The organism is uncultured Desulfovibrio sp., from assembly GCF_910584445.1.
Taxonomy (GTDB): domain Bacteria; phylum Desulfobacterota; class Desulfovibrionia; order Desulfovibrionales; family Desulfovibrionaceae; genus Desulfovibrio.
Genome location: NZ_CAJUBO010000010.1, coordinates 1 through 56,539, shown reverse-complemented (window position 1 = coordinate 56,539; position 56,539 = coordinate 1). Strand labels below are relative to the sequence as shown.

53 protein-coding genes (1 of these 53 cut by a window edge) are annotated in these 56,539 nt (G+C 62.2%); 28 read left to right on the top strand and 25 right to left on the bottom strand.

What is annotated here, in order from left to right:
- Both QZ294_RS06245 and QZ294_RS06240 read left to right on the top strand, forming a co-directional pair.
- Positions 1-712, top strand: partial view of an ABC transporter ATP-binding protein gene (locus QZ294_RS06245; RefSeq protein WP_297048053.1) — the 3' portion only. The gene continues 74 nt to the left of window position 1, outside the view; only the last 712 of its 786 coding nucleotides appear in the window; its start codon lies beyond the left edge, outside the window; the stop codon is at positions 710-712.
- Positions 705-1,409, top strand: a complete 705-nt coding sequence (locus QZ294_RS06240) for an ABC transporter ATP-binding protein (protein WP_297048051.1) — start codon at positions 705-707, stop codon at positions 1,407-1,409. The genes QZ294_RS06245 and QZ294_RS06240 overlap by 8 nt, the downstream gene beginning before the upstream one ends.
- Before the next feature lie 186 nt (positions 1,410-1,595).
- Here QZ294_RS06240 and QZ294_RS06235 read toward each other — a convergent pair whose 3' ends face one another.
- Positions 1,596-2,177 (bottom strand): DJ-1/PfpI family protein, encoded by a 582-nt coding sequence (locus QZ294_RS06235; protein ID WP_297048049.1) that lies wholly within the window; start codon positions 2,175-2,177, stop codon positions 1,596-1,598.
- 144 nt (positions 2,178-2,321) lie between these two features.
- On the opposite strand from QZ294_RS06235, the gene QZ294_RS06230 reads away from it, so the two are divergent.
- The 7 genes from QZ294_RS06230 (at position 2,322) to recJ (ending at position 7,902) form a co-directional block, all read left to right on the top strand.
- On the top strand, positions 2,322-2,570 hold the full coding sequence (locus QZ294_RS06230) for a zinc ribbon domain-containing protein (protein ID WP_297048047.1): 249 nt from the start codon (positions 2,322-2,324) through the stop codon (positions 2,568-2,570).
- A gap of 90 nt (positions 2,571-2,660) precedes the next feature.
- Complete coding sequence (locus QZ294_RS06225) at positions 2,661-3,542, top strand: YicC/YloC family endoribonuclease (protein ID WP_297048044.1); 882 nt, start codon at positions 2,661-2,663, stop codon at positions 3,540-3,542.
- Positions 3,543-3,546: 4 nt separating this feature from the next.
- Complete coding sequence (locus tag QZ294_RS06220; protein ID WP_297048043.1) at positions 3,547-3,798, top strand: DUF370 domain-containing protein; 252 nt, start codon at positions 3,547-3,549, stop codon at positions 3,796-3,798.
- The gene (gmk, locus tag QZ294_RS06215; protein ID WP_297048041.1) at positions 3,798-4,406 is read left to right on the top strand and encodes a guanylate kinase; all 609 of its coding nucleotides are present in this window, start codon (positions 3,798-3,800) and stop codon (positions 4,404-4,406) included. The genes QZ294_RS06220 and gmk overlap by 1 nt, the downstream gene beginning before the upstream one ends.
- Before the next feature lie 14 nt (positions 4,407-4,420).
- Positions 4,421-5,143, top strand: coding sequence for an orotidine-5'-phosphate decarboxylase (gene pyrF / locus QZ294_RS06210; RefSeq protein WP_297048040.1), 723 nt, complete (start codon positions 4,421-4,423; stop codon positions 5,141-5,143).
- Between the two features lie 54 nt (positions 5,144-5,197).
- A complete protein-coding gene (locus QZ294_RS06205) occupies positions 5,198-6,094 on the top strand; it encodes a tetratricopeptide repeat protein (protein ID WP_297048038.1) in 897 nt (298 codons plus the stop codon).
- Positions 6,091-7,902, top strand: a complete 1,812-nt coding sequence (gene recJ / locus QZ294_RS06200; RefSeq protein WP_297048036.1) for a single-stranded-DNA-specific exonuclease RecJ — start codon at positions 6,091-6,093, stop codon at positions 7,900-7,902. The genes QZ294_RS06205 and recJ overlap by 4 nt, the downstream gene beginning before the upstream one ends.
- Before the next feature lie 190 nt (positions 7,903-8,092).
- Here recJ and QZ294_RS06195 read toward each other — a convergent pair whose 3' ends face one another.
- On the bottom strand, positions 8,093-8,809 hold the full coding sequence (locus QZ294_RS06195) for a tetratricopeptide repeat protein (RefSeq protein WP_297048034.1): 717 nt from the start codon (positions 8,807-8,809) through the stop codon (positions 8,093-8,095).
- A 151-nt stretch (positions 8,810-8,960) separates the two neighbouring features.
- Between QZ294_RS06195 and QZ294_RS06190 the strand changes: the two genes are divergently transcribed.
- Both QZ294_RS06190 and QZ294_RS06185 read left to right on the top strand, forming a co-directional pair.
- Positions 8,961-9,413, top strand: coding sequence for a Fur family transcriptional regulator (locus QZ294_RS06190; protein WP_297048032.1), 453 nt, complete (start codon positions 8,961-8,963; stop codon positions 9,411-9,413).
- Entirely contained in the window at positions 9,406-9,594 is a 189-nt protein-coding gene (locus QZ294_RS06185) for a rubredoxin (protein WP_297048030.1), read from the top strand. The genes QZ294_RS06190 and QZ294_RS06185 overlap by 8 nt, the downstream gene beginning before the upstream one ends.
- A gap of 719 nt (positions 9,595-10,313) precedes the next feature.
- Here the strand turns inward: QZ294_RS06185 and argJ are convergent.
- From argJ to QZ294_RS06100, 17 genes are all read right to left on the bottom strand, one after another.
- The gene (gene argJ / locus QZ294_RS06180; RefSeq protein WP_297048136.1) at positions 10,314-11,498 is read right to left on the bottom strand and encodes a bifunctional glutamate N-acetyltransferase/amino-acid acetyltransferase ArgJ; all 1,185 of its coding nucleotides are present in this window, start codon (positions 11,496-11,498) and stop codon (positions 10,314-10,316) included.
- Between the two features lie 47 nt (positions 11,499-11,545).
- Entirely contained in the window at positions 11,546-12,904 is a 1,359-nt protein-coding gene (gene asnS / locus QZ294_RS06175; RefSeq protein WP_297048027.1) for an asparagine--tRNA ligase, read from the bottom strand.
- A gap of 146 nt (positions 12,905-13,050) precedes the next feature.
- Positions 13,051-14,643 carry a (Fe-S)-binding protein gene (locus QZ294_RS06170; protein WP_297048025.1) on the bottom strand — a complete coding sequence of 531 codons (1,593 nt, stop codon included), beginning with the start codon at positions 14,641-14,643 and terminating at the stop codon, positions 13,051-13,053.
- Between the two features lie 11 nt (positions 14,644-14,654).
- Positions 14,655-15,596, bottom strand: coding sequence for a respiratory nitrate reductase subunit gamma (locus QZ294_RS06165; protein ID WP_297048023.1), 942 nt, complete (start codon positions 15,594-15,596; stop codon positions 14,655-14,657).
- Between the two features lie 358 nt (positions 15,597-15,954).
- On the bottom strand, positions 15,955-17,385 hold the full coding sequence (locus tag QZ294_RS06160) for a phosphatidylserine/phosphatidylglycerophosphate/cardiolipin synthase family protein (protein WP_297048021.1): 1,431 nt from the start codon (positions 17,383-17,385) through the stop codon (positions 15,955-15,957).
- A gap of 123 nt (positions 17,386-17,508) precedes the next feature.
- Positions 17,509-17,931 (bottom strand): universal stress protein, encoded by a 423-nt coding sequence (locus QZ294_RS06155; RefSeq protein WP_297048020.1) that lies wholly within the window; start codon positions 17,929-17,931, stop codon positions 17,509-17,511.
- Between the two features lie 139 nt (positions 17,932-18,070).
- Positions 18,071-22,441 (bottom strand): response regulator, encoded by a 4,371-nt coding sequence (locus tag QZ294_RS06150; RefSeq protein WP_297048018.1) that lies wholly within the window; start codon positions 22,439-22,441, stop codon positions 18,071-18,073.
- Positions 22,442-22,445: 4 nt separating this feature from the next.
- On the bottom strand, positions 22,446-23,069 hold the full coding sequence (locus QZ294_RS06145) for a tetratricopeptide repeat protein (protein ID WP_297048016.1): 624 nt from the start codon (positions 23,067-23,069) through the stop codon (positions 22,446-22,448).
- 344 nt (positions 23,070-23,413) lie between these two features.
- Positions 23,414-24,112, bottom strand: a complete 699-nt coding sequence (locus tag QZ294_RS06140) for a tetratricopeptide repeat protein (protein WP_297048014.1) — start codon at positions 24,110-24,112, stop codon at positions 23,414-23,416.
- Complete coding sequence (locus QZ294_RS06135; protein WP_297048013.1) at positions 24,105-24,242, bottom strand: CcmD family protein; 138 nt, start codon at positions 24,240-24,242, stop codon at positions 24,105-24,107. The genes QZ294_RS06140 and QZ294_RS06135 overlap by 8 nt, the downstream gene beginning before the upstream one ends.
- A gap of 50 nt (positions 24,243-24,292) precedes the next feature.
- Complete coding sequence (locus QZ294_RS06130) at positions 24,293-24,958, bottom strand: cytochrome c biogenesis protein (RefSeq protein WP_297048011.1); 666 nt, start codon at positions 24,956-24,958, stop codon at positions 24,293-24,295.
- Complete coding sequence (locus QZ294_RS06125) at positions 24,958-25,635, bottom strand: heme exporter protein CcmB (RefSeq protein WP_297048009.1); 678 nt, start codon at positions 25,633-25,635, stop codon at positions 24,958-24,960. The genes QZ294_RS06130 and QZ294_RS06125 overlap by 1 nt, the downstream gene beginning before the upstream one ends.
- The gene (locus tag QZ294_RS06120) at positions 25,623-26,306 is read right to left on the bottom strand and encodes an ABC transporter ATP-binding protein (RefSeq protein WP_297048008.1); all 684 of its coding nucleotides are present in this window, start codon (positions 26,304-26,306) and stop codon (positions 25,623-25,625) included. Before QZ294_RS06120 ends, QZ294_RS06125 begins: the two co-directional genes overlap by 13 nt.
- The gene (locus tag QZ294_RS06115; protein ID WP_297048007.1) at positions 26,299-28,257 is read right to left on the bottom strand and encodes a cytochrome c-type biogenesis CcmF C-terminal domain-containing protein; all 1,959 of its coding nucleotides are present in this window, start codon (positions 28,255-28,257) and stop codon (positions 26,299-26,301) included. The genes QZ294_RS06120 and QZ294_RS06115 overlap by 8 nt, the downstream gene beginning before the upstream one ends.
- Positions 28,258-28,403: 146 nt before the next feature.
- Complete coding sequence (locus tag QZ294_RS06110) at positions 28,404-28,817, bottom strand: cytochrome c maturation protein CcmE (protein WP_297048005.1); 414 nt, start codon at positions 28,815-28,817, stop codon at positions 28,404-28,406.
- Between the two features lie 143 nt (positions 28,818-28,960).
- Entirely contained in the window at positions 28,961-30,010 is a 1,050-nt protein-coding gene (locus QZ294_RS06105) for a hemolysin family protein (RefSeq protein ID WP_297048003.1), read from the bottom strand.
- A 661-nt stretch (positions 30,011-30,671) separates the two neighbouring features.
- Positions 30,672-31,538 (bottom strand): purine-nucleoside phosphorylase, encoded by an 867-nt coding sequence (locus QZ294_RS06100; RefSeq protein WP_297048001.1) that lies wholly within the window; start codon positions 31,536-31,538, stop codon positions 30,672-30,674.
- A 198-nt stretch (positions 31,539-31,736) separates the two neighbouring features.
- On the opposite strand from QZ294_RS06100, the gene QZ294_RS06095 reads away from it, so the two are divergent.
- The 9 genes from QZ294_RS06095 (at position 31,737) to QZ294_RS06055 (ending at position 44,395) form a co-directional block, all read left to right on the top strand.
- Positions 31,737-33,194 (top strand): biotin carboxylase N-terminal domain-containing protein, encoded by a 1,458-nt coding sequence (locus QZ294_RS06095; protein ID WP_297047999.1) that lies wholly within the window; start codon positions 31,737-31,739, stop codon positions 33,192-33,194.
- Between the two features lie 25 nt (positions 33,195-33,219).
- Positions 33,220-35,463: an acetyl-CoA carboxylase carboxyl transferase subunit alpha/beta gene (locus QZ294_RS06090; protein ID WP_297047997.1), complete on the top strand. Its 2,244-nt coding sequence runs from the start codon at positions 33,220-33,222 to the stop codon at positions 35,461-35,463.
- Between the two features lie 39 nt (positions 35,464-35,502).
- Positions 35,503-36,153: a biotin attachment protein gene (locus QZ294_RS06085; protein WP_297047995.1), complete on the top strand. Its 651-nt coding sequence runs from the start codon at positions 35,503-35,505 to the stop codon at positions 36,151-36,153.
- 12 nt (positions 36,154-36,165) lie between these two features.
- Positions 36,166-36,504 (top strand): hypothetical protein, encoded by a 339-nt coding sequence (locus QZ294_RS06080; protein WP_297047993.1) that lies wholly within the window; start codon positions 36,166-36,168, stop codon positions 36,502-36,504.
- A gap of 97 nt (positions 36,505-36,601) precedes the next feature.
- Positions 36,602-37,156 (top strand): single-stranded DNA-binding protein, encoded by a 555-nt coding sequence (locus QZ294_RS06075; RefSeq protein ID WP_297047990.1) that lies wholly within the window; start codon positions 36,602-36,604, stop codon positions 37,154-37,156.
- Positions 37,157-37,753: 597 nt separating this feature from the next.
- Positions 37,754-38,026, top strand: coding sequence for a type II toxin-antitoxin system HicA family toxin (locus tag QZ294_RS06070; RefSeq protein ID WP_297047988.1), 273 nt, complete (start codon positions 37,754-37,756; stop codon positions 38,024-38,026).
- 2 nt (positions 38,027-38,028) lie between these two features.
- Complete coding sequence (locus tag QZ294_RS06065) at positions 38,029-38,364, top strand: type II toxin-antitoxin system HicB family antitoxin (protein WP_297047987.1); 336 nt, start codon at positions 38,029-38,031, stop codon at positions 38,362-38,364.
- A 134-nt stretch (positions 38,365-38,498) separates the two neighbouring features.
- The gene (locus QZ294_RS06060) at positions 38,499-41,663 is read left to right on the top strand and encodes a helicase-related protein (RefSeq protein ID WP_297047985.1); all 3,165 of its coding nucleotides are present in this window, start codon (positions 38,499-38,501) and stop codon (positions 41,661-41,663) included.
- Positions 41,660-44,395 (top strand): Eco57I restriction-modification methylase domain-containing protein, encoded by a 2,736-nt coding sequence (locus QZ294_RS06055; protein WP_297047983.1) that lies wholly within the window; start codon positions 41,660-41,662, stop codon positions 44,393-44,395. The genes QZ294_RS06060 and QZ294_RS06055 overlap by 4 nt, the downstream gene beginning before the upstream one ends.
- Here the strand turns inward: QZ294_RS06055 and QZ294_RS06050 are convergent.
- On the bottom strand, positions 44,325-44,693 hold the full coding sequence (locus tag QZ294_RS06050; RefSeq protein WP_297047981.1) for a hypothetical protein: 369 nt from the start codon (positions 44,691-44,693) through the stop codon (positions 44,325-44,327). The genes QZ294_RS06055 and QZ294_RS06050 overlap by 71 nt on opposite strands.
- 219 nt (positions 44,694-44,912) lie before the next feature.
- On the opposite strand from QZ294_RS06050, the gene QZ294_RS06045 reads away from it, so the two are divergent.
- Positions 44,913-45,524, top strand: coding sequence for a master DNA invertase Mpi family serine-type recombinase (locus QZ294_RS06045; RefSeq protein WP_297047979.1), 612 nt, complete (start codon positions 44,913-44,915; stop codon positions 45,522-45,524).
- 535 nt (positions 45,525-46,059) lie between these two features.
- Complete coding sequence (locus QZ294_RS06040) at positions 46,060-46,467, top strand: hypothetical protein (protein ID WP_297047976.1); 408 nt, start codon at positions 46,060-46,062, stop codon at positions 46,465-46,467.
- Between the two features lie 328 nt (positions 46,468-46,795).
- Here QZ294_RS06040 and QZ294_RS06035 read toward each other — a convergent pair whose 3' ends face one another.
- From QZ294_RS06035 to QZ294_RS06025, 3 genes are read right to left on the bottom strand one after another with little or no spacing between them, the layout of a single operon-like run.
- Positions 46,796-48,433, bottom strand: a complete 1,638-nt coding sequence (locus QZ294_RS06035) for a relaxase/mobilization nuclease domain-containing protein (RefSeq protein WP_297047974.1) — start codon at positions 48,431-48,433, stop codon at positions 46,796-46,798.
- Entirely contained in the window at positions 48,430-48,633 is a 204-nt protein-coding gene (locus QZ294_RS06030; protein ID WP_297047972.1) for a hypothetical protein, read from the bottom strand. Before QZ294_RS06030 ends, QZ294_RS06035 begins: the two co-directional genes overlap by 4 nt.
- A gap of 41 nt (positions 48,634-48,674) precedes the next feature.
- Positions 48,675-49,124 (bottom strand): hypothetical protein, encoded by a 450-nt coding sequence (locus QZ294_RS06025; protein WP_297047970.1) that lies wholly within the window; start codon positions 49,122-49,124, stop codon positions 48,675-48,677.
- A gap of 108 nt (positions 49,125-49,232) precedes the next feature.
- Here QZ294_RS06025 and QZ294_RS06020 point away from each other — a divergent pair, with 108 nt between their 5' ends.
- The gene (locus tag QZ294_RS06020) at positions 49,233-49,547 is read left to right on the top strand and encodes a hypothetical protein (RefSeq protein WP_297047968.1); all 315 of its coding nucleotides are present in this window, start codon (positions 49,233-49,235) and stop codon (positions 49,545-49,547) included.
- 84 nt (positions 49,548-49,631) lie between these two features.
- Here QZ294_RS06020 and QZ294_RS06015 read toward each other — a convergent pair whose 3' ends face one another.
- Both QZ294_RS06015 and QZ294_RS06010 read right to left on the bottom strand, forming a co-directional pair.
- A complete protein-coding gene (locus QZ294_RS06015) occupies positions 49,632-49,850 on the bottom strand; it encodes an AlpA family transcriptional regulator (RefSeq protein WP_297047966.1) in 219 nt (72 codons plus the stop codon).
- A 259-nt stretch (positions 49,851-50,109) separates the two neighbouring features.
- Complete coding sequence (locus tag QZ294_RS06010) at positions 50,110-51,384, bottom strand: integrase arm-type DNA-binding domain-containing protein (RefSeq protein ID WP_366140575.1); 1,275 nt, start codon at positions 51,382-51,384, stop codon at positions 50,110-50,112.
- 299 nt (positions 51,385-51,683) lie between these two features.
- On the opposite strand from QZ294_RS06010, the gene QZ294_RS06005 reads away from it, so the two are divergent.
- The 5 genes from QZ294_RS06005 to QZ294_RS05985 all read left to right on the top strand — a co-directional run bounded on the left by QZ294_RS06005 (position 51,684) and on the right by QZ294_RS05985 (position 56,268).
- A complete protein-coding gene (locus QZ294_RS06005) occupies positions 51,684-52,754 on the top strand; it encodes a glycosyltransferase family protein (protein ID WP_297047964.1) in 1,071 nt (356 codons plus the stop codon).
- Positions 52,755-52,868: 114 nt separating this feature from the next.
- Positions 52,869-53,840: a DctP family TRAP transporter solute-binding subunit gene (locus QZ294_RS06000; protein WP_297047962.1), complete on the top strand. Its 972-nt coding sequence runs from the start codon at positions 52,869-52,871 to the stop codon at positions 53,838-53,840.
- 139 nt (positions 53,841-53,979) lie between these two features.
- Positions 53,980-54,459 (top strand): TRAP transporter small permease, encoded by a 480-nt coding sequence (locus QZ294_RS05995; protein ID WP_297047960.1) that lies wholly within the window; start codon positions 53,980-53,982, stop codon positions 54,457-54,459.
- A 9-nt stretch (positions 54,460-54,468) separates the two neighbouring features.
- A complete protein-coding gene (locus QZ294_RS05990; protein ID WP_297047958.1) occupies positions 54,469-55,746 on the top strand; it encodes a TRAP transporter large permease in 1,278 nt (425 codons plus the stop codon).
- Positions 55,747-55,986: 240 nt separating this feature from the next.
- Positions 55,987-56,268, top strand: a complete 282-nt coding sequence (locus QZ294_RS05985) for a hypothetical protein (protein WP_297047956.1) — start codon at positions 55,987-55,989, stop codon at positions 56,266-56,268.
- Positions 56,269-56,539 lie beyond the last annotated feature (271 nt).

Below are 56,539 nucleotides of genomic sequence, written 5' to 3'. Positions count from 1 at the left end.
GCATGTGGACACTTCGGAGATCGTGGCCCTCATTGGTCCCAACGGCGCGGGCAAGACCACGTTTTTCAACTGTGTCACCGGCATTTACACGCCCACCGAAGGACGCGTCTATCTGTACGACGCCAACGGCGAGCGCCAGCTCCTCAACGGCCGCAAGCCGCACGCCATCACGGCGCTCGGCATGGCGCGCACCTTCCAGAACATCCGGCTGTTCAACCAGATGACCGTGCTGGAAAACGTCATGGTGGGGCGGCACTGCCGCACGCGCGCGGGCATCCTTGGCGCGCTCGGACGCGGCCCGCGCACGCGGCGCGAGGAGCAGGAGAGCATCGACCTGAGCTATGCCCTGCTGGAGAGCGTCAATCTGCAGGACCTCTGGAACGAGACCGCGCACAACCTCGCGTATGGCGCGCAACGCCGGCTGGAGATCGCCCGCGCCCTCGCCACGGAACCGCGCATGCTCCTGCTGGACGAGCCTGCCGCGGGCATGAACCCGCAGGAAACGCGCGAGCTGGAAACGCTGGTGCGCGGCATCCGGGCCTCGCGCGAGATCTCCATCCTGCTCATCGAGCATGACATGAGCATGGTCATGTCGCTCTCGGACCGCATCTACGTCATGGAATACGGCTCCTGCATCGCGCAGGGCACGCCGGAGGAAGTGCGGGGCGATCCGCGCGTCATCAAGGCGTATCTGGGAGAAAGCGATGCTTGAACTGCGCGGTGTGGATACCTATTACGGCAATATCCAGGCCCTGCGGGACATCTCGCTCCATGTGGACGACGGCGAGATCGTCACGCTCATCGGCGCCAACGGCGCGGGCAAATCCACCACGCTGATGACCATCTGCGGCATCCTGCGCCCCCGGCGCGGGGAGATCTTCTGGAACGGCAGGCCCATCCACGAACTTGCGCCGCATGAAATCGTCATGCTCGGCATTTCCCAGGTGCCCGAGGGGCGTCTCATCTTTCCCGATATGAGCGTCCAGGAAAATCTGGACCTCGGCGCCTTTTTGCGCCGGGACGTCCAGGGCGTGCGCCAGGACATGGACTATGTGTTCGAGCTTTTTCCCATCCTGGCCGAACGCCGCCGCCAGGCGGGGGGCACGCTCTCCGGCGGCGAGCAGCAGATGCTCGCCATCAGCCGCGCCCTCATGGCCCGGCCCTCCCTTCTCCTTCTGGATGAGCCTTCGCTCGGGCTTGCGCCCATCATCATCCAGCAGATCTTCGCCATCATCCACAAGGTGAACGCCAACGGCACCACGGTCTTTCTTGTGGAGCAGAACGCCAACCAGGCCCTGCGTATCGCGCACCGCGGCTATGTCATGGAAAACGGCCGCATCTCCATGGAGGGGCTGGCGGAAGACCTGCTGCAAAGCCCGGAAGTCCGCAGCGCCTACCTTGGCATGTAGGGCGGCCGCTCCGCCCCCTGAAGACGCCGGAACGGCCGCGCTGTCGGCTGGCTAGGATCTGGACCTATTTGTGACCGCTGGCTTGGGATGTGACAGCCCCCGCCCGAAGCGGAGCCAAGGGCGGCCAGCGGAAAAACCTCTTTGCCTCGCTGAAAAAATCATAATGGAGTTTAATGAGGCCAGCCCCTAAATGCTGATGCTGCCCCCGAGCAGCCGGATGAACGCCGCCATCCACGCCGGATGCGCGGGCCACGCGGGCGCCGTCACCAGCATGCCGTCCACCACGGCGTTGCTGCACGCCGCGTCCGGGTCGGCCCAGGTGGCGCCCGCGTCCACCACATCGGGCTTCACCGCCGGATAGGCCGTGCAGGTGCAGCCTTTGAGCACGCCCGCGGCCACGAGGATCTGCGGGCCGTGGCAGATGGCGGCGATGGGCTTTTTGGCGGCGTGGAACTCCCGCACGATGTCGAGCACGCGCGCATTGAGGCGCAGGTATTCCGGCGCGCGGCCGCCGGGAATGACCAGGCCCGCGTAGTCCTTCACATCCACGGCGTCAAAGTCGTGATTGATGGCGAAATTATGGCCCCGTTTCTCGCTGTAGGTCTGGTCGCCCTCGAAGTCATGGACAGCGGTCTTGACCGTTTCGCCCGCCTTCTTGCCCGGGCAGACGGAATGCACTTCATAGCCCGCCATCTGGAGCATCTGGAAGGGGACCATGGCTTCGTAATCTTCCACAAAGTCGCCGGCCAGCAAAAGGATCCTTTTCATGGCGTTTCCCCGTATGGCGCAGGCCGCCGGGTCCTCCCGGCGGGTTGGGATGAAAAACGATTTCCTTTTCCCGTGTATTTCAGTATATCCGCAGTGGACGCCTCTTCGCAAGCGTGCGAAGGGCACGAAAAAGAGAGATGCCCCATGCCCATGTTCGAATTCCGCTGTCGCGCCTGTGGCGAAATCTTTGAGGAACTGCTTTCGCGGGAGGACACGTCCGCGCCGGCCTGTCCGCACTGCGCCTCCGGGGAAACGGAGCGCTGCATCAGCGCGCCAAGCCCCCTCAAGACCGGGGCGTTCCCCTTCAAGCCCGGGCCGGTGCGTCCGCTCGGCACAGGTGGCCCCTCCTGTGGCGCGGGCGGTTGCGGCACTTCGGGATGCGGCGGCGCATAGGGCCGGCCGCCTTGCATTCCGGCCTGCCCTGAAGTAAGATTTTTCCTCACGTCAACGCCGCCGCACGGCAAACACAGTGGACAGGTACGCATGCTTCGCAGCATGACAGGCTTTGGCCGCTGTCTGGTGGAAAACGCCGACAGCATCCAGCAATGGGAAGTCAAGAGCGTCAACGGGCGCCATCTGGATCTCAAATGGCGCCTGCCGCCCGCCATCCGCTGCCTGGAGCCTGCGCTGGAAAAAGTGGTGCGCCGCCATGCCGCGCGCGGCCGGGTGGACATCAGCCTTTCCCTCCAGCGGGCCTCGGGGTCCGTGGCCGGCTCCGGATTTGACGCCGCCCTTGCCGCCGCCATGCTGGACAGCCTTGCCGAACTTGCCCGCGCGCGGGGGGAGCGCTTCACGCCCGAGTACGCCGCCCTGCTGTCTGTCCCGGCGCTCTGGGGCGAAAACGGCAGCGCGCCGGACGAGGCCCTGATCCATCAGCTTGAGGCGGGGCTTGGCCTCGCGCTGGAAGACTGGAACCAGTCCCGCGCCACGGAGGGCGCGGCCCTGGCGACGGACCTCGAGGACCGTGTCCGGCGCATGGAGGCATGGACGAGGGAGCTTGCGACGCACGCGCCGGCCATCAGGAAAGAACGCGCGGAGGCGCTGCGCGCCCGCATCGGCGAACTCCTCGCGCCCGAGGGCCTCGGGCTGGAGGAACCCCGCTTTCTCCAGGAAGTGGCTATCCTCGCGGACAGGCTGGATGTCAGCGAAGAGCTGACGCGCCTCGGCGCCCACCTTGAACGCCTGCGCCAGCTCCTGCGCGGCGGGGGCGATGCCGGGCGGCGCCTGGATTTCACGCTGCAGGAGTGCTTCCGCGAGATCAATACCTGCGGCAACAAGATCCCGGACATCAGGCTCTCGCGCCTCGTGGTGGACTTCAAGAACGAGCTGGAAAAGTGCCGCGAGCAGGTACAGAACCTGGAATAGAACGATGCCTGGCGAACGACTCATCAATATCGGCTTCGGCAACTACGTCCTTGCGGCGCGCGTGGTGGGCATCGCCAACCCCGCGTCCTCGCCCATGCGCCGTCTGCGGGAGGACGCCCGCGCCGCCGGCCGTCTGGTGGACGCCACCCAGGGGCGCAAAACGCGCTCCATCCTGGTGACGGATTCCAACCATGTCATCCTTTCCTCCATCCAGCCGGAAACCATCAGCCAGCGGTTCGCCCAGGAGGATGCCTGATGCGCCAGGGCATTGCGCTCGTGCTCAGCGCCCCGTCCGGCGCGGGCAAGACGACCCTCATCCGGCGGCTGCGCGCCGAGTTTCCCGGGTTCGGCTATTCCGTCAGCTGCACCACCAGGGCACCGCGCGCGGGCGAGGTGGACGGCAGGGACTATATCTTCCTCAGCCGCGAAGCCTTCGGACAGCGCCGCGCCCGCGGAGAATTCGCCGAATGGGCGGAAGTGCACGGCAACCTCTACGGCACCCCCCTGGCGCCCGTGCGCGAGATGCTCGCCAACGGGCGTGACGCCCTGTTTGACATCGATGTCCAGGGTGCGGCCCAGCTCAGGCTGAATCTGGACGCGGCCACCTTCATCTTCATCCTGCCGCCGAGCATGGCGGAACTGGAGCGGCGCCTGCGCCTGCGCGGACAGGATGACGATGCCGCCATCGAGCGGCGTCTCGCCAATGCCCGGCGCGAACTGCGCGAGGCCGCGTGGTATGACGCCCTGGTGGTCAATGACGATCTTGACGCGGCCTATGACCGCCTGCGGGCGGCCTATGTGGCCGCGACCCTGGCCCCGGCCCGCAACGCGCACCTTGTGGGCGGGCTTCTCGCCACCTCATGACGCGGCGGAACGGCATGCCCCAGCTTATTGTCGCCCTTGATGTCCCTGATCGGGAAAAGGCCCTCGGCATGGCCCGCGAGCTGCGCGGGGTCCTCGACTGGTGCAAGGTCGGCATGGAGCTGTTTACCCTCGGGGGTCCGCTGCTGGTGGAGCGGCTCAAAGAGCAGGGCTTCCATGTCTTTCTGGACCTCAAGTTTTATGACATCCCCCACACCGTGGCCCGCGCCGTGGCCGCGGCCGCGTCCATCGGCGTGGACCTGCTCACGCTCCACTGCCAGGGGGGCGAACGCATGTGCCGCGCGGCGCTGGAAGCGCGGGACGCGGCGGCGCGCGCGTCCTCCGCGCCACGCCTGTTCGGCGTCACCGTGCTGACGAGCTTCGGCCCGGGGGAGATGCCCGGCGTCACGGCAAACCCCGGCGTCTTCGCGCATGAACTGGCCTCGGCCGCAGCGGCCTGGGGGCTGGACGGCGTCGTCTGCTCCGGGCATGAAGTCCGCGCCATCAAGGCTTCGGCTCCGGCCCTGCGCTGCCTGTGCCCGGGCATCCGCCCCGGCGGGACGGATGCCGGCGATCAGCGCCGCACCATGACCCCGGCGGAAGCCGTGCGCGCGGGCGCCGAGTATCTTGTGGTCGGCCGCCCCATCCTTCAGGCCGATGCGCCAGCACGCGCGGCGGCGGCCATCCTGGAAGAAATGAAGGCCGCGCCTCTCCCCCCCTCCCCGGCGGGGACGAGATAGCGAGAGAAACGAGCGCGCCGCCCCCGGCCCGGCGCACAGCCCGAGAGGAAGATCATGCCCGACTCACCTTCGTCCGCGTTGAAGCCGTCCGGCACGGCCGGTCCCGCACAGGACAGGACCGATGTCCGCGGGGTCTTTTCCACGCAGGAGATCCGCAAGGTCGGCACGGGAACCACCACACGCAAGACCGTGCAGAAAACCTTCTGGTTTGTGGAGCAGCACGGGGACAGCATCGAGTGCCAGCCGCTCAATTCCAACTATGTGCCGAGCGGTCCCAAGCGCAAGATCACCATGGACGAACTCATCGCCAAGTTCTCCCCGGAACCGGAATTCTACCAGATGTCCGTCTACCCCAAGATGCGCGAGATCGAGCAGTCTGTGGACAAGGGAGACAGCCACCGGGAAAAGGGGGAGACCTTCGCCGCGGAATATGAATATACCCGCGCCCTCAAGGTCGATGAAAGCAATGTGCGCGCCAACTTCGGCATCGGACTCACCTATATGGAACGGGGCGAGCTTGACAAGGCGCAGAACATCTTCGACCGCCTCGTCAAGCTGGACGGCGCCTTTGAGGCCGAGCACAAGCACCTGTTCAACGAATTCGGCATCAACCTCCGCAAGCACAAGATGCTGGAGCAGTCGGTGGAATACTACCGGCGCGCCCTCCAGCTCACCGCCAATGACGAAAACCTGCACATGAACCTGGCGCGCGCCCTGCTGGAGACCAAGGACATCGACGGCTGCCTGGAACAGCTGTTCGCGGCGCTGGAGCTTTCGCCGCGCCACGAGATCTCGCTCAAGTTCCTGGCGTGGCTGTTGCAGAAGTCCATGGTCCCGGCGGAAAAGATGGACAGGGTCCGCGAGCTGCTGAGCGCCGCCAGCCATGGCGCCGCGCCGCATCCTGCCCCGGCGGCCGGGACGGCTCCCGAGGGGGCCGGACAGCCGCAATGAGCCACTGGCGCCTGCGTACGGCCCCGGACAGCGCGCACGAAGAAAAGGGCACAGAGTCCGGCCAGGCGCTGCCCTCCCGGCCCCCGGCGCACTGGGCGGACGAACTCTCCATCTCCCCCCTGCTGCTTGAGATCCTGTGGCGGCGGGGCTTTACCGATCGTGACGCCATCGACGCCTTCCTTTCCGCGCGTCTGGACGCCCTCACCCCCCCCGAGCGCTGGCCGCAACTGCCCCGGGCCGCCGCGCTTCTTGCCGAAGAACTGCTCGCCGGCAAACGTCTCGCCGTGTGGGGCGACTATGATGTGGATGGCGTCACCGCCACGGCCCTCGTGCTGGATGTGCTCGCCGCGCACGGCCTTGAGGCGGCCCACCATCTGCCCGACAGACAGACCGAGGGCTACGGCCTGAACGTCCCCGGCGTCGAGGCGCTGGCGCGGGCGGGCTGCGACATCCTGCTCACGGTGGATTGCGGCATCGCCGATACCGAAGCCCTGCAACGGGCGCGGGCGCTCGGCATGACCGTCATCGTCACCGACCACCACATGCCCCCGGAATGCCTGCCGCCGGCGCACGCCATCTGCGATCCGCGCACGGGTGACCCGGCTCTCTGGCCCTGCGGACACCTTGCGGGCGTTGGTGTCGCCTTTTACCTCATGGCCGCCGTCAATGCCGCGCTGGCCCCCGCAACGGGAAAGCGGTTCCGCATGGGCGACGTGCTGGACCTCGTGGCCCTGGGCACGCTTGCGGATGTCATGCGCCTGACCGGCGAGAACCGCATCCTTGTGCGCGGCGGTCTGGAACGCATCGGGCGCGGCACGCGGCCGGGCATTGCGGCGCTCAAGGCCGTGAGCGGACACGACCCGGCGGCCGCGCTCACCGCCGGGCAGGTGGTCTTTCGCCTGGCGCCGCGCATCAATGCCGCCGGGCGCATGGGCAGCGCTGAAGTGGCGCTCGCCCTGCTCCGCGAGCGGGATCACGCGAAAGCGGCCGGGCTTGCGGCGCAACTGGATGCCTGCAACCAGGAACGCAAGGAAGAGGAGGAACGCGTCCACGCCGCCGCCCGCCAGCAGGCGGCGGAACTGCTGGCCCGGCGGCCGTATGCGGGCCTTGTGCTCTGCGGCGGGGACTGGCACCCCGGCATCGTGGGCATCGTGGCATCGCGCATCGTGGAGGAATTTTACCGCCCCGCCATCGTCCTGTGCCGGGAAGAGGGAAGGCTCAAGGGGTCGGGCCGCTCGGTGCGGGAGTTCGACCTGCACGCCGGACTCGCCCGGGTGGCCGACTGCCTTGTGAGCTTCGGCGGCCACAGGCAGGCGGCGGGCGTGCGCCTTGAAGCCGCCCGGCTGGAGGAGTTCCGCGACCGCTTTGACGCCGCCGTGAGGGAAGCGCTGGGACCTGACCCGCTGGAGCCGACCCTGACCCTGGAATGCGAACTGGGCTTCGCCGCTGCCAGCGACCACAGCTTCCTCAAGGAGCTTCAGCTGCTGCAACCCTTCGGGCCGGGAAATGCCGAACCCGTCTTTGCCTCGCCGCCGCTTGTGGTCACGGAACGCTCCTTTCTGGGCCGCAGCCGGGAGCATGTGCGCCTGCGCGTCCGGGACGAGTCCAGCGGCATCACCCTTGCGGCCAAGGCCTGGCGCATGGCCGAGGCATTGCCCCCTTCCCTGGTGGGCAAGACCATCCGCATCGCCTATACCCCCCGCATCGATACCTATAACGGCATCGCCTCGGTGGACCTCGGCATCAGGGACTGGAAGCTGTGCCGGGACGCGCCCGCCCGGCCCATCGACCGTCCGGCAAAAGCCTGATCGATGCGCCGCCTCCAGCATTTGCCGGAGTTTTCCGCCCTCGTTCGGCGCGGGCGTCCGCTCCCGCTGCCGTCAGAGCGGTTCAGAGAATTTCATTACCAAACCGCTCTCAGGCCAGATACACGCAAAACCGCCCGGGACAACGGTCCCGGGCGGTTTTGCCATGTGATCTGCAACTTTCCGCGCCGGCCTACTGCGCGTTGCCGCCCTGCGGCGACGCCGTCTCCGCCGGCGGCATGGTGTATTCCGTCACCCTGTTGAAGATGCTTCCCTCGCGCGTCAGGCCCTGCGCCGCGGCCTTGGCATACCAGGCCTGCGCCTGGGCCGGGTCGGCGGTGACGCCAAAGCCGTATTCATAGCAGGCGCCCACAAAACGCTCGGCCTGGGCATAGCCCTGCCGGGCCGAAAGTTCCGCCCAGCGGAAGCTCTCCTTCTCATTCTTGGGCGCGCCGTACAGGCCCTGACTGTAATTGAGCGCCAGGTTGAACTGGGCTTCCGCATTGCCGGATTCCGCCGCTCTTGTCATGAGGTTCATCACCTGACGCGGGTCCTTGGGCACGCCCGCCCCCACCTGGTAGCAGTAGGCGAGCAGTACCTGGGCCTCGCTGTCATTCTGCTCCGCCGCCAGTTGGAACCACTGCGCGGCCACGCCCAGATCCTGCTGCACGCCAAGGCCGTTCTCGTAGCAGCGGCCAAGCATGACCTGCGCGCGGGCATTGCCGTCCCCGGCAAGCGGTTCGATGAGGCGCAGGGTCTTCTTGTAGTTGCCGATATTGTACGCCGTCCATGCCTCTTGAAGGATCCTGTCCTCCGCGCCCGAGGCCGCCTGCGCCGCAGGCACGGCAAGCGTCGTCGCCCCCGCCAGTACAACAGCGGCGCACAGCGCCGTGAGGAAATGCCGTTTCATGAGTCTCCCCTTTCCTGCTGAGTCCGTGGCCGCGCCATGCGCGCGACGAAACCAGCCTACCCCCGGCACGTCCGCTTGGCAAGGCGCCTGCGCGGGGCGGCTTGACAGAAAACGCCGCCTTCGCGCATAGTTTCAGGATAGAGGAGACGGCATGCCTGAAGCGCGAACTCGAATGACACGGCAGCGCGCCGAGATTCTCGCTGAACTCCGCAAGGCGAGGAACCACCCTACCGCGGAAGAGATCCACGCGCGCGTGCGCCGCAGCCTGCCCAGGATCAGTCTGGGGACGGTCTATCGCAATCTGGAGCTGCTCGCCCAGAGCGGCGAGATCCTGCGCCTCGAGGGCGGGAACGGCGGCCGCCGTTTCGATGGCGACATATCGCCCCATCTGCATGTCCGCTGCCGGCGCTGCGGCCGCATCGCCGATGTTTCCGGCGCGGCCTTCACGCCGGCGCTGGACGGGCTGAAGGCGGAGGGTTTTGCCATCCTGCGGGCGCACATCGAACTCGAAGGCGTGTGCGCCCGATGCGCGGCGGACGCGCCGGATTCGTTGACCGAAACACTGCCGGCCGGTACGCCCGGCCAGGAGACCTCCCATGAGTGAAGCACAGGAAATGTGGCGCTGCCAGATGGTGAACTGCGGCTATGTCTATGACCCCGCGCGGGGCGACCGCCGCCACAAGATCCCGGCCGGGACCCGCTTTGAGGATCTGCCCGACGACTGGCGCTGCCCGGTCTGCGGCGCGGGGAAAAAGAGCTTCCGCCGCGTGAGCGACGAAAGTTAGGGTCTGGACTCATTAAAGTACGTTATGTTTTTTTCAGCGAGGAAAAGAGGTTTTTCCGCTGGCCGCCCGAAGCGGAGCGAAGGGCGGGGGCTGTCGCCGCAAGGATCCGAAAAAATAAGATTTTTTTGCGCTGGCAAGGAAGTGGACGATTTTTGGAGGGAGTGTACTCACGTACATGACCGACAAAAATCGTCCAGTGACGCGACCGAAGGCGGCGCGAAGCGCCGTGCCCGTTCGAGCGTAGCGAGGTACGGGCATCGTCCGCAACGCGTCAGGCCAGCGCAAAAGGGCTGTTTTTGACGGATGATTGTGGCATTGCACAAGCTGCCACATCTCAAGCCAGCAGTCACATGAATAGGTCCAGACCCTAGTCCAACAATACGTCCATACACCCAGTACCAAAGTGAAGCCCAGTGTCTACTTGCAAAAGCAGACACTACAACCCGCAAGGGTTTTGCGGCGGCATGGCCGGGTTCATTCGCGAAAAGCCAGGCTTTTTCGCGAACGATCCTGCAAAAATTCTTCGCAGAATTCTGCGCGGAATTTTTGCAATCAGACACTAGAGCATTTTGCTGATGAAAATATCTGCAAGACAGATATTTTCATCAGGTTTCGCCGCCTCCATTTCTGCGGAAAAGCGTGGTTTTCCGCCTTATTACGGCGCGGGCGTCTGCTCCCGCAGACGCCAGAGCGTTACGCAATTTCATTGCGAAAACGCTCTACGAGCGATAGTCGGCGTTGAGGCTCACATATTCGTGACCGAGGTCCGAGGCCTGCATGCTGTAGCAGCCCGGGCCTTCGCCAAGCACGATGTCCACATCCACATCCTTCGCCTTGAGCAGTTCCGCAAGCTCGTCTTCCTTGTCGTCATTGACCGGCTGCCCGTGGCGGAAGCGCTCGATGCCGCACAGGAACAGGCTCACCCGTTCCGGCTCGAAGCTGGCCCCGCTGTAGCCCACCGCCGTGACGATGCGGCCCCAGTTGGCATCGCCGCCGTAGATGGCGGTCTTGACCAGCTGGGAGTGACCCACGCTGCGCGCCACCAGTTCGGCGTCCTCCGCGGTGGCCGCGCCGCTGACCCTGATGTGGATGACCTTGCTCGCGCCTTCACCATCGGCCACCAGCATGTGCGCCACTGTGGCGAGTATGTCCGTGAGCGCCCCTTCGAGCAGGGCCGCGTCGGCGGCGGACGTGGCGGCCACCCCCGACGCGCCGTTGGCAAGGCCGAGGATGGTGTCATTGGTGGAGGTATCGCCGTCCACGCTTACCCGGTTGAAGGTCGCGTCCACGGCGCGGCGGAACATCTCCTGCCAGGGGGCGCGTTCCACGGCGGCGTCGGTGAGCGCCACGCAGAGCATGGTAGCCATGTTGGGGCAGATCATGCCCGCGCCCTTTGCCATGACCGTGAGCCGCACCACGCCGCCGGAAAGACGCACCTCGCGCATGGCGAACTTGGGGAAGGCATCCGTGGTCATGAAGGCCCGCGTGAAGCCCTCGGCGTCACGGCTGCCCAGGCTTTGCGCCAGGGCGGGGAGCGCGGCGCGCCAGTTGTCCATCTTGAGATGCGCGCCCACCACGCCGGTGGAGATGGGCAGGATCTCGTCCGGGGCGAGGCCCAGGGCCTCGGCGGCAAGGCGCTGCGTCTCGCGGCAGTTGGCAAGGCCCTCGTCGCCGGTGCAGGCATTGGCCTGTCCGGAATTGGCAAGCACGGCGCGCACCTCGCGGCCGCTCGCCAGGATCTCCTGACAGACGCGCACCGGCGCGGCCCGGAACAGGTTTTTCGTGAACATGGCGGCCAGGACACAGGGACGGTCGGACACGATGAGGCCCAGATCGTCCCGGCCAGCCTTGCGGAAGCAGGCTTCGGCCGCGCCGGCCCTGAAACCCCGGGGGAGATCGTCGATCATGGTTGCTCCTGCGCGCAGGGAGCGCGCTCTCTGAAGGAACCGCTCTAAAACTCCAGGCTTCCCGGAGTGCGCGGGAACGGAATGACGTCGCGGATATTGCTGATGCCCGTGAGAAACATGAGCAGCCGCTCGAACCCCAGGCCGAATCCGGCATGCGGCACGCTGCCGAAGCGGCGCAGGTCCAGATACCACCAGTAATCTTCCGGCTTCTGGCCCAGTTCCGCCATGCGCGCTTCCAGCAGGTCCAGGCGTTCCTCGCGCTGCGAGCCGCCGATAAGCTCGCCGATGCGCGGCACCAGCATGTCCATGGCCGCCACGGTCTCGCCATCGTCATTGGCCCGCATGTAGAACGCCTTGATCTCGCGCGGATAGTCATAGACGATGACCGGGCGCTGAAAATGCGTTTCGGCCAGGTAGCGCTCGTGCTCCGTCTGGAGATCGATGCCGAAACTCACCGGATAGGCGAAATCGGCATCCGCGTCCGCCAGGATCTGCACCGCCTCGGCATACGGGATACGCGCAAAGGGCTGGCGCAGCATCCCCCTGAGCCGCTCCAGCAGCCCGGGTTCCACAAACCTGTCAAAGAGCGCCACATCCGCGCCGCAACGCGCGAGTACCTGCTCCACCACATGCCGGGTGAGGCTCTCGCCCAGTTCCATGAGGTCTTCCAGGTCGGCAAAGGCCATTTCAGGCTCGATCATCCAGAATTCCGCGGCATGGCGCGGCGTATTGGAATTTTCCGCGCGGAAGGTCGGCCCGAAGGTATAGACGCGGCCAAGCCCCAGGGCAAGGGCCTCGGCCTCCAGCTGGCCCGAAACCGTAAGGCTGCACGGACGGTTGAAAAAGTCCTCTCCCTGTTCGCCGGGGGCGAGGGTCGTCACATGGAACATCTCGCCCGCGCCCTCGCAGTCCGACCCGGTGAGCACCGGCGTGTGCACCCAGGCGAAGCGCCGCGAACGGAAAAACTCGTGCACCGCAAAGCCGGCTTCCGAGCGGATGCGGAACGCCGCGCCATACTTGTTGGTGCGCGGCCTGAGGTGCGCGATGCCGCGCAGGAACTCGTCCGAATGCCGCTTCTTCTGCAGGGGGAAGGTCTCGGGATCGGCCCCGCCGAACACCTCCACCCCGGCCGCGCGCAGCTCCCACTTCTGGCCCTTGCCCGGTGAGGGCACGAGCTGCCCCCACACGCGGAGCGCCGCGCCGGTGTTGGACTCGCCCAGCGCCGCGTGCGCCGGGGTGCCGTCATCCACGATGCACTGGAGGTTGGCAAGGCAGGAGCCATCGTTCAGCTCCACAAACGAAAAACCCTTGGCATCGCGCCGGGTGCGGACCCAGCCGCACACGGTGACGGAATCAGCCGGTTTTTCGGCCTGAAGGACATCGACGATGAGGGTGCGCTGCATAGGAACTCCTCCGGGACACAGGCCCGCTGAGGGGAACTGGGGGATGAGACGGCAGCATAGCCTTTTCCCGGAGACGGCTCAAGACATGCGCCACGACAAAAAAAGGGGGGCCGAAGCCCCCCCTTGCATGTCCGTTCGCGAAGCGGCTACTCGTCGCCTTCCCACTTGATGAAGCCAGGCTCCACGTTGCTCATGGCGTTGACGATGAGTTCCACCAGACCGCCGTAGGCGAAGCTGTTCTTGGAATACAGGTCATTGTGCTCCAGAAGCTCGCGGATCTGGCCCTTGCAGTTGGAACACGGGGCGCAGATGTATTTCTTGGTCTCGGGTCCGAGGCATTCCTTGAAGGCTTCGCCGATCTGCCACAGCTTTTTGCGGCCGGAGATATTGCCGCGCCATTCGTCGATATTGTTGCGCGTCATGATGGCGAAGCCGGAGCCGCCGCCGCAGCAGTAGTTGTCCACGCCGTGGCAGGGCATTTCCCGGAACTTGGGCGCGATCTTGTGCAGGATGTCGCGCTGGGGCTTGACGATGCCCATGAGGCGCACGGCATTGCAGGGGTCGTGCAGGGTCACGGGGAAGTCGTTGCGCGACGGATCGAGCTTGAGCCGGCCGCCGAGCACGATGTCGCGCAGGGTGACGTAGCAGCTTTCGCGCGGCACCTGATACTCGTAGGGGATGACGCGGTCGGCGACGACGGTGATGGCCTTGTGGGCATGGCCGCACTCGCCGACGACGATCTTCTTGACGCCGAGTTCCTTGGCCGCAAGCATGTGGTCAAGGGCGATGCGGGCGAGCTGGGCGTCATCGTAGAAAACGCCGTAGTTCACGCCGTCATAGGCAACGGCCTTGCTCGAAAGCGTCCAGGAAAGTCCCGCCTCCTGGAAGATGAGCGAGAAGGCCGCGATATTCTCCGGCCAGGCCATGATCTCGCCGGCATTGTGCAGCAGCATGATGTCCGCGCCCTTCACGTCGAAGGGGGTGGTGATGCCCACACCGGTGATCTCGGAATAATCCTCGTCGATGAACTCCACATTTTCGCGGACGACATCGGGGGTCATGCCGGTGGAGGAGCCGACCTTGAGCTGGTTCATGGTGCCCTTTTCGTGCAGCTCCCGGGGATGGATGCCCAGCTCCTGGCTGAAGAGCTTGCGGATCTCGCGGGCGATGAGTCCGTTGTCCACGCCGATGGGGCAGGTCTGGGCGCAGCGGCGGCAGAGATTGCAGCGGTAGGCGAGTTCGCCCAGGCGCGCCACGGTCTTCCAGTTGAGTCCCATGTCGCCGTAGCGCCACTTGGCGAACGGCTCCTTCTTCACATACTGCTTGTAGATGCGGCGGAAGATCTCGGAGCGGTAGTTGGGGCGGTACATTTCGTTCTCGCCCGACATTTCCCAGAGATGACACGCCTGGGAGCAGGAGTTGCACTGGACGCAATTCTCCATGCTGCTTTCCAGCATGGGCAGGCACGTCCAGTTGTTCTCCTTGGAGAAGAGCTTGCGCATGCCCGTGAGGAACCTGTTGACCAGTTCCTCCTCTTCCTGGGGATTCTTGGGCTTGGGAATATTGAGCACGCACACATCGTCGAGGATGCAGGCCGTGTTTTCCTTCTGCTCGTCGGTGAAGGGCTTCCAGGGCATGGGCTTCACGTCAAGCGCGAGTTCGGGCAGATCCTTGAGGTCAATGCTGACCATCTGCCCTTCAACGGTGGAAACATCTTTCAGGGACAGCTTGTCTTTCATGTCGGGACTCCCTACTCGTCGTTCTTGGGGGCTGCGGGGTTGGTGGTAGCCACGTCCACCCAGGTCCTGGGGCTGCCGTCGCCGGCGATGTGCGGGGCGGCCCAGGTCACCTGGTACTGGAGCATCTCGTCGATGATCTTCTTGTTCTTGTCGCTGTAGACCGTGGCTTCGTCACCCCAGCGGATGTCATGGTACAGGAAGTACTTCATGATCAGGTGCCCCATATTGGTCACGGGGATGGCGATCATCAGGAAGAAGCCCACAAGCATGTTAAGCACGAACCAGGCGCTGCCAAGCGGCTGGAAGTTGAAGGTGAAAAGATTGTGGATGAAATCCCGCGCCAGCTGGTAGTAGGAGGGGTTGAACGCCCAGGCGCAGAGCGTGAGCAGCCCGAAGAGGACAAAGGAACCCAGATTGATGTACTGCTCCACCGTGGTGTACTTCTTGAGGCCCGCATCCTCCCGGCGGCGCAGGATCAGCGCGATGCCGCCGCCCGCGATGCAGAAGGCGCCCAGCAGGACGACCGCATTGATGACATTGGCGACAAAGGTCATGAAGGCGCCCTGCGGGTCAACGCCGAACAGCTGGAGCAGGACCGCGAACACGAGGATGATGGTGCCGCCCATGAGCATGTACATGCCCACATGGAAGGGATAGGTGCGGATCCAGAGCTTGGGATTGTGCTCATAGGTCGCATGCAGGCAGAGCACTTCCACAAGGATGCCCTTGATGTCGCCCCAGTGGTCCACATGGCGTTTTTTCGTCCACCAGTCCTTTTCTTCCATGTAGCTGCCGCCGTAGGCTTCCTTTTTTGGCCCTTCATGCGGGATGGGATACAGCTCCCAGCGGATATGGAGCGGGCTTGCCTTGAGGTAGGTCCTGATCTTCAGCGCGGCAAGGCAAATGAAGCCCAGCACGGCCAGGTAGCCCAAGAGGTAGAAGAGTGTCATCATGCGTTTTCTCCCATGCTTCAGGATGCCGCCGCGCAGCCGCATGGCGGGGTTTTGCCGGAATTCTGCCGCCCGGCGCCAACCGGCCGGAACCGCCGGAACGGGAAACACGCCGTCAGTCCGCGCCCCGCGCGGGCAACGCCCGCGCTGCCGGCAGACGGCGGCGCGTGCGCGGGTTCACGGCAGGATTCGTGACGGGTTCCCATCCATACCCGAATACCGGAGAAATGGAAAGCGCTCTTTTCCAATCGCAGCAAGAGGCTTTTCCAGGACCCCGGAAATTTCCGCGAATAAATCCGCCCTGTTGCGGTCCAGGCCGTTGCGCGAAAAAAACTTCACGCCGGGCGGCGCGCCGCCTGCCTCAAAGGTAGGGGGAAAACAGCCAGCAGGCCGCGTTACGCAGCCTGACCGCCAGGGGCGCGGCCACAAGCTCGTCGTGGACAAGCTCGCGGCTCCTGCCGATGGTGGCGTCGATGAATTCCACGATCCGCGCCTGGAAGGCGGCGTCAAAGACCTCCATGTTCAGTTCGAAGTTCAGGCGCAGGGAACGGGCATCCAGATTGGCCGAACCCACCTGGGTATAAAAGTCGTCCACAGCCAGGAGCTTGGTGTGTGCAAACGGGGGCGGCTGGAACCAGACGCGCACGCCGGCGGCGAGCAGCCCGGGCAGAAGCCGGCAGGTGGCCCAGTTCATGTAGGGAAGATTGTTTTTCTGCGGGAGCACCACGCGCACATCCACGCCCCGCTGCCCCGCCGAGCGCAGGGCGGCCATGAGGTCATGCGAGGGCAGGAAATACGGGGTCATGATGCGCACGCGCTCGCGCGCCACGTTGATGGCGCCGCAGATCAGGTCATTGAGCACATCCGCGTCGTTGCCGGGACCGTCCACGATGACGCGGCACCGGCTCGGACCCGCCTCCGCATCGGGCAGCGGCGGCAGCGGGACATATTCGTCCGTGCAGAAGTTCCAGTTGAGCTGGAAGGCATGGCGCAACTGGCTGACCACGGGACCCTCGCAACGGAAATGCATGTCCTGGATGCGATGGGGTCCCGCGCTTTCCAGGTTGCCGTCGGCGATGTTCATGCCCCCGGTGAAGCCCACGGCATCGCAGATAAGCACCTTGCGATGATTGCGGAGGTTGATGGTCAGGCTCGGCGGCAGCAGGGCCGGCGGCAGAAAGCGCGCGGTCCGCACGCCGCGCCGCGCGAGCATCTTCCAGGGTTTGCGCCAGGAATAGAGGGCGCCCACGCCGTCCACGAGGACACGCACGTCCACGCCGCGCGCCGCAGCCGCGGCGAGCGCCTCCACGAAGGCGTGCCCCACCTTGCCGGCATTGAAGATATAGGTGGCGAGAAAGACATGGGACCGCGCGGCAGCGATGGCCGCGAGCATGGCGGGATAGGCCTCGTCGCCGTTCTGCAGGGGACGCACGGCATTGCCGGCGCACAGGGGCACCCCCGTCAGCCTGCGCCCCGTGCGCGCAAGGCACAGGGCTTGCGCCGTCCCGATGTCCGGCTCTTCCCCGGACGGTCCGGGCGCCGCCGGGGGAAACGGCGCGGCCGGGCTGTGCGCCGCCTGGCGGCGCATGATTTTTTCGGCCCGGCTTTGCGCGCGGCTGATACCGAACAGGACATAGAGAAGCGGCCCGATGAGGGGCAAGAGAAGCACGCATGCCGTCCAGCCCAGGGCGGCCCGGGGGTCGTGCTTGGTGAGCAGCGCGTGCCCCGCGGCCACCCAGGAAAGGCAGTGGACGGCGAGAAACAGCAGGATCTCCGCTGTGAGGACAAGCATGGACACCTCCCGGAACGTTCAGCACGCGGGAGCTGTCCGCAACGGCGCGCGTCCCGCCCGACGGAACGTTTCAGGCCCCCGGATGCCCCGCGGGCATGGCGGCGCGGGCAACGCTCTCCCGCGCTAGCTGCGCACCGCCAGCAGGTCCACGCCCGTATTGCGGAGCACGCGCTCGGTGATGGAGCCGAGCAGCATGTCCCCCAGACCGTCGCGGCCATCGGTGTACATGACGATGAGATCCACCTTTTCCTCATCGGCGACGCGTACGATGGTCTCCGCCGGAGTGCCTTCCTCCACGCGCGTGTGGAAGGCCGCCCCCGCCGTTTCCAGCGCCTCGATGATGGGACAGAGGAGGGTCAGCCCCCTGGCCGCCGCCTCGCGCTGCAGCTCCGTGTGCGCCTCGCCGCCCACCACCTGCGAGACGGGTTCGGTAACATGGAGCAGCACGATCTCGCCCGCGCTGACGCCCATGGCCTTGACCAGAGCCTTGCGGGAGCGTTCGCCGTGGGTTTTGCCGCTGACCGGCAAAAGAACCTTGCTGTACATGACGCCTCCTTTCGATTCGCGCCCCGGCGCTTCGGCAGCTCGCATTCCCGCCCGGGTCCTGCCCGCATATGTTGGCATGTCACGGCGCTTTGTGCAAGCCCGGAAACGCGCGGGGCCGCCCCGTATCCGGCAGCGGCGGCTACTTGCGCTGCGCCAGGGCGATGCGGTTGCGCTCCACGGACACCGCCAGCTCGGGGAGCAGGTCCCTGAGCGCGTTCATGTCTCCGGCGCGGCCGGCCCGTTCCACGCATCGCGCCATGCGCGCGAGCACGCGGAAGCCGAAACTTTCCGACTCCTCCGCTATCCTGGCGGCCGCCTGCGCCACCATCCGGCCGCGTCCCGCGGCATGGGCCTCGGTCGCCTGCGCCATGGCCGCATCCAGACGCTCCACCAGTTCCAGAATGGCGGCATCCGGCGACGTGACGCCGGGGACGGACGCCCGCGCCGGAGAGACCTCCCCGGCGGCAGTGGGGTCCGCAGGAACGGCGGCGCCGGCATCGGCCGACGGCGTGGAAAACGCCGAGGAAACGGCGGAGGCCACCAGTGACACGCTCGTTTCCACAAAGTCCGTCACGCCGCCGGCAGGAGCCTGTCCGTCAGCCTCCGGCTGCCGGGGAGGATCCCCGGCGCAAGTCGCACCGGCCTGCGGCGCGGGCGTCGCAGGAGCCTCCGCGCGCGTGGCGCCGACGATGAAATCCATGAACGATCCCGCCATATCCGCGGCAGCGGCGGACGACGGCGCCGGAGCTTCCTCCCCGGACCCGCCGCCCCCCGTTTCCGGGGCGGCATCCGGCTGCGCCCGCTCCGTGCGGGGAATGGGCACAGGCTCGCCCACCCATTCACCGGGAACAGGCACGCTGGGACTCGTATATCCGCCGCGCGCGGCCGGTGCGGCATGCCGTGGCTCCTGCCGGGCGGCATCCGGGCGCCGGTCGCCGTCGCGCGGCGTTTCCGGCTTCGGACGGCGCGGCACGGGCGAACCGATGGGCATGGGTTCGCCCACCCATTCACCGGGGCTGGACAGGGCGGGACTCACATAGACCGACGCGCGGGCGGCCGCCGGAACCTCGGGAGCGTCCCCCGCCGTGGAAGCGGGGGGAACGGCCCGCGGCACCGTAGGCCCGTGCAACGCTGCTTCGTCTTCTCCGGCGCGTTCGTCGTCCGCCGGAGCGTCCGGGTCGGCTTCCGGCAGCGGCGCCCCCATGGATCCCGCAGCGGAACGGCCGTCCGCCGCCGGTGACGACGCGCCGGCGGCATCCGCCGCAACCGGCGTGACCTCCACCGCATATGCCATGAAGGGATCGCCCGCTTCGCCACTCCCGGCACCGGCGCCGTCGCTCAGGGCGGAGACGGGCGCCGCGTCTTCCCCGGCATCGGGAGGCGTCGGCGCGCAGGCCACCCCGGGCGCGGTGTCCGCGCCCGCCGTGGACCCGGCCGATCCGTCTTCCGTTTCTTCTCCCGGCAGGCCGGAAACGGCGGGCGTCTCCTCCGGGCATTCCGGCGGAAGCTCCCGTTCCTCCCCACCCGGGCCAGCGGCCGCCAGATCGGACCCTGCCTCTTCCGGCAACGGGACTTCTTTCGGCAACGGGGCTTCTTTCGGCAACGGGGCATCTTCCGGCAGCGGGGTTTCCTGTTCCACCACGCCGTCTTCGGGACCGGCGGCCATTCCGCCGTCCCCGGCGGCAGACGGCATCGACGGCTCCGGCGCCGCGGGGGGAGCCGCCTCCGCTGTCGCGCCGGCATCGGCATTTTCCGCGGGCGCGTCCTCAGCCGCCACCGCAACGGACGAAGCCGCGGCTGAGGGCGCGGTCTCCGGCGGGGCATCCTCTCCGGGATCCCGGGCCTCCGTCCCGGCTCCAGCGGCATCCTGAACGGCGGCAGCGGCAGGGGCGGCGGCGCTGTCTCCCGAAGCCCGCGCCGTCTTTTCCTGCGGCACCGGTTCCGCGCGGCGCGCGCCCCGCATCACGTCCCGCACGGTCTGCCGCAGGGCCTCCGCATCCACTGGCTCCAGCAGGGCGTGGGTGAAGCCGCTGTCCGCCAGCAGGTTCCACTGGCTGTCGTCCACGGTGACGGCCAGCACCTTGCAGCCGGAAATGCCGGCAGCCGCGGCGCGCTCCAGAAATTTCCTCACCATGTCCGCCGCGGCGGGCAGGGCATATCGCCCCTGCGCGACCAGAAGCACGGCGGGATCGGCCTCGTGACGCCGCAGGGCCTCGTGCTCGCTCCCGGCTTCGCTGCATCTGCACGGCAGGTCCGTCAGCATCCGCGCCAGCTCGCGCCGCTGCCGGGGGTCCTCAGCCACGATGATGACATGGGGACGGGCATCGGCGGGCATTTCCTCCGCGTTGTCCTCCAGCGGCTCAAGGTGCAGCGAAAAGGCGATGGTCGTTCCGTTTGGTCCGTATTCCATGCCCACATACCCGCCATGACGCGCCGCCAGTTCCCAGGCCCGCGCCAGCGCAAGGCTGGAGCGATCCCGCGGGGGCGCGCCCGCGCCGGTATCCGTGACCGTAAACAGGATATTGCCCGGGTCGGAGCTTTCCGGAACGCGCCGGGCCGAGAGATGGACAGCCCCCTGACGCGTGGCGCGGACAGCGCTTTCCAGCAACAGCCCCAGCGTCTCGCCGAGCGCCCGGGCATCTCCCCGGTAGAGCTGGCCGAGATGCGGCGGCATGTACCAGGCGAGGCCAATGCCCGCATATTCCGCCGCCGGGGCAACGGCGCCATGGGCTTCACGCAGCAGGCGCTGAAGATCGAAGGCCGTGGCCGCGCCCCCGCCCACCCCGGAGGCGGCGTCGTCCCCTTCGCCGCCGGGTCCGCCCCCGGTGTCCGCATGGCTGAGCACATCCGCCATGCGCCGCGCCGCCGCAAGCATGCCCGCGGCATATTGCCGCACCGCCGGCGGCAGGGCGCACTGCTCCAATGCCGCGCCCTCGCGCAGCAGATCATCCAGCGGCGCGCGCAAGGCCCCTTCGCGCGCTTCGGCCCTGGCACGGTCCGTGACCATGGCCGCCTGGAGCGGCACCTTCAGCCCTTCCGCCGCGTCCGCTTCGTCCGGCGCGGCAGTGCCGGACGCGGCGGCCGGGTGCCCGCCCGGGATCAGGCGCAGATTGGGGTCATCCAGCGGATGTTCCAGCGTGATGATCCCGTCGCCGTCCGGTTCATGACCGTCCTGGGCAGGGCCGGACGAGGCGGACGCGGCGGTTCCCGGGGGCATGTCCGCCGGAGCGCCGGTGGCCGCGATGAGCAGCGCGCTCAGGGCCGTACCCCACAGGGGCGCCGAGGCAAGCAGGTTGGGCGGTATCCCGAAATCAAGGCCCAGGACCCCGCCGGCCACAAAGAGCGGCGGCAGGAGACAGCCAAGAAGAAAACGGCGCGCCCCCCCGATCCCCATGATCCACGCGCCGAGCGCCGTGGGCACGAAGAACAGGGTGGCGGCGGGCCAGAGATCGAGCCAGCGGTCAAGCCACGCCCAGCCCGGCACCAGGGGCAGCAATGCCAGCACCGCGCCGGGCAGGGAAAGCAGGAGGAGCTGAAAATCAAGGCTGCGCGAGCGTTCGCGCGTACGCATGAGATGCCGCCCCACATGGGGCAGGAGCATGAGCGCGATGCCCGGCGCCAGCGTGGCGGCGGCCTGTCCCGGGCCGGGGCGGTTGCCGCCGGCGTCCGGCATGCCGAGCAGGGCCTGCCCGAGCGCCACAGCCACATACAGCGCCGTCCAGATTCGCCATTGCCCGTTTTCCGAAAGCCCGCGCAGCAGGCAGAGGAGCATGACCACGCCCAGGGCCAGGATGGCCGCCGTGCGCGCGAGACTGCCCCAGTTGGTGGCGGCGTCCGCAGGGGTACGCACCATGGGCGAGAACCAGAGTCCGGGCATTCCGTCAAGCCGGATATAACAGGTCAGGGGTTCCGCGCCGGCTTCCGGCAGCAGCAGGACATTTCTCTGCGCCGGGCTGGATTCGCGCCATTCCAGGGCGCCGCTCAGGTCATTGCGTTCCGGCTCGTACAGCATGGGCGTGCCGGGGATGCTCTCGCCCATATCCAGCAGGAACGTCGCGGGCCGCTCCCCGGCGCCCAGAGGCGCAAGCGTGAAGCGGAGCCACATGACGCCCTCGGCGCGCGGCAGCTTCTCGAGGACAAGCGGCGCATAGTCGGCCGCCCGGCCGGGAGCCGCCGCCTCCTCGATATCCAGGGCGGCGCTTTCGTCCAGCAGGTACTCAAGATAGGGCATGAGCGAGAGGTTCGGCTCGCCGCCGCGCGTGGGCACCATGGCCTGCGGGACGCGGACGCCCGTTGCCCGGGGGGTCTGCGCGGCGGCAAGCGCCGGCGCGGGGACCGTCTGCCGCGCCCCGGAGCGCACATCGGGGCGCGCCTCCGGCAGGAGAGCTTCCGCGGCGCGGCACGGAACCGCCAGAAAAACAAGCCCCGCCAGCGCGACAAGGGCCATGCCCGGCGCGGCCGCCCGCAGCAGGCGGCGCCACATCGAACCCCACATCCCCGTGATCGTCATAGCGTCATTGTCTCCGAAGCGGCTCTTCCAACCGCCGAACCATTTCCGCAACAGCGCGTCCGTCAGGAGCGCGCGCGTGCGGATTGACCCCGAGCAGCCTGCGCCAGGCCGCCACGGCCTCGTCCCTGCGGCCCAGATCGGTATAGAGCACCACGCCCACATTGAAGAGGGCATTCTCATGGCGGGGATCGGCGGCCAGCGCCTTGCGGAAGCACTCCACGGCCTTTTGCGGCGCCTTGTCTTCCCGATACATGATGCCGAGATCCGTGAGCACGTCGGCATTGCCGGGAGCGAGCGCCAGCGAGCGCTCATAGGCATGGATGGACTCACGGACACGGCCCGCGTCAAAAAGCAGGTTCCCCAGTTCCGCCCAGTCTCCCGCGGAATCCGGCGTCGTGCGGACGGCCGCTTCCAGGGCTTCGAGCCGCGCCGCCAGCTCGGGCGGCAATCTGGAAGCCGATGGCCCGGGAGCAACGGCGGGGCGCCCGTCGTCGCCGTCGGACGCCACGGCAGGCGGCGCAGCCCCCCCCGCAGCGGGCGCGGGGGAAATTTCCGCCCCGCGCATATCCCCGAGAACGCCGGGGAGCAACGTCCCCAGATAGAGACCGAGGACCAGCGTCAGCGCCATGCCCGCCATGCAGGAGGAAAGCCGCACCGTACGGCCGGCAGCCGGGGAGGCCGCGGCGGGATGCCGGGAGCGGTCCCTGCGCGCGTTCACGGGAGCGGAAGGACATGCCCCGGCAGGGGCCTCCGGTCCCGTCGCTCCCGAGGGAGGGGAGGACGCGGGCGTGCGCCCGGGGGCGTCCGCATTCTTTCTGGATCTGCGACGGGCCATCTCCACCTCGCTCCGGCGCGCCTCGCCGGGGCACATGCTCCGCAACGCGGCCCCGCCGCCCGGTGACATGCCTGGCGCCGGGGCGCGGTTCTCCCCACTTCTCTACAACCGGAGGGGAAAAGAGGCAAGGCGCCTTTTCAGCGCCTGTCCGCTCCCGTGCCGGAACGCCCCGTGGCGCCATGTTCAGGGGCGGCTTTCCGCGCCGGCGCCGTCTTCGCCGCAGCGTCCCCGCCCGCGCGCTTCTCCCCTTCTCCGGGCAACGGGGCCTTTTCCAGCTCCTCGCGGATACTTTGCCGCAGGCTCTCGTCCGCATCCGGGTCATGCAGCGCCATGCTCAGATGCTCCACCCCGCGGGCGGGATCATTGAGGTAATGGAGGTAGAGCACCCCGAGGCTGTAGCGCATGGGCGCGCTTTCCCGGGTGCGGAGCGCCTCTTCGAGGAGTTTCGCGGCCTCGGCGTGCCTGCCCTGATTATGCCGGATGACGCCGAGCAGATAGCGCGTGCGCGCGTCCTGCGGGTCCAGCGCAAGGGCGCGCGTGGCGAAGCTCTCGGCCCCGTCCCAGCTGCCCATGGTCATGAGCCGTTCCGCGATCTGCATCAGGGCGGCCTTGTTGCCGGGGTCTCTGGCAACCTCCTGCATGAGGCGGCCCACCTCGTCCGTCCCGTCGGCCGGTGGCTGCCCGGTGGCGGCCGTCTGCGCGGCAAAGTGGCGCACCGTGAGTCCTGGCGAGGTGAAGCGTTCCACCAGCGACGCCACGAGCATGGCCGCCAGCCCCAGACCGAGGGCGACCACCAGGACCCGGGCGCGTCCCGTGAGGGCGTTCTCCCTAGCCACGGCGGGCGCGCTCCCACCGGGCGAAACGGGCGGCAAGCCCGCGCTGCCGGCTGCCCATAAAGGCGAGATACGCCCCAAATCCAAGCCAGACCACGGCATTGGCCGCCATGAGCCAGATGATGGTATCCATGCATTCCCTCCGAAAAGCGATTCCAGACAGTGCGGTCTGGCGCAAAACCGTCAGATGCCGTCGTCGTCCCCGGCGGCGGCCTCCAGCCGCGCCGCCAGATCCAGCTGGCGTTTACGCAGCCACACAAGCCCGGCCCAGAACAGCCCCAGGGCAAGCACGCAGGCCAGTGCCGTCAGCTTCATCTCCGGTTCAAGGCCGCCGCCCCTGGCGGCAAAGACCGCCGGGTGGATGGAGCGCCAGATGCGCGCCGAAACAAAGACCAGCGGCACATCCAGAAAGGCGGCCACGCCCACCACGGCGCAGACAAGACGCCGCCGCTCCGGGGCCATGTCCAGCCCGCGCAGCAGCAGGTAGGCCGCATAGACGAACCACATGACGAGCGTCGTGCTCAGGCGCGGGTCCCAGGTCCACCAGACGCCCCAGGACTTGCGCGCCCAGATCATGCCCGTGACGAGGGCAAGGCCGCTGAAGAGCACCCCCACCTCGGCGGCGGCGGCGCACAGCCTGTCCGCGGCCGCGCTGCGGCGCGCAAGCACGGCGATGGAGCCGAGAAAGACAAGAAAAAAGCTGAACAGCGCCCACCAGGCGAGCGGCAGGTGAACATAAAAGATCTTCTGCATCAGGCCGAGCGTGGCTTCTTCCGGCGCATACAGATAGATGAGCCACTGGCAGGCCGCCAGGGCCACGCCCCCGGCAATGGCGAGCAACTGGGGCATCAGTCCTCTCCCGGATAAAGGAAACCGAACAGAACAAGCCCGGCGCCCAGAAAGACCGCGTCGAACGCCGCCGCAAGGCCGAGCCAGGCGCGCGGACCGTCCGGCGCCGGAGCGCCCAGGCACTGCGCGCCCACACCGATGCCCGCCAGCAGGAGGGGCGTCAGCAACGGAAAGAGGATGACCCCCAAAAGGGACTCCCGCCCCGACTGGCCCTGCGCGAGCGCGCCCAGCAGCGAACCCAGGGCGCACATGCCCACATCCACCAGCGCCAGGGAGACCGCCCCCGCCAGCGGCAGCGCCTCCAGCCCCTGGCCGAGAAAGATCATGGCCGCGGGCAGAAAGACCGCCTGCGCCAGCAGCAACAGCAGCAGCCCGGCCAGCATCTTGCCGAGCCAGACCCCCTGGATGGGCGCGGGGCAGAGCGCCAGGCCCAGACGCGCGGCGTTGACCTCTTCCAGATCATAGAGCCGGTTGAAAATGAGCACCTGCGAAAAGGCGGAACTCAGCCAGAACATGGCGGCGGCGGCCTGGGGACCCACGCGTTCCCCCGGACCCTGCGCGAGGCTGAACACAAAGAGGAGGAGCAGGCCGAGCAACAGCGCCTGCACAAGCCCGTTGCCGCGCGCGAGCGAAAGCGCGAGGTCCTTGCGGGCGACGGCCAGGCTCAGGCGCAGCATGCGCGCCCTCCTTCCGGGGCAAAAAACGCCGGGGCCGGCCCATCATAGGTCACGGAACCCCGCGTGAGGGCCACCACCCGGTCCGCCAGGGGCGCGTCCCCGGCCAGGTCATGGCTGACAAGCGCCACGCAGGCCCCGCGTTCCCGCGCCGCGGCGATCTCGCCGCGCAAAAGGTCGCGCGAGGGCGCGTCCAGCCCGGTGGCGGGTTCGTCCAGAAGCAGGATGTCGGGCGCGAGCATGAGCACCCTTGCCAGATTGAGCCGCTGCGCCATGCCGCGCGAGAAGACGCGCGCGCGCTCATGGGCATGGTCAGCAAGCGCCACCCGCTCCAGCAGGGTCAGGAGCGCCTCCCGGTCCAGCGGCAGCTGATGGGCCGCGCGCCAGAAGGCGAGATTTTCCAGGGCGGTCAGGTCGGGATAGAGAAACGTGGCGTGCCCCACATAGCCGAGGCGCGGTTCGGGACCCGGGGCGCCGCCCTCCGGGCGCAGGAGGACGCGGCCCGAACTCGGCCGGGAAAGCCCGGCCATGATCTTGAGCAGCGTGCTCTTGCCCGCGCCGTTGCCGCCGGTCACCAGCGTGACGGTGCCGCGCGCGAAGGCGCAGTCCACGTTCCTGAGCACCAGGGCCGCGCCGTAGCGCTTGCCCACGCGCTCAAGGACAAGCTCAGGCATGGGGGGCATCCCCCCCGGCGCCGGGCGCGGGGGCGCCATCCGCGGCCGCCCTGCCGCGCGCCCCTCCGCCAAGGCCAAGCAGCGGCAAGAGGCACATAAGCGCGCCGCCGATCCAGATCCAGTTGACGAGCGGCTCCACGCTGATCTTGACATAGACGCGCAGGTCTTCATCCATGCCCAGGAGGGAGGCGTAAATGTCCCGGGCCGGCCCGGAAATGACATCCACCTCCGAGAACTGCATGCTCCCGAACTTGGCATAGATGCGGCGTTCGGGCGCCACCGTGCCAAGCGGCTCGCCGCCCCGGCTCACGGCCAGGCGCGCCACCAGATAGTCATAGCCCGGGCGCTCGCCGTCTTCCACCGCCTCCAGCTTCACGGTATAGCCGCCCACCTCGCCGCTCTCGCCCCTGGCGAGCAGAAGCTCCCGATCCTGCGTATACGGCCCGGAAAAGGCGATGCCCAACGCCAGGAGCGCAAGACCGCAATGCGCCCCGAGGGCCGCGCGCGCGCGCGGGGAGCGGCGCACCGCGCGCTCGGCCAGGAGCATGCCCGCGTCCACGAGGATGGCGATGGACGCGGCGGCGGCCACCAGCGCCGTGGGACGGCGGTAGCCAAGCAGCCAGATAACGGTCCCGGCGGCCACAAAGGCCCCCGCTGCCACGAGGAGCCGCCCCCCGTGGCGTGACGCCCCGGCGGGAGCCTGCCCGCCGCTCCACGCGAGCCACGGGCAGGCCGCCAGCAGGACCAGCAGGAGCGCGCCCAGCGGCAGGCAGACGCGGTTGTAGAAACTCGCGTCCAGCCCGCGCGGCGCGCTGCTCCAAAGCGTGCTCAACACCGGCCACATGGTCGCCACCAGAATGATGGCCGCCAGGGCGAGAAAGATCCATGCCACCAGCACCAGCGCGCCTTCCCGGCTTTCCGGCGAGGCCAGGGGGCGCCCCTGCGGTCCCGCGCACCAGAGCGTCCAGCCCGTGACGGCCAGGCCGGCAAGGACAAAGAGGAAGAGCGGCGTGCCCACCCCGCCGTCGCCAAAGGCATGCACGGACTGGATGACGCCGCTGCGCGTGAGATAGGTGGCGAAAAACGCCATGATGACCGTCAGGGCCATGAGTCCGGCCGACGCCCGGCCGAGCTTGCCGCTGCGGTTTTCCACGGCGAGGATGTGCAGAGCCGCCGTGGCCGCGAGCCACGGCAGGAGCGACGCGTTTTCCACCGGGTCCCAGGCCCAGTAGCCGCCCCAGCCCAGTTCCATGTATGCCCACCAGGCGCCCAGCACAATGCCCGCCGTCAGCAGGAGCCACGAGACGAGGATGAAGGGCCGCGTCAGACGGAACCACCGGCCCTCGTCACTTCCCGCGCCTGAAAGCAGTTGCGCCAGGGCAAGGCAGGCGGGCACGCCGAACCCGGCATAACCCAGGAAGAGCAGCGGCGGATGAAAGATCATGCCGGGATTCTGGAGCAGCGGATTGAGACCGTTGCCGTCCACGGGCACCGGCTCCTGCATGAGGAAGGGATTGCTCCAGCTCGTGAGCAGGAGGCAGAAAAAGGCCATGATGGCGCAGTTGAACGCTTCATACCAGAGACGCGTGCGCGGCGAAAGCCCGGCGTGGGCGCGCGTGACGGAAAACAGGCTGCCGCACAGCGCCGCCGCCAGCGCCCAGAAGAGCAGGGAGCCGGGCTGCCCGGCCCAGAACGCCGTGAGCCTGTAGAACAGCGGCAGGATGGCGTCCGTGTACGAGGCCACATATTCCACACGGTAGTCCTGCCAGAACAGGGCGTGGAGCAGGCAGGCCGCGGCAAGGAAAAGGGCGCCGGTCATCCCCCACTGGGCCTTTTCCAGCAGGCGGAGATGATCGCTGCGTCCCTGCCAGAGCTGGAGCAGGGCCATGCCCCCGCCGCCAAGCGCGCAGAGGAGGGCCAGGAGGAGCATGGCATAGGCGAAGACGTACATGGGGATTCCTTGGCTGGGAGGATTGCCGGGCCAGACCGGGCAGGAGGGATGCCCCGGCGCGGACCGCGCCGCAACGGCCGGGAACGCCCGCGGCCCGTCACGCCGCGGGACCGCGGAAAACCGCGTTTTTCGCGTGCGATCCGGCGCTAGCTCGCGCGATTTTCCTTCTGATACTTGGAGGGGCACTTGGTCATGAGCACCCTGGCGGAGAAACGCCCGTCCGCGCCCATGCCGCCCTCGACGATGACCTCGGCCCCCGGCTTGAACGCGTCCGGCACCACGCCGCGATAGTCGACGAGCAGGGTCTCCGCCGCGTTGTCCTTGTCTTCCAGGCGAAAGGTCACGCCCATGGCGCCGGACGGCGTCTCAATGCCCGCCGGGGACACGGTGCCGAAGATCCGCGCCGCCGCAAGCTTGTCGCCGCTCGCGGCGCGGGCCTCGGCCACATTGAGGAAATACACGCTGTTTTCCGAAAAACCGGTATAGGCGAGAAAACCGACCCCGCCCAGAAAGAGGAGAAAGGCGGCCACATAGAGGGGTGTGGAATTCCTGCGCGCCATGCATGCTCCTGATTGGGTCCGGAACCGCCCGTCACGGAGAGGCCCCGCCGCTGTTGCATATCTGCCCAAAGGTCGCAATCTAGCGGATTTTCCCGCCACTGACAAGAATCATTCCTGCCGGCACGGAACGCCCGCGCCGGTGGTCACTGCCCGGCCGCAGGGGTGCCCCGGCGGGTGAGCGCCTTGCGCCGCTCCCGCGCCAGGGCGCGCAGGTCCGCCACATTGTCGCTTTCGTCCATGATCTCGCTGCCGAGGATCTCTTCCAGCACATCCTCCAGGGAGACCACGCCCGCCAGGCCGCCGTATTCGTCAAGCACGGCGAAAAGATGGACGCGCGCGCCCAGAAGCTCGCGCAGGAGGACATCCAGCGTCTGGCTTTCCTGCACGAAATGCAGGGGACGCATGATGGCCGAAAGGGGCACATCCACCTTGTCCTCGGCGTAGCAGCGGCCGAGAGTGCGGCGTTCCACCAGGCCCACGAGGTCCTCGTTGTCCTCGCCATAGACAGGGATGCGGCTGAAATGCCAGATGCGCGGGTCCTTGTAGGCGTCGGCCACGGTGACGTCGTCCGGCAGGGAGAAGACCACGGTGCGCGGGGTCATGATCTCGTGGACGCGCTTCTGGTCGAGCGAGAGCACATTGCGGACGAAATGCTCCTCATAGGGCTGGATGCGGCCAGCCTTGCGCGAAAGGCTGGTCATGGCCCGGATGTCGTCCTCGGAGATCTCCGGCTTGCCGGACTTCGACGAGAGCAGACGCGTCATGAGCCGGGTGAGCCAGAGCAGGGGGGAAAGCACCTTGACCATGAGCATGATCGGCCGCGCCAGCATGGAGGCCACGGGCGCGGCATAGGCCACGCCGAGCGTCTTGGGCATGATCTCGCCAAAGGCCAGGATGATGATGGTGAACGCCACGGCAAAGAGCGCCATGTGCGACGGCCCGAACACCGCGAGGAACGCCGCGCCCGCAATGGCGGACCCGGCCGTGTTGGCAACGGTATTGAGCGTGAGGATGGCCGCGATGGGACCGTCCACGTCGCTCCGCATGGCATAGAGCAGCTCGCCCGAGGCTTTGCCCTCGCTACGAAGGCGTTCGATGGCGGACCATGGCACCGCATAGAGCGCGGCTTCGGCAAGGGAACAGAAAAAGGAGACGAAAACGGCCACTCCGACGGCCATGATGAGCGTGACCATGAAGGCATCCCGGCAAGTGGTTCGCCGCCCCGGCGCGGTGCGGCCCAGTCGCTTTCAGCATAGCCCGGCTGCGGAAATTTGGCAATGGGCGCGGCCATTGCGCCAGGACGGGCGCCGAAAAGCATGGTTTCTCGCTCTCTCGGCAGCTACGCCGCCGCAATATCCTTGCGGATTTTGTAGTGTCTGCTTTTGCAATTAGACACTAAAAGCTCAGACCTCATTAAAATAAAAAGACAAAGTACGCTATGTTTTTTTGTTTGCCAGTAAAAGGGAGGGGGTTCCGCTCACCGCCCGAAGCGGAGCGAAGGGCGGGGGCTGTCGCCGCAAGGATCCGAAAAAATAAGAATTTTTTGCGCCGGCAAGGAAATGGGCGATTTTTGGAGGGAGTGTACTCAGGTACATGACCGACAAAAATCGCACAGTGACGCGACCGAAGGCGGCGCGAAGCGCCGTGCCCGTTCGAGCGAAGCGAGGTACGGGCATCGTCCGCAACGCGTCAGGCCGGCGCGAAAGCCACCCGGAGGGCGCGCCGCAGGCGCGTTTGCGTTGTCGCGCGAAGCGCTGCTTACGCAAATGGACAGCAACGCAAGGCTGTTTTTGACGGATAATTGCGGTAGTACACAACCCGCCGCATCCCCAACCGGCAGCGCATCGATAGGGCTTAACCCTCGCCGGCCGCGGCCGCCAGCTCCGGCAGGACCGCCTCCAGCAGGCGCCCGAGCGACTCCCCGGCCCTGCCCGCCACGGCGATGACCTCGTCCAGGGGCGCGGGCGCCATGCAGTCCGGCAGGTTTTTGTTGGTCAGGCAGGAAATGCCGAGGACCCGCATGCCCCGGTGCCGCGCGGCAATGACCTCCAGCACCGTGCTCATGCCCACGGCGTCCGCCCCCCATTGGCGGTACATGCGCGTTTCGGCGGCGGTCTCCATTTCCGGGCCGTGGACGCCGATATAGACGCCCTGCTCCAGGCGCAGGCCGAGGCGCAGGGCCGCGTCGCGCGCCAGGCGCCGGAACCCGGCATCAAAGGGCGCGCTCATGTCGGGAAAACGCTCGCCGAACCCGTCGCAGTTGGGACCCGTGAGCGGCGAAACGCCGGTGTGGTTGATCATGTCGCTCATGCACATGAGGGAACCGGATTCAAAAAGCGGATCGAGCGCGCCCGCGGCGTTGGTGATGACCAGGGCGCGGATCCCCAGGCCGGCCATGACGCGCACGCCCATGCAGACCTCGGCCGGGGTGCGGCCCTCGTACAGATGGCAGCGGCCCAGCTGGGCGAGCACGGGCACGCCGGCGAGGCGCCCCCACACAAAGGCGCCCTCGTGGGAATCCACGCCCGGACGCGGCATGCCGGGAAGGCCGGCGAACGGCACGCGCACGCTCCCCGCCCCTTCAAGCAGGGCGCCGGCGATGCGGGACAGGCCGGTGCCGAGCACCAGCCCCACGGGCGGGCGCGACAGGTCGGCCTTGCCCCGCGCAAGGGCGGAACGGAGCGCGGCCACGGCATGCTGGACTTCCTGGGGATTTTGCATAGAATCATCTCTTGGTGGAGGGAACGGCGATGGACGCCTTGGTGGAGAGGCTCCCCGGCAGGGGAGCGGACCGACGCCGGATCTCGCCCCGTCTGCGCGGGACGCCAGGCACAGGATATGCCGGAACCTCCGCGCCCACAAGCCCGCGCGGCGCGCCGCGGGGCGATTTCCGGACGGGCTTTTTTTCGGGAGAATCGCGTGAGCAAGGCTCAGGACAGCAAGAAGAAGGCGGACCCCGTCGATCTGGGCGGGCACCGGGTGCTCGTAGCCAACCGGGGCGAGATCGCCATGCGCATCATGCAGGCCTGCCGCAAGCTCGGCATCGGCTTCACCGCCATTTATACGGCGGAGGACGAAGCCTCCGGTCATGTGGAACTGGCGCGCCGCATCGGCGGCGCCAAGGGCCTGTTCCGCGTCTCCTCCTACCATGACGCCAACGAGCTGATGGCCGTGGCCGACGTGGCGGAATGCACGGCCGTCCATCCGGGCTACGGCTTCTTTGCCGAGGATTTCCGCTTCGCGCGCCGCGTGACCAAGCGCGACCGGGCCATGATTTTTCTCGGGCCTTCCTGGAAGATCATCCGCGAGCTTGGCGACAAGATCAACACCAAGCGCCTCGCGCGCAGCCTCAACGTGCCCACGGTGCCCGGCTCGGACAGGCCCATCTACGACGAGCTGGAAGCCGAGCGCATCGCCAAGTCGGTCTTCGAGTTCCAGGAGGCGCAGGGCATCGCGCGGCCGCTCGTGCTCGTCAAGGCCTCGGCGGGCGGCGGCGGCATGGGCATCGAGGAGGTGTACGACCCGGACCAGTTCCGTTCCGTCTACCGGCGCATCCGCAACTATGCCCTGCGCCAGTTCAAGGACGAGGGCGTCCTCATCGAACAGCGCATCACGGATTTCAACCATCTGGAAGTCCAGATCGTTTCCGACCGCAGCGGGCGCAATCCCGTCCACTTCGGCACGCGCAACTGCTCCATCCAGTCCACGGGGCTTCAGAAGCGCATCGAGGTCGCGCCCGGCTTCGCGCCGGAAACGCTCCACTACAGTTTTGACGCCAATCGCGTGCTCACCGACATTGTGGACTATTCCCTCGCCATGGCGAAAAAGGTCGGTTACGACAATGTGGGCACCTGGGAATGGATCGTCACGCGCACGGGCGAGCCTTTCCTCATGGAGGTGAACACGCGCATCCAGGTGGAGAACGGCGTTTCGGCCTGCATCGCGCGGGTGCGCGGCGCGGAGGGCGTGGACCTCATCGCCGAGCAGATCCGCACCGGACTCGGCCAGCCGCTGGGCTACACCCAGGCGGAGATCGCCACCGAGGGCGTGGGCGTGGAGTACCGCCTCATCGCCGAAGACCCGGACAACAACTTCACCCCCTGGGTGGGCCGCATCGAGCATTTCTCCTGGACGGAGGCCCCGTGGCTCACCGTGCTCACCCATGTGCCGCTGGACCGCCCCTACGAGATCCCCACGGAATTCGACCCCAACCTCGCCCTAGCGATCATCTGGGGCAAGGATATCGACGAGGCCAAGGCGCGTGGCCTGGCCTTTCTTGAGTCCCTCAAGCTCGAAGGCGTCAACGGCGCGGGCGAGCCGCTCAAATCCAACGTGAATTTCCTCAAGGCCAATACCGGGCGCATCCTGCGTTTCTGAGGGCCGCCAGCAAAGGGCGACGCCAATGGACAACAATATCGCAAAACGCATCCAGAGCCTGCGCGACAGGCTCGCCTACATGCAGGACATCTTCGCGGGCAAGCACGCGGACAACGCGGACCTCCTGCGCGAACGGCTGGACGGCTTTGAGACCCGCGTGGCCGAAGGCGCCCTGGACGATCCCTTTGCCGAACTCGCCACGGTGGAGGACCTGTTCTCCTATGTGGAACGGCGCCTCGAAAACGAGATCACGCCCATGGACAGGGTACGCATCGTCCGCCATCCGCAACGCATCTGCCTGCGGGACATCCTCGAAAACGTCTACGACAACTTCACCGAGGTGGGCGGTCAGGACGAGCACAGCCTGGACCCGAGCATGCTCATCGCGCGCGCGGTCATCATCCGGCGCCGGGGCAAGAAATCCTACCGGCAGTCGGTGCTCGTCATCGGCCAGGAAAAGGGCCACGGCGCGGAATTCCGCAACGGCGGCTCGGTCAAGCCCTGGGGCAATGCCAAGGCCCTCCAGTACATGCGCGTGGCCGAGACCGAAGGCATCCCCATCCACGCCTACATTTTCACGCCCGGCTCCTACCCCATCGAGGACTACCCCGGCGCGGCCCAGCAGATCGCCCGCAACATCTACGGCATGGCCGGACTCAGGGTGCCGGTGGTGGCCGTCATTTCCGAGGGCGGCTCCGGCGGCGCCGAGGCCATCGGCCTGGCGGACAGGCGCCTCATGCTCTCGCACGGCTACTATTCCGTCATCTCGCCCGAGGGCGCGGCGGCCATCGAGGGGCACCTCAAGGCCGGCGAGCGCGCCACGCCGCAGCTCATCGAGCATTGCGCCGAAAACCTGCACATCACCGCCGAGGACAACCTGCGCTTCGGCTACATCGACCGCATCGTGCAGGAGCCGCCCCTGGGCGCGCGGCCCTGGCACTTCGACTTTTTCCGCACCCTCCGGCAGGAGGTGCTCCGCGCCACGGACGAGGTGGTCATCTCCACCCGCAACCCCATGTTCCGGGGCCTTGCGCTTTCGCGCCGCCGCAACCCCGAGGCCAATCTTGACGAAATGCACATGCGCTGGGGCCTTTCGCCTGCGGCCAAGAGCCGCCTGAGGGAACGCCGCCAGCAGAAGTTCCTCCGGCTCTCGCGCAATGCCGCGCGGGACAGGCGCCCCTTTCTCGCCAAGACGGCCGCGGCCTTCTGGGACTGGGCCACAAAGCCCTGGGTGGCCTTCAAGTACGATTTTTACCGCAAGCACCGGCGCAAGGTCAGCGGCTTCATGGAAGAGATGGGCAATGAATGGGAGACCTTCAAGGCGCGCCTGTTCTCGCCCTGGCACAGGCTTGCCGGCTCGCGCAAGGACAAGGATGACGCGGCCAACGAGCTTACCGCGCTTTCGGCCTGGTCGGGCGACGGGCGCCGTCGCAAGTGGAACTACATCTCGCCGCGCTACAAGATCGACCGCGCCGTGACCTGCCCCAACAGCGCCTCCTACGGCTGCCTCGACCTCTGGGGACCGGACCTGTTCGCGGAATTTGCCGGCGTGTGCAGCCACTGCGGCTACCACTTCCCCATGGAGCCGGAATGGTATGTGAAAAACGTGTTCGATGAAGGCTCGGTCTTCGAGTTCAACAGCGAGATCGAAGCGGGCAACCCGCTGAACTTTCCCGGTTTTGCCGAGCGCATCGCCGCCGCGCAGAAAAAGACCGGCGCCAAGAGCGGCTGCATGACCTTCGAGGCGCGCATCGACAATATCAAGATGGTCGTCGCCATGCTCATGGGCACCTTCCGCGGCGGCTCCGTGGGCGCGGCCGAGGGCTTCAAGTTTGTGGAGGCCGCGGAACGGGCCGCCAAGAAACGCCAGCCCTTCCTCGCCTATGTCCACGGCACGGCGGGCATCCGCATCCAGGAGGGCACCCACGGCGTCATCCAGATGCCGCGCTGCACCGTTGCCGTGCGCCGCTATATCGAATCCGGCGGCCTGTACATGGTGCTGTACGACACCAATTCCTTCGCCGGGCCGGTGGCGAGCTTTCTCGGGTGTTCGCCCTACCAGTTCGCGGTGCGTTCCTCCAACATCGGCTTTGCGGGGCCGGGCGTCATCAAGGAGACCACCGGCATGGACATCCCGCCCAAGTACCACCGTTCCTACCGCGCGCTCTCGCGCGGGCACATCCAGGGCATCTGGGACAGGCGGCAGATCCGCGCCAATCTCAAGCAGGCTCTGATGACCATCGGCGGCAGGAACCTCTCTTACCGCTAGCGGGCCGTACATTGCGGCCCCCGCAACCGCAGGACAGGCATGATCGACATTTCCGCGCTGCTCGACGAGATCAAGGCCTCCCCCTACCGGGAGATCGTCATCGCCGCTCCGCATACCGGCAGGGTGACCTTTGCCGGACTCACGCCGGGCGACAAGGTGCACGGCCCGCAGGGGCAATGGAAGGAAAAACCCGGGACCCTCGTGGCGACGCTGGAGCGCGAGCGCAACCCCAAGCCCATCTGCGTGCCGGAAAAAGGCGAGATCTCGGCGGTGCGCGGCGAACGGGAAGGGACCTTTGTGGAGGCGGGGACGGAACTGGCCGTCCTGCGTCACAAGCTCACCCGCGAGGAGGTGCAGGGCATCATCCTCCGCAAGGCGCTCCACCTGTTCTGCGCGCCGGAACGGGCCAAGTATTATTTCACCCCCGAGGTGGACAAGAAGATCCGCGCGTCGGACGCCCATTCCGTGGCCGTGCGCGACGGCATGGAACTGCTCATCATGTCGCGCATGAAACGCGAGGCGCCCCTGCGCTATTCCGGCCCGGAGGGCGTCATCTATTCGGTCTATTTCACCTATAACGAAAACATGGACGCGGGCGCGCCGCTCATCGGCGTCTGCCCGCGCGACCAGTTGCCGGCCATTCAGGACGTCATCATGCGCGTCCAGACAGAGTGGACGGAAACGGAGTGAACGGAGTCCCCCATGGGCAAGGTACTGCAAATCAGGGTAAGCGCCGTCACCTGGAACGAAGGTCTCGTGGAAGAGTACTGGCCGAGTCTCGTCCGGCTGGCAGGGTCGGTGCCGGTAAAAAGCGAGGAGCGCGGCGTGCTTGAACTTGTGCGCCGCCTGGACGAGGGGCTGCGCTTCATGAAGTGGTCTGAAGCCAGAAAGCGGGGCATGGGTCCCGGCATCCGCGAAGCCGCGCGCCTCAAGGCCGAGCTTGAAGCCGCCCTGGCGGACTGGGACCCGCGCAGGGCCAATGCCCTGAGCGACGACCTGGAAGACGCGCTGGACGCCCTGGAGCGCGCCTATATCGAGTGAAGGGCCGCCCTTCCGGCGCAGACGGGCGGCGGCGCAGTCCCGCCCCATGGCATCATCTTCTTGACGGCGCGCGGCCGCCCCGCGCGCAGGAGTCCACATGCTGAACAAGGTCATGATCATCGGCCGCCTCGGCCGCGACCCGGAACTCCGCTACACCCAGAGCGGCTCCCCGGTGGCGACGCTCAATGTGGCAACGGACGAATCCTACACCGACAGGGACGGCAACAAGGTGGAACGCACCGAATGGCACCGCGTTTCCGTGTTCCAGCGCCAGGCGGAAAACTGCGCCAATTATCTCGGCAAGGGCAGCCTCGTCTATGTGGAGGGCAGCCTCCAGACGCGCAAATGGCAGGACCAGAGCGGTCAGGACCGCTACACCACGGAGATCAAGGCCCAGCGCGTCCAGTTCCTGGACAGGAAGGGCGAACGCGGCCCGGCGCCGGACGGCGCGCCCACTGACGACTGGGGCGACGGCGGCTCCCCGCGGCAGGAGCCGCGCGGCCAGCGCACCCAGAGCGGCCGCCAGGGCGGCGCGGGCAGGAACGCCGCGTCCGGCGGCGCCGCGCCCCGCGCCAGGGGGCAGCAGCAGGACGAGGATCTGGGTCCGGCATTTCCGTCCGAAGCGTCGGGCATGGACGAGGTTCCGTTCTAGGGCGTTTTCGCAAGGGAATCGCGGAAACGGAGCGGACGCCCGCGCCCTCCTGCGGCGGAATGCCACGCTTTTCCACGCTTGTCCCGCTCCGCGGGGAAATGACGGCGGCGAGACCTTGGGAAAATATCCGCACGACGGATATTTTCCTCAGCAAAATGCTCTAGAGCGGTTTGGTATTGAAAGTATCCAAACCGCTCTGGCGACAGTGGTAGCTGTCGCCCGCGCCGAATGAGCGTCCAGACCGCGTTCTGGACGCGAAATGGCAGGCGACGCCGCGATTGAAAATGGCTATTTTCAATCGCAAGTTGTTTTATTTTTATAATATTGTGAAATATATTGTAAAAATACCTTTATGAAATATTTATACCAACTGCAATACCAACATTCTTTCTGGCTTGTAGAGGATTATATCAGCTTTCAATGGTCAGTTTCCAAATGCCGGGCAGGTGAAATGCCTCCCGGCATTTTCTGTTTCTCGGGTCTCGTGTAGATGAGACTTTCGAGGCACAAAGCCACGCTGTGCCGCACTAATGATTGCGCTGTCGCTGGTCGGTCTCACCCATTGACGCCAGCACCAAAAAATGACACTTGCTCCATATGGACATCAGCCGAAAACATCACGACACCTTACAGGCCATCTTCCGGCGGCCTGTTAGCGGCACTATCCGCTGGAAAGACATTCAAGCCCTGTTCGTAGCGCTCGGCGCGGTCATTGAGGAGCGGGAAGGCTCCCGCGTTGCCGTCATTTTTCCTGGTCAGATGCCCGCCATTTTTCACAGGCCGCATCCATCGCCCATGACGGACAAGGGCGCAATAAATGTGATCCGCCAATGGCTCACAAGCCTGGGCTATACGCCAGAGAGGAAATAGCAATGGCAACGATGGAACATAAGGGCTTTATGGCAAAAATTGATTATGACGCAGACATAGACAGCTTTTTGGGCTGCGTTGTCAATGTTTCCAGCCCTATAACCTTTTATGGCAAGACCACTGCGGAACTTCGGGAAGAGTTTGCCCGTTCTGTTGACGCATGGCTTGAAGTCTGCCGGGAACGAGGTCTTGAACCAGAGAAGCCCTATTCCGGCCGTCTTACGGTTCGCATGACCCCGGAAATTCACCGCATGATTGCTTCAGCGGCTGCGGTATCGGGAAAAAGCCTAAATGCATGGGTTGTAGACGCGCTGAAGGAAAGTGCGGCACATGCCTAGGGGGCTTGCCAGAAGGCTCTCATCCTGTCACAACTGACAGGTATATTAAAGTGAAATTGGGCTATTTGATAATCCGGTACGGATGTTTTCACGGATGCCTAACTCAGAAACCTCGTGCATAACAGCGCAAATATATGACAATAGATACTAAATTCTTTACTAATGAAGCTGATGATAAGCTGTTGGAGCGCTTTAAAAGCGTCCTTGCCCATTCCCGTAACTTCGACATCCTGGCTGGATATTTTCGCGCAAGCGGTTTTTCCATGCTGGCCCAATCACTGTCAGATGTGGAAAAAATCCGTATTCTGGTAGGTCTCAATACAGATGCTGAAATTGTGGATGCGGCAATGGCACATGACACCCTTATGCTGCCCCCAGTTTATTCCAATGCCGAGATCCATGCGGAATACTCTTCAGCCATCCAGCACGAAATGGAGGCGGCCCCGGAAACCCAGGAAACTGAGGATTCAATATCCCAGTTCATGAAGTTTTTACATGAGGGACGTATAGAGATTCGCGGACATCCAAGTCGGAATATCCATGCAAAAGTCTACATCCTCCACTATAAGGAGGATCAGGCTACCTCCGGCTGTGTGATAACCGGATCGAGCAATTTCTCGTATTCTGGCTTGACAGCTCAACGTGAATTTAATGTTGAGTTACGTGATCCTGGGGACGTGAAGTTTGCAAGCCAGCGGTTTAATAAATTATGGGATGAATCAGTTGACTTGACAGAGGAGTTTAAAGTTACTGTCTGTAATAAAACTTGGTATAACAACGATATTACCCCGTATGAGCTTTATTTAAAATTCCTCTATGAATATTTTAAGGAGGATATTAATATCGATGAATTCGACACATCTATGCTTCCCGATGAGTATAGAGAACTTGAATATCAAAAACAGGCAGTAGTTGCTGCAAGAAAAATACTAAATATCCATAATGGTGTATTCCTTGCTGATGTTGTTGGCCTTGGAAAAACTTTTATATCTGCAATGCTGTTACAGAATTTAGCTGGCAGGAAGCTCATCATATGCCCGCCAATATTAAAACCATATTGGGAAGAAACTTTAGGATTATTTTCCGTTCATCCCTTTAAGGTCATTTCTTCAGGGAAAATTGCAGAGATAACATCTACAGAAATATCAAAATATCAGATAATTCTTATTGATGAATCACATCGATATCGAAACGAAAACACTCAAAGTTATGATATTTTGAAAAAAATCTGTTTGGGTAAGAAAGTTATTCTTGTTTCTGCCACGCCATATAATAATCGGCTTCAGGATATTCTCGCTCAAATAAAACTCTTCCAAGCTGGGAAACAAAGTACAATTCCTGGTATTAAAAATCTGGATGCCTTTTTTTATAAAAAAGAAGAAGAATTGAAGAGCCTTGATTCATACTCAGAAGACTTTAAAAAGAAATCGGAACTCATTGTAGGCGAGGTACGTGATAAAATATTGAAGCATATCATGATTCGTAGAACAAGAAGTGAGGTGAGTAAATACTTCAAAAATGACGTAAACAAAAATGCATTAATATTTTCTACTATTGCTCCTCCTGTCTCGCTGATTTATGAATTCGATGACCAACTTGATTGCTCCTTCAAAAAAACGATAAAATTATTAAAATCTATTAAATATGTTCGTTATTCACCCCTTTTGTTTCTTAAGGAAGAGATAACACAGATTCAAAAATTAAGCCAACGTAATATACTTAACTTCATTAAAACACTTCTAGTTAAACGCCTTGAGAGCAGTTTCTATGCGTTTAAAAAAACTATTGGCAGAATGATTGCATCGTATGAAGGATTCATAGACGCATGGGATAAAGGAAGTATATATATTGGGAAAAATATTGATGTTGGAGAGCTTCTTGATCTTGAAGATCAAGCTGATTTTGAGAATATTCTTGAGCAAAAAAATATTGAAAGATTTACAACTGATGATTTCAGTGATGACTACGGGGAATTGCTGAAGAGTGATTTGGATGGTTTATATCAAATTGCGAAGATTTGGGAAAATATCGACAAAGATCCAAAATATGATATTTTTTATGAGAGTTTGCAGAATAATGCTGAACTTATGAACCAGCGTTTGCTGGTGTTTACAGAATCAAGAGAGACGGCAGAGTATCTCTATTCGAACCTGGAAAAAGCCTTACCTGGAAGATCCATGCTTTTCTCCAGTAAGAACGGGATATATGAGGGCAGAATACTCTCTGTCGGCGAAGCTCGTGCCAAGATAAAAAATAATTTTGACCCGGCAGCTGTGGAGCCTTCGGATCAAGTCCATATCCTGCTGACTACAGACATCCTCGCCGAAGGCATGAACTTGCACCAAGCGGGAAGGATAGTGAATTATGACCTTCCTTGGAATCCCACCCGTGTTATGCAGCGCCTTGGGAGGATAAATCGAGTGGGCACTGCACATGAGAAGCTATTTATCTTCAATTTTTTCCCAACTGCTCAGGCAGACGCACATTTGGGATTGAATGCCAACATTAATCGAAAAATCACTGCTTTTAATGCCGTTCTGGGCAATGATAACAAAATCCTTTTTGAAGATGAGCATCCAGACCCTCATGGGCTTTTGGGAAGATTAACCAAGCTTGTGGAAGACGATAGCGAGGATTCAGAATTAGAATATTTGCAGGTTATTCGGCAGGTTCGCGATGATGACCCCAAGCTTTTTGAAAAAATCAAAAAACTCCCTCTCAAGGCTCGTTCCGCGTATATAAGTTCCGTTTGCCCTGACACAACAATTTTCTTTTTTCGTGAAGGCTTCTTGAAGAAATTTATCGCCGTTGACGAAGGCGTACGCGAATTAACATTTCTTGAAGCTGCGCCTCTTTTTCAAGTGTCTCAAACTGAAAAAAGGGCAAAGTTACCTCATGACTATTATGACCGTCTGAAAACTGCGAGAGTCTTTTTGGAAAGTGATGAAGTTGAGATGCAAACCTCAACACGGCTCACTCCCCAAATTAGAAAATTACTTGACATCATTAATGGCCTAAAGAATATGTCAGTGCTATCCAAAAGTGAAGCCGGCTATCTTAATTTGCTTTATGCTGCTGTTGAACAAGAGGCAATAGGCAAAAAAACCATACAAGCCCTTTCGGCCGCTTGTAAGCGCAGCTATGCCACGCCTCTTGCGATGGTAAGTGCGTTTCAAAAGATTTTGCCCGAAACCATCCTTGAAAACCAAGGCCAACCGACTGTACCCACTCAGAAAAAAAGTCATAAACTGATTGTCCTCGCTCAATATCTGGCTCCTTCTACAGGAGGCGAAATATGAATATTACCCCAGAAGAATCTCAGCGTCTTGTCCAGGCGAGCCTAGGCCATTCGTATGATGAAAAGTCGTTCCGTCAACTTGTGGCAAATATTCTTCCTGATGCTGAACGATTGCAGGAAGGTTTTAACACATCTGCCTATATTCGCCAAGATTTTCAAAAGTACATTGCTTCATATAAGAGAATTGCTAAATTACGTAAGGATAAAAAAATTGATGTACTTGTTGTGAAATTAAAAAATCCTGCAAACCTCCGCAACGCCCGTGTCACACAGCGTCAATTTATAGCGAGCTATCTTAACGGTGCGCGTGGTGGCACAATTAAAGATGCCGCTCTTGTTGCCTTTCATGCTGATGGCGTTCCAGATTGGCGATTCTCCCTCGTCTATAAAGATTATATTTTTAGAGATGGGAGCATACAGGCAACCTTATCGGAACCTAAACGATCCTCATTTCTCGTTGGCGAAAATGAATTAAGCCATACTGCTGAACAGCAATTCGTAGATTTATTGCAGAATGAAGATAAGGAATCATTTACCCGCATTCGTGATGCCTTTAGCGTAGAGCGCGTAACTAAAGAATTCTTCAAGGAATATAAAAGCCTCTATCTTGAACTCTCTAGTATTATTCAAAATGACATTGATAAGAATGCTCAATTACATGAAGCATTCGCGACGAACCATATCAAGGCAGATGTTTACGCCAAAAGAATGCTTGGTCAAATTGTATTTCTCTATTTTTTGCAAAAAAAAGGCTGGCTGGGAGTTGACAAGGGGCAAAAGTGGGGGTGTGGTCCCCATGACTTCCTTCAGAATCTTTTCAGGAATCATCACGCAAAAGATTTTTTCTCAGAGTGCCTGAATCCGCTTTTCTATGAAGCGTTGGCTACTGATAGAAGCGCAGACGCTCATTTCTTCCCCCGCCTGGGCTGTCGTATCCCCTTCCTTAATGGCGGCCTATTTGAACCCCTCAACGGATATGACTGGAAGACGATCCGGCTGCATATCCCTAATAGTTTTTTTGAAAAGCTTTTTGCTACGTTTGATCGATTCAATTTTACTGTTCGGGAAGATGAGCCGCTTGAAAGCGAGGTGGCCGTTGATCCAGAAATGCTCGGCAAAGTTTTTGAAGGGCTGCTGGACGTAGGGGAGCGACGCGAAAGGGGAACATTCTACACCCCACGCCATATCGTGCATTATATGTGTCGTGAGAGCCTCATCCAATACCTTGATCGCGCCATTAATCTTGTTCCTGTGTATGTAGAAGAAGCTCCACAATTACCGGGGATGCCCCAAAAGGGGCAAACTTCCTTGCCAGGGGTAAAGACAAAAGAAAAGAGCGTTGTTCGCTGGAAGAGAGAGAAACTTCTTGACTTGGCGGATATCAATATTTTTATCCGTAATGATGAACAGACATGGGATGAAAAAACGAAAAAGGCTAACATTGAAAGGAGTAAAGAATACGGCTCAGAATCGAGCTGTAAATTTCCTCCTTCCATCAAGAAATACGCCCAACAACTTGATAGGGCGCTTGCGCGGGTGAAAGTCTGTGACCCGGCGATTGGTTCCGGCGCGTTTGCCGTTGGCATGATGCATGAAATTGTTCGCGCGCGCTCAGCTCTTCGCAACGCTTACCAGGAGCAGTTCCCCGAAAAGCTTTCCGCCTACGACTTGAAGCGACATACCATAGCAGAGAGCATCCATGGGGTTGATATTGATCCGGCATCAGTGGATATTGCGAAGCTCCGGCTTTGGTTATCGCTCGTAGTAGATGAAAATGATTTTGATAGGATTAAGCCGCTGCCAAACCTTGATTATAAAATCATGGTCGGCAACTCTTTGGATGCTGCCAATAGCAAAAAGGATACAAATCCTCTTTTTAACCGGGAAATTCGCAAGCGTATCATCGAACTCCAACATGGATTCTTTAATATAACTGATCACGAAAGGAAAGAAGAACTAAGAACAAAAATTTCTGAACTTCGTGATAAATGTGGAGATATTGGAAATTTCGACTGGTATATCGATTTTGCAAACACTGCAGGAAGTTTTGATATTTTAATTGGCAATCCTCCTTACATCCAAATTCAAGGGATGGATGCTTCCGTAAAAAAATTAAAACCCGATTACAAAACGTTTGCAAGTACTGGAGATGTTTATTGCCTTTTTTATGAGCTTGGTTTTAATCTTTTGAAGAAATATGGAATCTTAGCATTTATCACTTCAAATAAATGGATGCGAGCTGCGTATGGCAAAGCGTTGCGGGATTTCTTTTTAAAGAACACGCGTACGATACAGCTTATCGATTTTGCTGGCAGCAAGGTTTTTGATTCTGCAACAGTTGATGTCAATATTATGATTTTTGAAAAGGGTAGCTCTGACGATGTTATCAGAGCATGCGTGATTAAAGAAGATTGCTCGAATAATATGAGCGAATACATCGAGCATAATCCCGTATTCACTCAATTTGAGGTCGGGCAGTCCTGGGCCATTCTTTCGCCCATAGAGGCATCCATTAAGCGCAAGATTGAGGCGATAGGGACGCCACTCAGGGATTGGGGCGTAAAAATTTATCGCGGCATTCTGACCGGTTGTAATGAAGCATTCATCATTGATGGGGCCAAGAAAGACGAATTAATAGCAGAAGACCCGAAATCAGCCGAAATTATTCGTCCCAATAACTTATACTATCTTGTGTTTCGAACCATTTATTATTTGTCTTTTTTCGTGCTTTAACCTTTATCCCATCAATTTCATATTCTCTTCCCGTTTGCTCAAGGCGTTGCCTACCAAATGAGAGTAAATGTTTTTTCACTGCAGGATAACTTTCTATATTATATCTACGACTTGGGAATGTTGCAATTACCCATTGATCAGCAAATTTATAGTAATATCTCTTGATGTCCTTGCCCCTCAAAATCGGTCGAATAATTTCGGCTGATTTCGGATCCTGCGCGATCAGCTCATCTTTTTTTGCACCACTAATTATAAATGCTTCGTTATAACCCGTTTTGATACCATAATTTATACGCACATCCCAATCCCTGAGTGGCGTCCCTATCGCCTCAATCTTGCGCTTAATGGATGCCTCTATGGGCGAAAGAATGGCCCAGGACTGCCCGACCTCAAATTGAGTGAATACGGGATTATGCTCGATGTATTCGCTCGAAATTTTTTGGCATTTTCTCTTGCCTCTCCTCCCCGTATTCCAAAAAATCCCTCCATCGCAAACTTTTAACGCTGAGGCGAAACGATGATTTATGGCTACATCAGGGTAAGCAGTGACAAGCAAACTGTGGAAAATCAACGCTTTGAGATTGGTAATTTTGCCAAAATACATAATCTTCAGGTTGATGGCTGGATTGAGGAGACCATAAGCGGCGTGAAAAACTATGATAAACGTGAGCTTGGCAAACTGCTTAAAAAGGTGAAGAAGGACGACCTCATTATTTGCGCCGAACTATCACGTCTGGGGCGTAATCTCTTCATGATTATGGAAATCCTTAATCTGTGCATGAGCCGGGAATGTAAAGTGTGGACGATCAAGGATAACTATCGGCTCGGAGAAGACATCCAGAGCAAAGTGTTAGCCTTTGCCTTCGGCCTCTCTGCAGAGATTGAGCGCAATCTTATTAGTCAGCGGACGCGAGAGGCTCTGGCACGCAAACGCGCTGAGGGCGTTGTGCTGGGACGCCCAAAAGGGCGCAAATCCAGCAAGGTAAAATTATCAGGCCAGGAGGAGGCCATTCGCTCCCTCCTGCAAAGAAAGGTGCCCAAAACAAGGATAGCCAAAATTTTTGGGGTAAACCGGATGACCGTTGATTCTTTTATCAGACAGCGCCTGCTGACTGAGGGGGGATGCTGAACCCCTGTTGTCTTTGGCCTCCCCATTGTTGTATAACCTGCCCCGCAGGTTTGATAAAGTTTTTGAAAAAACGCTCAGTAAATCTGTGGGGCAGAGTGTCGGACACCATGTGCGCCGTGCGCTTGTACGACAACTTTTTTTCTGCAGAATTTCGGGATATTCTTTCGTCATATTTCCCAGCGTACATACCGCATACCTGCACAGCCCTTTTAGGATGGAGGCTTTGCCGACATTGCCCTGCAGAGCCTCCTCCATCCCTTCAAAATGCCTCATCATCCAGCAGAATCGCCGGTGTATCCGGCGATGTCACAGACGCAGGCTTTTCCTTCTTCTCTGCTTGTCCCAGTCAGCTTGGGAGCCTGAATCCGGCCCCCACGGATATTCTGGCCGTTGATGGACTTTGTTTCCATGCGAGTGCAGCCTTTGTCGTAAGGAGCATCCCCTTTTCCTGCATTGCATCAAGCAGTTAGGCGATTGGCCGATCGGATGCCCATATCATTCATCCTTATTCGCAATCACCCGCTGGATAACGGCCTTGGCCTCATCCGCCGCAACCAGCGGCATCAGCGACCGGGTACATTTCGTCGAAGGCGGCAAGGCGCATAAGATGATGGGCAGAAGCCTGGGCGTGGTGGTACTGAACTCCACCATTGAGATTTCCGCCCCGCCCCGGAGCAAGCCGGTCTACTGCGTGGACACATCCATCTACGCCATGCCTGGTCTGGCGGTGAATAGCGCGGAAATGTCGCTGGACGCCTTCTGGAGTCATCCGTGCGGGCCGGGAGCGACAACGATTGCGGATTTCGAGCGCGTACTCAAGACTCATGCTCTGGACAACGGAAATTTCTATACCCAGGAAGGCATCAGCACAGCCATTGACGGGACTCTGCAAAGACTAAATGAGCCTTGTGGCACTTGCCAAGCCGGAAATGAAGGCTTATAGAAAAAGGGAACTCCGGTTCCTGCTACCAACAGAAACCGGAGCTGGCGCGGCGCGTTACAGCGCCCCGCACGGCTTCCGAGGTTTCATTTTTTCACAGCCCCGGCCCATCGCTACAATGGGCTGGGGCATTCTGCTATCTGGCGTCCGACGCCAGCAACAGTGCCACAACCAGGGCGATAAGCGAGACCATGATCAAACATCTCATGGCCGTGCTCCTTTTCCGGCTTGCGCCGCGCCGAGCGCAGGCAGTCGAGTGAAAAGAAGCAGCCGTGCGGTTCGCGTATAGCTTATCTATTCCCGTCAGGCAATGCGGGATCCCGCTGGAAAATCATCGTAACCGGAAGGCTGGACGCGCCAGTCTTTCGCGTGTTTCATAATGTATCCTATCACACTCCATGTCCTCGGCTTCTCTGTTGAATCTTTGAATATCCTCCTCTGTAGGCTGCACATTTGCAATATCAATATCTCCCGCCGTTCCAAAGGCGTACCAGACCACCCTGCGCCCGTACTCTATCCGTTCATCACAGTTCTGCCCGTTGGGGCGGGCGGAGGCGTGTCTGAATACTTCGTTGGCTACCTCCTGCGGCGTGTATCCGGCGCAGCGCATGTACAGGGCAATGGCCGCGTCCAGCCGTGATTCATCCATCTTTTCGGGAAAACGCTTTTTGACCATTTCCCGGTAGGCGGCATACGGGGAAGCCAATGTACCGACCCTGGGGAACTCGCGTTTCCTGACCTCCACGCCGGGAGCGATCCTTCTCCGAAAACGCCACAGATTGCCAAGATGCGGACTGCGCTTGCCCAGCCAGTGCTTGAAGCGGGGGAGCCACTCCGGTTTTTCTGCTTGAGACTGCCTGTCCCGCAACGCCGCTTTCTCTTCCCGTTCCTGTTCCTTCAGGAAATGCCGGGCAATGTTCAACACAGAAAGCCCGTGCTGAGCAAGACGGACTGTAGCCGCCTCACGGCGCTCTTTCTGCCGCCGTTCCAGCGCTTCCCGTTCTTCCTCCAGTTTTACCCTGGCGTAATATTGTTCCTCGGCCAGCCTTTGCCGATCCTTCTGATACTCCTGCCATTCCTCTCGGCATACATGGCTGACCGGCTCCGGAGCGGGCTTCTTGAATGTCCGCTGAGAGTAGTAGCCCGGCTTGTACTCGCCGAGCCGCTTGCACAGCCTGGACATACTGAAATTCCTGTCCATGCTGGACGCCTTGACCGCCGTGTCGCCCACAAAAATCACCGCGCCGGAGTCCTTGCGGGAAAAACGCAGACCGACGGCATCCAGCCCGGCGTGAAGTTCTTCCCAGCATGTGGCGTTCTGGATGACGGCATGGCCGCGTTCCTGGGCAATGCGCTGTGCGGACTTTTCGCCCGTGGCGCTTTCAAAGTCCTCGGCCTTGGGCTTGGGTTTTACCTGTTCCCGCCGCTGGATGTTTTTGACCACATGCCCTTGTTCATTGACGCGATAGCGGGCGTTCATCTGCGACGCCCACCCCTGTCTGTGTTCGATTTCGGCAACAATCTTGTGCGCCGCCTCGATATCGAAACCTCTATGGGGTTGCACAACTTTTTGCGTGTAGGGATGCGTCCGATTCACAACAATGTGCATGTGATAGTTGCCCGTGTTTTTGTGCAGGGCATAGAGCGTCTGATGTTCGGCAAGGCCCATTCCCCGGAGAAAGAGACTGACCGCTTCATCCACCTGTTCGCGGGTAGGCTGTTCGTTTTCCTGCCATGACAGAATCCAGTGCGTGACCGGCATTTTGCTCTGGATGGATTCCTCGGCAAGGGAAATCATCTCCCTTTTTTGTGCGGCAATAGTCGTGGTCAGAAAGTTTCTGCTTCCGGCATAGGCGAGCTTGTCCTTGCCCGTGTCGTCGTGTTCGGCAAGGATATAGTCCACCAAACCGCCAATCATGGTGGACTTGAATTTCTTGAAGCTGGTGCGCTTGAGCTTTTTGACAATCATCTTCTTTCGCTCAGGGCTTCAATGGCTCGCCGGACTTCCCGCAAGGCGGCGTACAGTTCCGCGAGGGTGGCCGCGCTTCCCGTCCGCTTCACCACGTCAAAATGATGCTTGAGCAGTCCCCCAAGCCGCCGCAATTCCCGGATGGTCTGGTCGTCCGTTCTGGCGATGATGGGCCTGCCGCCGAAGAACAGCCGCCGCATGTACTCGGAAACGGAGATTCCGGCGGTGTTGGCCTGTTGGGCTATTCTTTCATCTTCCTCGACGGTAAGCCGGAGCGTCCGTCGCCTCTGAAATCTGTTTGCCGCCTTCCGCTTTTCCATCTGCCTTTCCTGCCTTTTTGCGAGCGTGAGAAGCGAAGCGCCGAACGCTCTTTGGAGTCCAGAGGCGAAGCCTTTGGCAGGATGCGAGCTGTTGTCAGACAGCTACCATCCTGTAAAGAAGAACGCTCCTCAGTCTCTGGAACACTACCTTCACCCTTCGGCTGGCGCATCAGTTGCGCCATGCTTCCTCTTTTGGCGCAAGCATAGATGAAAAATGCGCTTGAAGGCCAGAGAAAAAGACAAAAAGACGGTATTGTTTTTCCTTGAACAATACATTCCGGCGGAAATAGGATTAGAAGATGAAAAAGTGCAAAAAAGGAATTGTCCGTATTTGTGGAATAGCGTCCGTATTTATCCAGTTTGGTACGCATTTGTCCGGTAAGAAAAGTTGTCAATAAAATTTTTACCGTGGTATGGGAAAGGAAAAGGAATTTTTGACAAGAAAGGTGATGCTTGTGGCAACAGCTCGACGCTATACAATGGAACAGATAGAGGCCGCCCGGAAAAAGCTCCGCAGTCTGCCGGTAAAAGAGGCGAGAAAGACTCGCGGGGAAGTCGCGGAATTTCTGGTCAACGACATCAAAAAGGCCATGCGGCAGGGCTACACGCTGCGGGACATACGGGACTTGCTGGCGGATGTCGGGGTATCGGTTCCGCTTGCCAGGCTGGAAGGACTGTTTGAGAAAGCTCCGAAACCGGAGCTTGTAACGGATGGAGAAGGGTCGGGAAAAGACACGGATCTTCCCGGTGACGCGGGGGAAATGGGGAAGCAGGAAAGCCCGGACGAGGAATGATGCAAAAGGAAGCGGCGCGGTTAAGATTCATGCCTTGGCCGCGCCGCTTTGGGGAATGGGGCAGATGCCCCACTCATAGCTGTTTTATGCCTCGCGGATTTCCTCCCGAACAGGATATCGGGGAAGTTGTCGCATGAAAGCGGCAATATCCGAAGCCTTCCATACAGTCGTTCGCGGCCCCAGCTTTATCGGCTTGGGGTAACGTCCATCCTTGCAGCCCTGCCACCATGCGCTTTTGCTGATGGGAACTATTTTCAGCACCTGCGGCAGGCGCAAAAGGGATTCGTTTTCCATATCGAACATGGGGAACCTCCATACTGATTTTTCAAAGTGTATCATGGGATTTTTCGATGCTGTCGGCAGTTGTCGAAAACATAGTCCAATAATGTCCGGGAAGACCCCTCAAGAGTAAATGTGATCCATTTTTTTTGCTTGACAGCTTTTTGAATTTATCTGGTTTCAAGTGTTCTTTTCATAAAATATAACTATCCTGCATAGATATAAAAGGCCCTGTCCTCAGGAGAGAATCTCTGGAACAGGGTTGGGGGGCGTGTCTTGCCTTTTATGCCGCCTGTTGTGCCTTTTCGCGTAATGTGTCCAGATAGTCAGCATACTCCTGAACCATGCGCCGCCGTTCCGGCAGATACTCGGCATAGTTGTATGCGGCACGGACACCGTTGCGTTCGCAGTGGGCAAGCTGCCGTTCTATCCAGTCCGAGTTATAGCCAAGCTCGTTCAGAAGCGTGGACGCCATGGATCGGAAACCGTGAAAGGTATGTTCGCCGGTGGCGCAGCCGATTTGCCGCAGAACGCGCAGTGGACCTCCCCTGTACATGGGGCCGCCATTTTCCGTACGGCTGCCTGGAAAGACAAATCGTCCCCCGCCGCTTTTCTCGTGCAGTTCCCGGAAAATCGCCAGGGCCTGACGCGAGAGCGGCACCATATGTATCTGCTTCATCTTCATCCGTTCTGCCGGAATGCGCCACTCCCCCGCCTCAAGATTGACTTCCGCCCACTCCGCGCGGATCAGCTCATTGCCCCGGACAAACACCAAGGGCGCAAGACGAAGGGCGCGGGAAATGAAAAAGTTCCCCTCATAGGCATAAATCTTACGCAGTAGTTCACCCACGGCGGCGGGGTCGGTAATGGCCGCATGATGGCCGTTGACAGCAGGGGCGAGAGCGCCACGTAGATCGGCGGCAATGTCGTGTTCCGCCCTGCCGGTAACAACGGCATAACGGAATATCCGTCCGGTATCACGCAACGCCTTGTGGGCAATGGTCAGCGCGCCCCGTTCCTCCACCCGCCGGAGAACGGTCAGCAACTCCCTTGACGTGATGGCGTTGATGGGACGCTTGCCCACAGAGGGGAAGAGGTTTTCCTCCAGGATGCGGATGACCGTTTTCCGGTATGAGGGAACCCACTTTATCGAATACTTGGCGTACCATTCACGCGCCACATCCTCAAAGGAATTGCGGGCCGCTTCCGCCGCCGCTTCTCTGGCCTGCCGCCGTGCCTGGCTGGGGTCAATATGCTCCCGCAGCAGCTTCTTGGCATCCTCGCGTTTTTCCCGCGCTTCGCGCAGGCTCACGGACGGATACGGCCCAAGGGAAATGAGCTTCTGTTTGCCCGCGAAGCGGTACGCCAGTCGCCATGACTTTTTGCCCGTAGGCGTGACATAGAGGAACAGGCCCCCGCCGTCCGAATGCTTCTGCACCTTGCCGTTGGCCGCGACATGCCGTATGAATGTGTCGGTCAGTTTCATCCACCCACCTCCAGTCTGGTGTTTTTTGGTACGGTTGGACTGACTGCTACCAGCATATTCCTGATAAATCATTCCGCTACAATGGATTACAGGAAATATGACGGTAGCGGGAGGGAGTATCCTTCCCAGTTTCCCAAGGTCGGAGGTGGTACTGTCCGGCCTTGGGAAATGCCATCATTGACAGCTCCGACCTACCAAAAGACTACCAGCATGTCTACCAACGGATTTTCCGGATTCAGGGGGATTTTGGTGGATGGTATAAGACAAATATGTCCAGATAACATGCTGAAATTACATGCTAACTGGACATATTGAGATTTTCTGAAACCGATTGAGCAACTTCAATCGCAAAATGCTCTAACGGAACGTCCATGGCACGCGTCCTTTACGGCATCCACGGCACAGGTCACGGCCACGCCATGCGTGGCCTGACCCTGGCGCGCCGTCTGCCGGAACACGACTTCCTCTTCGTAGCCAACGATGACGCGGCCCGCGTGCTGGAGCCGGAATTTCGCGTGCGCCGCCTGCCCAATCTCGGCACGGTCTTCCGGAACTACAAGGTGGATCTGGGCGCCACGGTGGCCCGGGCCGTGCCGCTGCTCCTTCACCAGGAACGGCACATCGGCGAGGCCCTGCGCCTGATCGACGACTTCCGCCCGGACGTCTGCATGACGGACCTGGAATACTTTGTTCCGCGCGCGGCGGAACGCGCCGGACTGCCCTGCCTCACCCTCGACCACCAGCACATCATCACGTCCTGCCGCCATGACCTGCCGGCCAACATGCGCTGGGACGCCTTCCTGCAGGGGCTGACGCCCCGCTGGCTCTTCCGGCCCACGGATGCCAACCTCATCATCTCCCTGTATGCGCCGCCGCTGCTGCCGCGCTACGCCGCGACCACGCGCATCGCGCCGCCCATCCTCCGGGAGCGGGTGCTCGCCCTCGCCCCGCGCGACGAGGGGCATGTGCTCGTTTACCAGAGCAATTCCACGCACCGGAAGCTCATCGACATCCTCCGCGCGGCCACCACGCGCACCTGTTATGTCTATGGCTATGCGCGCGAGGAAGGGCGGGAGGGCAATGTCATCTTCAAGCGCAAGAGCGAGGAGGAATTCCTCCGCCTGCTCGCGGGCTGCGCCTACGTCATCCAGGGCGGCGGCCACACGCTCATGGGCGAGGCCCTCCACCTGGGCAAGCCCATCCTCTCCCTGCCCATCAGGGCCATGGTGGAACAGCGGTTCAATGCCCTGTATCTGGAGCGCCTGGGCTATGGCATGCAGGCCGACCTGCCGCGCCTGGAACCGGACCTTCTCCGCGCTTTCGAGGCGCGCCTGCCGGAGTTCCGGGCCGCCATCTCCAGGGGCACCTTCTGCGGCAACGACCTGGTCTTCGATCTGGTGGACGGGTTCATCCGTACCCGCAGGCTGAAGCTCTCCGCCTGAGCGCCGGCGCCGGAAAATTCCTTGCCAGAAAAACGCGCAAGGGATAAAGCTTGTTCCAGTACCCTGCATATGCGCCATTTCGGGCGCGCATTCATACTCAAATGGAGGAAGCGCATGTTCCGTACCATTTTCGGCGCCGTTGCGGCCCTGCTGCTCGGCGCGTCCCTGACCATGGCGGCTCCGGTCACGCTCAAGCTCGGCCACATCGCCGAACCCGAGAACCCCTACGGCCAGGGCGCCGACCACTTTGCCAAACTCGTCAAGGAGCGCAGCAACGGCGAGATCGACATCAAGGTCTATCCCTCCAGCCAGCTGGGCAACCAGCGCGACCTCGTGGAGGGCCTCGGCTTCGGCACCGTTGACATGACCCTCACGGGTACCGCCGTGCTCGGCAACTTTGTGCCCGAAGTGGCGGTCTTCGACCTGCCCTTCATTTTCCGCGACGTGAACCACGCCTACAAGGCGCTGGACACCGTGGGCATGGACCTTGCCAAGAAGGGCGAGGACCGCGGCATGATCACCCTCGCCATCTGGGAGAACGGCGTGCGCCACATGACCAACAACGCCCGCCCCATCAAGACCCCGGCGGACATGAAGGGACTCAAGTTCCGCGTCATGGAGCAGCCCGTCTATATCGAGATGATGAAGTCCCTCGGCGCCAGCCCCACGCCCATGGCAATGAGCGAGCTGTACACCGCGCTCCAGAAGGGCGTCATCGACGGGCAGGAGAATCCGCTGGCGCACATCGCCACCAAGCGCTTCAACGAAGTGCAGAAGTACCTCTCGCTTTCCGGGCACACCTATGCCTCCGAGCCGCTGCTCATCAGCAAGACGGCCTGGAACAAGCTCACGCCCGAGCAGCAGCAGATCCTCAAAAAGGCCGCCGAAGACACCCGCGACTGGGAGCGCCAGCTCTGCCGCGACCTTGAAGGCAAGTTCCTCCAGCAGATCAAGGACAGCGGCACCACCCAGGTCAATGACGACGTGGACAAGGAAGCGTTCGCCAAGGCCACGCGCCCGGTGTGGGACATCTACACCAAGCGCTTCGGCGACAAGAACATCAAGGCCATCCAGGACATCAAGTAGGGACATGTCCCGACGCTCCGGGAAGGCACGATCCCGGTGCATCCCGACACGCCGCCGGCGGCGCGCGCTCCAAAACGGGGAGCGCGCCGTCGGCGCGCAGCCGTCCCCATTCCCAACGACCCATGCAACGGAGACTTCCATGACCAGACTTTTCAATGCGCTGGACGCCGTGCTCAAGGCGCTCGTCATCCTCGCCAACGGGGCCATGCTCTTCCTGGTCTTCGGCCAGGTCATCACCCGCTACGTTTTCGGCTGGACGCCCTATTTCGGCGAAGAACTGGCGCGCTATCTCTTCGTCTGGGTGGTATTTCTCTCGCTTCCCCTGGTGGCCCGCCACGGCGGCCACATGTGCATCGAGACGCTGACGAGCCGCGTCAAGGGCGCGACGCTGAAATTTCTCAATATCTGCGCCGACGTGTTCAGCATCGTCTTTCTCGGCATCATGGTCTGGGAAGGCGGCCGCATGGTCATGCTCGCCCGCTACCAGACCTCTCCGGCCATGATGATCCCCATGTCCTGGGTCTATGTGGTCATTCCCTTCGGCTGCGCCGTCATGCTCGTCTATGTTCTCGCCAACCTCGCCGGCGTTCTCCGCACGCCCGCGGCAGAGACGAAGTAGGAGGCCGCCATGACGCTCTGGGTCATCCTCACCTCCTTTGTGCTCATCCTCGCCACGGGGGCGTCCATTGGCGTGGGACTCGGGCTTTCGTCCGCCATCGTGCTCTATGGCGTGCTTGACATGCCGCTCATCGTGGTGGTGCAGCGCATGTTCACGTCCGTGGACTCGTTTTCCTTCATGGCCGTGCCGTTCTTCATGCTGGCCGGGGCCTTCATGAGCGAGGGCGGCGTCACCAGGCGCATCGTGGACTTTTCCATGGCCCTCGTGGGCGCGCTCGCCGGCGGCCTCGCCCTGGTGGTGGCCGTGGCGGGCATGTTCTTCGCCGCGCTCTCCGGCTCCTCCGCCGCCACGACGGCCGCCATCGGCGCCTCCATGATCGACGAGATGGAACGGCGGGGCTACCCGCGCTCCTTCGCCGCGGCCGTGGTAGCCAGCGGCGGCACCGTGGGCATCGTTATTCCGCCGTCCATCACCATGGTCGTGTACGGCTCCATCGCCAACACCTCCATCGCCGACCTCTTCATGGCCGGCTTCGTGCCCGGCATCCTCATGGGCGTGACCATGTGCGTGGTGAGCTGGGTCATCTCCAAAAAGAACGGCTACAAGGGCGAGGGGCAGTTTTCGCTGCGGCGCATGGCGCGCTCCTTCAGGGAATGCTTCTGGGCGCTCATGATGCCGGTCATCATCCTGGGCGGCATCTATTCCGGCATGTTCACGCCCACCGAGGCCGCCGCCGTGGCTGCGGTGTATGGCGCCTTCGTGGGCTTCTTCATCTACCGCGAGCTGACGCTCAAGGACCTGCCGCGCACCCTGCTCAGCGCGGCCTACAACACCACCATGATCATGTTCGTGGTGGGCGCGGCCAACCTCTTCGGCTGGATCCTGACCAACGCCCAGGTGCCGCACATGCTGGCCGCGAGCTTTGCCACGCTCACGGACAGCCCGCTGGTGTTCCTGATGCTCGTCAACGTGCTCCTGCTCTTCATCGGCACGCTCATCAACGCCTCGGCCGCGGTGGTCATCCTCACGCCCATCCTGCTGCCCGTGGCCCTCGGGCTTGGCATCGATCCCATGTTCTTCGGCGTGCTCATGGTGGTCAACCTGGCTATCGGCTGCATCACGCCGCCGGTGGGGCTGGATCTCTTCGTGGTGGCCTCCATCACCGGCATCTCCATCGACAAGGTGACCGCCAAGGTCATGCCCTATCTGCTCATGCTGCTGGTGGACCTGGTCATCCTGACCTATTTCCCGTCCATCATCACCTTCCTGCCCGCGCTCATGCGCTGACGCCGGCCGCCGGCGGTTCCCCCTGCCGGGAGCCGCCGGCGCCTTCCCGGCAGGGGGGGAATTTTTCCGCACCGCCGCCGGGTGGTCTGGCGATGAAAATATCCGCACCGCCCTAATGGCCGCGCGATTCAGGCCGATAAGACCGATGTTGAGTGGGGAAAGAGGAGAACCCGCGCACGCGCGGGGATTCGGCGCCATCCGTCTGCAGGGAAGCAGTGAACCATTCAAGGAGGAATGGACATGTCGCTGATTCTGAATCACACATCCCTTGAGCCGCTGATAAAGCGGCCCGACGAGCCTCCCGGAAACGATCAGGACCTTTCAAAAATCGACAGATATCTCGACATTCTCAAGGACAACAAAAACGCCAGCCGCTTCGTCCCCAATGACGCGGCGGTGGCGCTGGACATGGCCGGTTTCGTGCGCCGTCGCGTGGGCGACGGGCGATCGGGACCGATCCTTTCAGCGCCCCGGCTGGCGCTGGCGCTTGTGCAGCCCGATGAAGGGGCGCCCGCCCAATAGCGGCCGTTTTTTCAGGAACGCACATCCCTTACTGATGCGCCTGCCGCGCATCACCCTTCCGACATGAACGGCGACGCCGCGATCCACGCTCACCGAACCACTCACATACGGCAGGGACCCGGAGCCACAAGCTCCGGGTCCCTGTGTCTCCCGGACCCGGCGTCCGGGGCTAGGCTCAGGACTCATTAAAGTACGTTAGGTTTTTTTCAGCGAGGCAAAGAGGTTTTTCCGCTGGCCGCCCGAAGCGGAGCGAAGGGCGGGGGCTGTCGCC

Coding starts and splice junctions, on each gene's coding strand:
- QZ294_RS06060 (WP_297047985.1), top strand. CDS start 38,499: ATGACAATAGATACTAAATTCTTTACTAATGAAGCTGATGATAAGCTG.
- QZ294_RS06055 (WP_297047983.1), top strand. CDS start 41,660: ATGAATATTACCCCAGAAGAATCTCAGCGTCTTGTCCAGGCGAGCCTA.
- QZ294_RS05990 (WP_297047958.1), top strand. CDS start 54,469: ATGACGCTCTGGGTCATCCTCACCTCCTTTGTGCTCATCCTCGCCACG.
- QZ294_RS06005 (WP_297047964.1), top strand. CDS start 51,684: ATGGCACGCGTCCTTTACGGCATCCACGGCACAGGTCACGGCCACGCC.
- QZ294_RS06105 (WP_297048003.1), bottom strand. CDS start 30,010: ATGGTCACGCTCATCATGGCCGTCGGAGTGGCCGTTTTCGTCTCCTTT.
- QZ294_RS06125 (WP_297048009.1), bottom strand. CDS start 25,635: ATGCTGCGCCTGAGCCTGGCCGTCGCCCGCAAGGACCTCGCGCTTTCG.
- QZ294_RS06150 (WP_297048018.1), bottom strand. CDS start 22,441: ATGACGATCACGGGGATGTGGGGTTCGATGTGGCGCCGCCTGCTGCGG.
- pyrF (WP_297048040.1), top strand. CDS start 4,421: ATGCCCCAGCTTATTGTCGCCCTTGATGTCCCTGATCGGGAAAAGGCC.
- QZ294_RS06240 (WP_297048051.1), top strand. CDS start 705: ATGCTTGAACTGCGCGGTGTGGATACCTATTACGGCAATATCCAGGCC.
- gmk (WP_297048041.1), top strand. CDS start 3,798: ATGCGCCAGGGCATTGCGCTCGTGCTCAGCGCCCCGTCCGGCGCGGGC.
- QZ294_RS06195 (WP_297048034.1), bottom strand. CDS start 8,809: ATGAAACGGCATTTCCTCACGGCGCTGTGCGCCGCTGTTGTACTGGCG.
- QZ294_RS06065 (WP_297047987.1), top strand. CDS start 38,029: ATGGCAACGATGGAACATAAGGGCTTTATGGCAAAAATTGATTATGAC.
- recJ (WP_297048036.1), top strand. CDS start 6,091: ATGAGCCACTGGCGCCTGCGTACGGCCCCGGACAGCGCGCACGAAGAA.
- QZ294_RS06130 (WP_297048011.1), bottom strand. CDS start 24,958: ATGCCCCAGTTGCTCGCCATTGCCGGGGGCGTGGCCCTGGCGGCCTGC.
- QZ294_RS06225 (WP_297048044.1), top strand. CDS start 2,661: ATGCTTCGCAGCATGACAGGCTTTGGCCGCTGTCTGGTGGAAAACGCC.
- QZ294_RS06000 (WP_297047962.1), top strand. CDS start 52,869: ATGTTCCGTACCATTTTCGGCGCCGTTGCGGCCCTGCTGCTCGGCGCG.
- QZ294_RS05985 (WP_297047956.1), top strand. CDS start 55,987: ATGTCGCTGATTCTGAATCACACATCCCTTGAGCCGCTGATAAAGCGG.
- QZ294_RS06160 (WP_297048021.1), bottom strand. CDS start 17,385: ATGCTTGTCCTCACAGCGGAGATCCTGCTGTTTCTCGCCGTCCACTGC.
- QZ294_RS06170 (WP_297048025.1), bottom strand. CDS start 14,643: ATGAAAGACAAGCTGTCCCTGAAAGATGTTTCCACCGTTGAAGGGCAG.
- QZ294_RS06085 (WP_297047995.1), top strand. CDS start 35,503: ATGATCGACATTTCCGCGCTGCTCGACGAGATCAAGGCCTCCCCCTAC.
- QZ294_RS06235 (WP_297048049.1), bottom strand. CDS start 2,177: ATGAAAAGGATCCTTTTGCTGGCCGGCGACTTTGTGGAAGATTACGAA.
- QZ294_RS06115 (WP_297048007.1), bottom strand. CDS start 28,257: ATGTACGTCTTCGCCTATGCCATGCTCCTCCTGGCCCTCCTCTGCGCG.
- QZ294_RS06030 (WP_297047972.1), bottom strand. CDS start 48,633: ATGCGGCGGCTGTTCTTCGGCGGCAGGCCCATCATCGCCAGAACGGAC.
- QZ294_RS06010 (WP_366140575.1), bottom strand. CDS start 51,384: ATGATTTATCAGGAATATGCTGGTAGCAGTCAGTCCAACCGTACCAAA.
- QZ294_RS06155 (WP_297048020.1), bottom strand. CDS start 17,931: ATGTACAGCAAGGTTCTTTTGCCGGTCAGCGGCAAAACCCACGGCGAA.
- QZ294_RS06185 (WP_297048030.1), top strand. CDS start 9,406: ATGAGTGAAGCACAGGAAATGTGGCGCTGCCAGATGGTGAACTGCGGC.
- QZ294_RS06080 (WP_297047993.1), top strand. CDS start 36,166: ATGGGCAAGGTACTGCAAATCAGGGTAAGCGCCGTCACCTGGAACGAA.
- QZ294_RS06120 (WP_297048008.1), bottom strand. CDS start 26,306: ATGCCTGAGCTTGTCCTTGAGCGCGTGGGCAAGCGCTACGGCGCGGCC.
- QZ294_RS06020 (WP_297047968.1), top strand. CDS start 49,233: ATGGAACAGATAGAGGCCGCCCGGAAAAAGCTCCGCAGTCTGCCGGTA.
- QZ294_RS06165 (WP_297048023.1), bottom strand. CDS start 15,596: ATGATGACACTCTTCTACCTCTTGGGCTACCTGGCCGTGCTGGGCTTC.
- QZ294_RS06220 (WP_297048043.1), top strand. CDS start 3,547: ATGCCTGGCGAACGACTCATCAATATCGGCTTCGGCAACTACGTCCTT.
- QZ294_RS06025 (WP_297047970.1), bottom strand. CDS start 49,124: ATGCGTACCAAACTGGATAAATACGGACGCTATTCCACAAATACGGAC.
- QZ294_RS06045 (WP_297047979.1), top strand. CDS start 44,913: ATGATTTATGGCTACATCAGGGTAAGCAGTGACAAGCAAACTGTGGAA.
- QZ294_RS06075 (WP_297047990.1), top strand. CDS start 36,602: ATGCTGAACAAGGTCATGATCATCGGCCGCCTCGGCCGCGACCCGGAA.
- QZ294_RS06090 (WP_297047997.1), top strand. CDS start 33,220: ATGGACAACAATATCGCAAAACGCATCCAGAGCCTGCGCGACAGGCTC.
- QZ294_RS06135 (WP_297048013.1), bottom strand. CDS start 24,242: ATGGATACCATCATCTGGCTCATGGCGGCCAATGCCGTGGTCTGGCTT.
- QZ294_RS06100 (WP_297048001.1), bottom strand. CDS start 31,538: ATGCAAAATCCCCAGGAAGTCCAGCATGCCGTGGCCGCGCTCCGTTCC.
- asnS (WP_297048027.1), bottom strand. CDS start 12,904: ATGCAGCGCACCCTCATCGTCGATGTCCTTCAGGCCGAAAAACCGGCT.
- QZ294_RS06015 (WP_297047966.1), bottom strand. CDS start 49,850: ATGTTCGATATGGAAAACGAATCCCTTTTGCGCCTGCCGCAGGTGCTG.
- QZ294_RS06110 (WP_297048005.1), bottom strand. CDS start 28,817: ATGGCGCGCAGGAATTCCACACCCCTCTATGTGGCCGCCTTTCTCCTC.
- QZ294_RS06070 (WP_297047988.1), top strand. CDS start 37,754: ATGGACATCAGCCGAAAACATCACGACACCTTACAGGCCATCTTCCGG.
- QZ294_RS06205 (WP_297048038.1), top strand. CDS start 5,198: ATGCCCGACTCACCTTCGTCCGCGTTGAAGCCGTCCGGCACGGCCGGT.
- QZ294_RS06190 (WP_297048032.1), top strand. CDS start 8,961: ATGCCTGAAGCGCGAACTCGAATGACACGGCAGCGCGCCGAGATTCTC.
- QZ294_RS06145 (WP_297048016.1), bottom strand. CDS start 23,069: ATGGCGCTGACGCTGGTCCTCGGTCTCTATCTGGGGACGTTGCTCCCC.
- QZ294_RS05995 (WP_297047960.1), top strand. CDS start 53,980: ATGACCAGACTTTTCAATGCGCTGGACGCCGTGCTCAAGGCGCTCGTC.
- QZ294_RS06230 (WP_297048047.1), top strand. CDS start 2,322: ATGCCCATGTTCGAATTCCGCTGTCGCGCCTGTGGCGAAATCTTTGAG.
- QZ294_RS06035 (WP_297047974.1), bottom strand. CDS start 48,433: ATGATTGTCAAAAAGCTCAAGCGCACCAGCTTCAAGAAATTCAAGTCC.